This window comes from Anaerolineae bacterium (genome assembly GCA_011176535.1).
In the GTDB taxonomy this organism is placed as follows: domain Bacteria; phylum Chloroflexota; class Anaerolineae; order Anaerolineales; family DRMV01; genus DUEP01.
In genome coordinates, this window is the sequence record DUEP01000003.1 from 1 (window position 1) to 50,722 (window position 50,722).

The 50,722-nt window shown below is 63.6% G+C and carries 47 protein-coding genes, 2 tRNA genes and 1 other RNA gene; 24 read left to right on the top strand and 26 right to left on the bottom strand.

Annotated elements, in window-relative coordinates; all coding sequences use genetic code 11:
• Positions 1-458, top strand: a 458-nt coding sequence (locus G4O04_00615) for a hypothetical protein (protein HEY57054.1), incomplete at its 5' end; no start/stop codon positions are given.
• Positions 459-601: 143 nt separating this feature from the next.
• On the opposite strand, the gene G4O04_00620 is transcribed toward G4O04_00615, so the two are convergent.
• Positions 602-865 (bottom strand): zinc ribbon domain-containing protein, encoded by a 264-nt coding sequence (locus G4O04_00620; protein HEY57055.1) that lies wholly within the window; start codon positions 863-865, stop codon positions 602-604.
• Positions 866-1,009: 144 nt separating this feature from the next.
• Here G4O04_00620 and G4O04_00625 point away from each other — a divergent pair, with 144 nt between their 5' ends.
• Positions 1,010-2,038: a hypothetical protein gene (locus G4O04_00625; protein HEY57056.1), complete on the top strand. Its 1,029-nt coding sequence runs from the start codon at positions 1,010-1,012 to the stop codon at positions 2,036-2,038.
• Here the strand turns inward: G4O04_00625 and G4O04_00630 are convergent.
• The 6 genes from G4O04_00630 to G4O04_00655 form a co-directional block, all read right to left on the bottom strand.
• Complete coding sequence (locus G4O04_00630; protein HEY57057.1) at positions 2,035-4,386, bottom strand: tetratricopeptide repeat protein; 2,352 nt, start codon at positions 4,384-4,386, stop codon at positions 2,035-2,037. The two genes, G4O04_00625 and G4O04_00630, sit on opposite strands and share 4 nt — an antisense overlap.
• Positions 4,387-4,513: 127 nt before the next feature.
• Entirely contained in the window at positions 4,514-5,038 is a 525-nt protein-coding gene (locus G4O04_00635) for a hypothetical protein (protein ID HEY57058.1), read from the bottom strand.
• Positions 5,025-5,384: a DUF971 domain-containing protein gene (locus tag G4O04_00640; protein ID HEY57059.1), complete on the bottom strand. Its 360-nt coding sequence runs from the start codon at positions 5,382-5,384 to the stop codon at positions 5,025-5,027. Before G4O04_00640 ends, G4O04_00635 begins: the two co-directional genes overlap by 14 nt.
• Positions 5,385-5,436: 52 nt before the next feature.
• On the bottom strand, positions 5,437-5,919 hold the full coding sequence (locus G4O04_00645; protein ID HEY57060.1) for a hypothetical protein: 483 nt from the start codon (positions 5,917-5,919) through the stop codon (positions 5,437-5,439).
• A 20-nt stretch (positions 5,920-5,939) separates the two neighbouring features.
• Positions 5,940-7,001 carry a calcium/proton exchanger gene (gene cax, locus G4O04_00650; protein ID HEY57061.1) on the bottom strand — a complete coding sequence of 354 codons (1,062 nt, stop codon included), beginning with the start codon at positions 6,999-7,001 and terminating at the stop codon, positions 5,940-5,942.
• A gap of 39 nt (positions 7,002-7,040) precedes the next feature.
• Complete coding sequence (locus G4O04_00655; protein ID HEY57062.1) at positions 7,041-8,015, bottom strand: YegS/Rv2252/BmrU family lipid kinase; 975 nt, start codon at positions 8,013-8,015, stop codon at positions 7,041-7,043.
• A 181-nt stretch (positions 8,016-8,196) separates the two neighbouring features.
• On the opposite strand from G4O04_00655, the gene G4O04_00660 reads away from it, so the two are divergent.
• From G4O04_00660 to G4O04_00685, 6 genes are all read left to right on the top strand, one after another.
• Positions 8,197-8,481 carry a DUF503 domain-containing protein gene (locus tag G4O04_00660; GenBank protein HEY57063.1) on the top strand — a complete coding sequence of 95 codons (285 nt, stop codon included), beginning with the start codon at positions 8,197-8,199 and terminating at the stop codon, positions 8,479-8,481.
• A gap of 96 nt (positions 8,482-8,577) precedes the next feature.
• Complete coding sequence (gene aspS, locus G4O04_00665; GenBank protein ID HEY57064.1) at positions 8,578-10,371, top strand: aspartate--tRNA ligase; 1,794 nt, start codon at positions 8,578-8,580, stop codon at positions 10,369-10,371.
• Positions 10,372-10,460: 89 nt separating this feature from the next.
• A non-coding RNA gene (gene ssrS / locus G4O04_00670) (6S RNA) lies at positions 10,461-10,641 on the top strand.
• A gap of 72 nt (positions 10,642-10,713) precedes the next feature.
• Positions 10,714-11,727 carry a P1 family peptidase gene (locus tag G4O04_00675; GenBank protein ID HEY57065.1) on the top strand — a complete coding sequence of 338 codons (1,014 nt, stop codon included), beginning with the start codon at positions 10,714-10,716 and terminating at the stop codon, positions 11,725-11,727.
• Positions 11,724-13,106: a class II fumarate hydratase gene (locus G4O04_00680; protein HEY57066.1), complete on the top strand. Its 1,383-nt coding sequence runs from the start codon at positions 11,724-11,726 to the stop codon at positions 13,104-13,106. Before G4O04_00675 ends, G4O04_00680 begins: the two co-directional genes overlap by 4 nt.
• A 20-nt stretch (positions 13,107-13,126) precedes the next feature.
• Positions 13,127-14,269 (top strand): DUF2029 domain-containing protein, encoded by a 1,143-nt coding sequence (locus tag G4O04_00685; protein HEY57067.1) that lies wholly within the window; start codon positions 13,127-13,129, stop codon positions 14,267-14,269.
• A 36-nt stretch (positions 14,270-14,305) separates the two neighbouring features.
• Here the strand turns inward: G4O04_00685 and G4O04_00690 are convergent, their stop codons facing one another.
• The 3 genes from G4O04_00690 to scpB all read right to left on the bottom strand — a co-directional run bounded on the left by G4O04_00690 (position 14,306) and on the right by scpB (position 19,137).
• Complete coding sequence (locus G4O04_00690) at positions 14,306-17,692, bottom strand: TIGR03663 family protein (protein HEY57068.1); 3,387 nt, start codon at positions 17,690-17,692, stop codon at positions 14,306-14,308.
• A gap of 67 nt (positions 17,693-17,759) precedes the next feature.
• A complete protein-coding gene (locus tag G4O04_00695) occupies positions 17,760-18,539 on the bottom strand; it encodes an rRNA pseudouridine synthase (GenBank protein HEY57069.1) in 780 nt (259 codons plus the stop codon).
• A gap of 46 nt (positions 18,540-18,585) precedes the next feature.
• Positions 18,586-19,137: an SMC-Scp complex subunit ScpB gene (gene scpB, locus G4O04_00700; protein HEY57070.1), complete on the bottom strand. Its 552-nt coding sequence runs from the start codon at positions 19,135-19,137 to the stop codon at positions 18,586-18,588.
• 53 nt (positions 19,138-19,190) lie between these two features.
• On the opposite strand from scpB, the gene G4O04_00705 reads away from it, so the two are divergent.
• Entirely contained in the window at positions 19,191-19,757 is a 567-nt protein-coding gene (locus tag G4O04_00705; GenBank protein ID HEY57071.1) for an LmeA family phospholipid-binding protein, read from the top strand.
• 4 nt (positions 19,758-19,761) lie between these two features.
• Positions 19,762-21,369, top strand: a complete 1,608-nt coding sequence (locus tag G4O04_00710) for a DUF348 domain-containing protein (protein HEY57072.1) — start codon at positions 19,762-19,764, stop codon at positions 21,367-21,369.
• 193 nt (positions 21,370-21,562) lie between these two features.
• Here G4O04_00710 and G4O04_00715 read toward each other — a convergent pair whose 3' ends face one another.
• From G4O04_00715 to G4O04_00740, 6 genes are all read right to left on the bottom strand, one after another.
• Positions 21,563-22,264, bottom strand: coding sequence for an ABC transporter ATP-binding protein (locus G4O04_00715; protein HEY57073.1), 702 nt, complete (start codon positions 22,262-22,264; stop codon positions 21,563-21,565).
• Positions 22,248-23,081 carry an ABC transporter ATP-binding protein gene (locus G4O04_00720; GenBank protein ID HEY57074.1) on the bottom strand — a complete coding sequence of 278 codons (834 nt, stop codon included), beginning with the start codon at positions 23,079-23,081 and terminating at the stop codon, positions 22,248-22,250. Before G4O04_00720 ends, G4O04_00715 begins: the two co-directional genes overlap by 17 nt.
• Positions 23,078-24,217, bottom strand: coding sequence for a branched-chain amino acid ABC transporter permease (locus tag G4O04_00725; GenBank protein HEY57075.1), 1,140 nt, complete (start codon positions 24,215-24,217; stop codon positions 23,078-23,080). The genes G4O04_00720 and G4O04_00725 overlap by 4 nt, the downstream gene beginning before the upstream one ends.
• Positions 24,214-25,200, bottom strand: a complete 987-nt coding sequence (locus tag G4O04_00730) for a branched-chain amino acid ABC transporter permease (protein HEY57076.1) — start codon at positions 25,198-25,200, stop codon at positions 24,214-24,216. Before G4O04_00730 ends, G4O04_00725 begins: the two co-directional genes overlap by 4 nt.
• Positions 25,201-25,302: 102 nt before the next feature.
• Positions 25,303-26,748 carry an ABC transporter substrate-binding protein gene (locus tag G4O04_00735; protein ID HEY57077.1) on the bottom strand — a complete coding sequence of 482 codons (1,446 nt, stop codon included), beginning with the start codon at positions 26,746-26,748 and terminating at the stop codon, positions 25,303-25,305.
• Between the two features lie 139 nt (positions 26,749-26,887).
• Positions 26,888-27,718, bottom strand: coding sequence for an IclR family transcriptional regulator (locus tag G4O04_00740; protein HEY57078.1), 831 nt, complete (start codon positions 27,716-27,718; stop codon positions 26,888-26,890).
• A 215-nt stretch (positions 27,719-27,933) separates the two neighbouring features.
• Here G4O04_00740 and G4O04_00745 point away from each other — a divergent pair, with 215 nt between their 5' ends.
• From G4O04_00745 to G4O04_00760, 4 genes are all read left to right on the top strand, one after another.
• Entirely contained in the window at positions 27,934-29,313 is a 1,380-nt protein-coding gene (locus G4O04_00745; protein HEY57079.1) for a 4Fe-4S cluster-binding domain-containing protein, read from the top strand.
• Positions 29,314-29,492: 179 nt separating this feature from the next.
• Positions 29,493-30,560 carry an S-methyl-5-thioribose-1-phosphate isomerase gene (gene mtnA / locus G4O04_00750; protein ID HEY57080.1) on the top strand — a complete coding sequence of 356 codons (1,068 nt, stop codon included), beginning with the start codon at positions 29,493-29,495 and terminating at the stop codon, positions 30,558-30,560.
• Positions 30,557-31,576, top strand: a complete 1,020-nt coding sequence (locus tag G4O04_00755; protein HEY57081.1) for a carbohydrate kinase family protein — start codon at positions 30,557-30,559, stop codon at positions 31,574-31,576. The genes mtnA and G4O04_00755 overlap by 4 nt, the downstream gene beginning before the upstream one ends.
• Before the next feature lie 47 nt (positions 31,577-31,623).
• Positions 31,624-32,880 carry an adenosylhomocysteinase gene (locus G4O04_00760; protein HEY57082.1) on the top strand — a complete coding sequence of 419 codons (1,257 nt, stop codon included), beginning with the start codon at positions 31,624-31,626 and terminating at the stop codon, positions 32,878-32,880.
• A 63-nt stretch (positions 32,881-32,943) separates the two neighbouring features.
• Here G4O04_00760 and G4O04_00765 read toward each other — a convergent pair whose 3' ends face one another.
• The gene (locus tag G4O04_00765; GenBank protein ID HEY57083.1) at positions 32,944-33,846 is read right to left on the bottom strand and encodes a YihY/virulence factor BrkB family protein; all 903 of its coding nucleotides are present in this window, start codon (positions 33,844-33,846) and stop codon (positions 32,944-32,946) included.
• A gap of 146 nt (positions 33,847-33,992) precedes the next feature.
• Between G4O04_00765 and G4O04_00770 the strand changes: the two genes are divergently transcribed.
• From G4O04_00770 to pheA, 4 genes are read left to right on the top strand one after another with little or no spacing between them, the layout of a single operon-like run.
• Entirely contained in the window at positions 33,993-35,354 is a 1,362-nt protein-coding gene (locus G4O04_00770) for an efflux RND transporter periplasmic adaptor subunit (GenBank protein HEY57084.1), read from the top strand.
• A 2-nt stretch (positions 35,355-35,356) separates the two neighbouring features.
• Positions 35,357-36,079 (top strand): ABC transporter ATP-binding protein, encoded by a 723-nt coding sequence (locus G4O04_00775; protein ID HEY57085.1) that lies wholly within the window; start codon positions 35,357-35,359, stop codon positions 36,077-36,079.
• Positions 36,076-37,326, top strand: coding sequence for an FtsX-like permease family protein (locus G4O04_00780; protein HEY57086.1), 1,251 nt, complete (start codon positions 36,076-36,078; stop codon positions 37,324-37,326). The genes G4O04_00775 and G4O04_00780 overlap by 4 nt, the downstream gene beginning before the upstream one ends.
• Positions 37,319-38,185, top strand: a complete 867-nt coding sequence (gene pheA / locus G4O04_00785) for a prephenate dehydratase (protein ID HEY57087.1) — start codon at positions 37,319-37,321, stop codon at positions 38,183-38,185. Before G4O04_00780 ends, pheA begins: the two co-directional genes overlap by 8 nt.
• A 30-nt stretch (positions 38,186-38,215) precedes the next feature.
• Here the strand turns inward: pheA and G4O04_00790 are convergent, their stop codons facing one another.
• From G4O04_00790 to G4O04_00810, 5 genes are all read right to left on the bottom strand, one after another.
• Entirely contained in the window at positions 38,216-38,794 is a 579-nt protein-coding gene (locus G4O04_00790; protein ID HEY57088.1) for a DUF3109 family protein, read from the bottom strand.
• 2 nt (positions 38,795-38,796) lie between these two features.
• On the bottom strand, positions 38,797-39,726 hold the full coding sequence (locus G4O04_00795) for a hypothetical protein (GenBank protein HEY57089.1): 930 nt from the start codon (positions 39,724-39,726) through the stop codon (positions 38,797-38,799).
• A 171-nt stretch (positions 39,727-39,897) separates the two neighbouring features.
• The gene (mce, locus tag G4O04_00800) at positions 39,898-40,308 is read right to left on the bottom strand and encodes a methylmalonyl-CoA epimerase (protein ID HEY57090.1); all 411 of its coding nucleotides are present in this window, start codon (positions 40,306-40,308) and stop codon (positions 39,898-39,900) included.
• Positions 40,309-40,323: 15 nt separating this feature from the next.
• Positions 40,324-41,997, bottom strand: coding sequence for a methylmalonyl-CoA mutase family protein (locus tag G4O04_00805; GenBank protein HEY57091.1), 1,674 nt, complete (start codon positions 41,995-41,997; stop codon positions 40,324-40,326).
• A complete protein-coding gene (locus G4O04_00810; protein HEY57092.1) occupies positions 41,994-43,691 on the bottom strand; it encodes a cyclic nucleotide-binding domain-containing protein in 1,698 nt (565 codons plus the stop codon). Before G4O04_00810 ends, G4O04_00805 begins: the two co-directional genes overlap by 4 nt.
• A gap of 108 nt (positions 43,692-43,799) precedes the next feature.
• Between G4O04_00810 and moeB the strand changes: the two genes are divergently transcribed.
• Together moeB and G4O04_00820 are read left to right on the top strand one after the other, a co-directional pair.
• Positions 43,800-44,945, top strand: a complete 1,146-nt coding sequence (gene moeB, locus G4O04_00815) for a molybdopterin-synthase adenylyltransferase MoeB (protein HEY57093.1) — start codon at positions 43,800-43,802, stop codon at positions 44,943-44,945.
• A 66-nt stretch (positions 44,946-45,011) separates the two neighbouring features.
• Positions 45,012-45,102 (top strand) — tRNA-Ser (locus tag G4O04_00820).
• A gap of 115 nt (positions 45,103-45,217) precedes the next feature.
• On the opposite strand, the gene G4O04_00825 is transcribed toward G4O04_00820, so the two are convergent.
• The 3 genes from G4O04_00825 to G4O04_00835 form a co-directional block, all read right to left on the bottom strand.
• On the bottom strand, positions 45,218-45,445 hold the full coding sequence (locus G4O04_00825; GenBank protein HEY57094.1) for a hypothetical protein: 228 nt from the start codon (positions 45,443-45,445) through the stop codon (positions 45,218-45,220).
• Positions 45,446-45,607: 162 nt separating this feature from the next.
• Entirely contained in the window at positions 45,608-45,967 is a 360-nt protein-coding gene (locus G4O04_00830) for a hypothetical protein (protein HEY57095.1), read from the bottom strand.
• 47 nt (positions 45,968-46,014) lie between these two features.
• Positions 46,015-46,087: transfer RNA gene (locus G4O04_00835), tRNA-Pro, on the bottom strand.
• 123 nt (positions 46,088-46,210) lie between these two features.
• Between G4O04_00835 and G4O04_00840 the strand changes: the two genes are divergently transcribed.
• The 4 genes from G4O04_00840 (at position 46,211) to G4O04_00855 (ending at position 50,015) form a co-directional block, all read left to right on the top strand.
• On the top strand, positions 46,211-46,981 hold the full coding sequence (locus G4O04_00840; GenBank protein HEY57096.1) for an enoyl-CoA hydratase/isomerase family protein: 771 nt from the start codon (positions 46,211-46,213) through the stop codon (positions 46,979-46,981).
• 2 nt (positions 46,982-46,983) lie between these two features.
• Positions 46,984-47,721, top strand: coding sequence for a class I SAM-dependent methyltransferase (locus G4O04_00845; protein ID HEY57097.1), 738 nt, complete (start codon positions 46,984-46,986; stop codon positions 47,719-47,721).
• Between the two features lie 74 nt (positions 47,722-47,795).
• Positions 47,796-49,163 carry a sensor histidine kinase gene (locus G4O04_00850; protein ID HEY57098.1) on the top strand — a complete coding sequence of 456 codons (1,368 nt, stop codon included), beginning with the start codon at positions 47,796-47,798 and terminating at the stop codon, positions 49,161-49,163.
• A 78-nt stretch (positions 49,164-49,241) separates the two neighbouring features.
• On the top strand, positions 49,242-50,015 hold the full coding sequence (locus G4O04_00855; protein HEY57099.1) for an alpha/beta hydrolase: 774 nt from the start codon (positions 49,242-49,244) through the stop codon (positions 50,013-50,015).
• A gap of 6 nt (positions 50,016-50,021) precedes the next feature.
• On the opposite strand, the gene rdgB is transcribed toward G4O04_00855, so the two are convergent.
• Positions 50,022-50,636 (bottom strand): RdgB/HAM1 family non-canonical purine NTP pyrophosphatase, encoded by a 615-nt coding sequence (rdgB, locus tag G4O04_00860; protein HEY57100.1) that lies wholly within the window; start codon positions 50,634-50,636, stop codon positions 50,022-50,024.
• Positions 50,637-50,722 lie beyond the last annotated feature (86 nt).

Genomic DNA, 50,722 nt, shown 5'->3' on the forward strand with positions numbered 1-50,722 from the left:
AGCGCCTGGGCAAAGCCTGGCAGAGCCTGATTGCGGGCACCTTCCCGATGGACATCCGCGCCAGCCACGCTGAGGTGCTGGCCAGGGCCCTGGAAATCGGCCAGGAAGCCGAACGACGCCGTGAGGAACGTCTGGTGGAGGAGATCAAGACCCTGGCGGCGAAGGGGGGCGCCGCCGTCGTGGGGCTGGACGAAACCCTGGGCGCGGTGCATGAGAAGCGGGTCCGCGTCTTGGTCTATGAAGAGGGATACCGTGAGCCGGGCTACTTCTGTACCGGGTGTGGCTTCCTAACGGTGCAGACTCTGGAGGTCTGCCCGTTTTGCGAAAGCGCCTATGAGACGGTGCCTGACGCGGTGGAACTGGCCGTGCGACGCACCATGGAAGAGGGCGGCGATGTGGAGGCCATCCCCCGCGATTTGAGTGACATCGGACATATTGGGGCGTTGTTGCGCTATTGACCGCGTCCGTAGCCGGGGCTGGGGGCAAGCCCTCCAGCCCCGGCGCAGGGGCGACTTTGATGGGCTCAGGGAGGCGAAAAAGAAAAACGCAGCCCATCCTTGGGCTGCGCGCATCAGTCGGTTGGGGCCGGGTGAAGGCGCCTTTACTTTTCGGAGGATGACTTGGCCTCGGTCTTGGCTTCCGTTCCGTTGGCGGTCGAGGAGGTCTTGCGGCCCTGTCCGGAAGGGGAACGATGGTCCGTGGCGTAGAAGCCGGAGCCTTTGAACACAATGCCCACGGGTTTGTATACCCGGCGCAAGGCTTCTGCCCCGCACTCCGGACACACTGTCAGATACGGACCTTGAAAACTTTGCCGATGGTCGAATTCAACGCCACAACTCTCGCAACGATAAGTGTAGACCGGCATAGGCCACCTCTTCCCAAAAGGAGTTCACAGACCGCTAACCCAAAGCGAGGAGCATTATACTCCTGGCCTGGAGAAGAAGCAAGGTTTTGAGAGCGTAGAGGGCGGGCCCAGCCGGTTGGGAAAATCGAGAAGGCCGGCGGGAAAATGCGCTATAATCAAACCATGAAACGCTTCGTGGGGCTACTGGTTGTCGGGTTGGTGGCAGCTGTTCTTCTGGGGGGTGTCTTGCGGGTGCAGGCGCAGGGTGAAGGCCCTTCCGGTGAGGGGGAACGGTACTTCGAGCAAACGGGCCATTCTGTGAGCGGCCCTTTCCTGCGCCGTTTCGAGGCCACGCCTGACGCGGTGCTTCTTTTCGGTTACCCGATCACCGAGGCCTTCCGGCAGCCGGATGGCTCTTATTGGCAGTATTTCCAAAAAGCGGTCATGCGCTGGGCCCCGGACGCTTTCGAGGTGGCCCTGCTTCCTTTGGGGGAGATGTTCTATCGGTTAGATCGCGCGCGGGCGCAGGAGCCCTCCTTTGCGGCCAGTGGGCCGGGGTGCACCGTGTACAAACCCAACACGCCGGCCGTGTGTTTTGCTTTTCGGGCGGCTTACGAGCGGTTTGGTGGCCCCGATGTGCTGGGCGACCCCGTCTCCCCGTTGGTGGTGGTGGACGGCTGGTTGGTGCAATATTTTACTTTGGCCCGCATGGAATATCACCCTGAAGCCCCGCCCAAATATCAGGTGCAGTTTTCCCCCTTAGGCGAGCGCTGGTTTTACCTCCAGCAGGAGGACCCTGCCCTGCTCCTGCCCCAGCGTGACGCCATTATGCAAAGGTCCCCGTTGCGTTTGCGCGTGCGGGCGTTTGTGGCGGCGCCGGTGCTGCTGGCCGGACAGGAGCAGCACCTCTATGTGACGGTGACCGATGGGATAGGGGAGGCCATCCCTCAGGCCACGGTTTCGCTGGCCTTTGCCCGACCGGACGCAGAGGCGCCTGAAGATGCCTGGAGCCAGAGCAGCGTGACCAGCGAGCAGGGGGTATGTGCCTTGCATTTGGGATGGGAGATGCTGGCCTCGATGGCGAAGGGTCAGCCCTGGATCCGGGTGTATGTCCGCGCCCAAAGGGGAGGGCTCCAACCCGTGGTTGGATCCACCTATGTCGATTTTCGTGTATGGAAGTGGGGGGAACCTTAATCCGGTTCTTCACTCAGCGCCTGAAGCGCTCGACGATAATCCGCAGCCTGGGGGGGATCTAACGCCAGGATGGCTTTGATGGCCCGGATAGCCTTCTGACGGTCGCCGTTGGCCAGAAAGGCTTCGCCGGCGGCGTCCAGAATCTCGACGGCGCGTTCCTTTTCACCCGCGGCGGCGTAGAGACGTCCCAGCGTCAGGCGCAACTCGGGTGCCTCGGGGAAATCGTTGGCAATTTGCTCCACCAGATGCAAAATCTCGGCTTCCTGGAGGTGCTGGCGGGCCAGTTTGAGGGTGTCATCCAGCAAAATCACGGCCTGAGATTTTTGCCCCAGGCGCAGGTGCAACCGGATGACCTGCCAGCGCGATTCTAGGTCCTCGGGGGCCAGGCTGCGGATTTGCTCATAGTAGCGCAAGGCGCGACGCCAGTCCAGGGCTTGCTCGGCCAGGTCGGCTAGACGGCGCAGGATTTGCATCTGCCACGAATTGCCCCCCTGTGGCAGCCGCTGGGAAAGGCGCAGGGCTTCTTCGTAAGTCTGGAAAGCGAGGCGGATTTCGGCCAGACGGTAATAGGTCTCGGCCAGGGCGATGTATTCGGCCAGGGCTTCCTCAATGCGTTCCTGGGCGACCAGGGTGTCGATGAGCGCCAGCCGCATGTCCAGGTCCATCGGGGCCAGGCGCAGGGCCCGACGGAAGTGCTCCACGGCCCGCTCGCCCTCGCCCCGCACAGCGTAGGTGCCACCGACCATGGCGTATTTTTCCACTGCCTGGCTGGTGCGGCCCATCTCTTCCAGCAGGTCACCGATCAGGGTGTGCAAAGGGAGGTAGGTGGGGGCGTGGATGAGCGCCAAATGGGCTTCTTCCATGGCGGCGTGCAGGGAGCGCTGCTCGCGCAGGCGCAAAATCCGCGAGAAAGCCTCGATGACCTGGCCGCTTTCAGCCTGGAAGAGTACCTCGGCCAGGGGCATCGGGGGCGCGCCCGGTGGAGGCGGCGGCAATTGAGCGCGGGCATCCTGCACTTTCTTTTGCCAGTCGGGGGTGCTGAGCAGGTGCTCCACGCTGTCCATGAATTGTTCCAGCCGCGCTTCGTTCTCTTCCTGGGAGAGGGCCTGAGCCACCGGCTCGTAAAGTTGGATCATGGCCTGCCGTTGCTGTTTGTCCTTCAGGGTAGTGGCATCGGCCTGTTGCAGCGCCGCCAGGTATTCCTGAGCCGCTTCGTGGAGCCGATCTTCCTGACGATACAACCGGCCCAGGAGCAGGTGGCTGGCCAGGGCGTAGTCGGGGTGCAAAACGGCCTCTTGAAGGTAGCGCAGGGCCTTTTTGGGGCGTTCCAGGGTGGCGTACAGCCAACCCAGGTCGAAGGCCAGGGCGGGATGGTGGAGGCCGGCCTTATGCACCCGCTCCAGTTCGGCGGCTGCCTGATCATACTTCCCCTGGGTCTGGAAATCGACGCCTTGGCCCAGGAGGAGCAACACCCGGGCGCGGTGGGCTTTGCGCGCGTTCGGGTTGGTGGGCAGTCCCCGCAGGAGGGCTTCGATGCTGGGGCGGCGGGCGGCTGTGGTGTCGGTGTCCTCCTCTTCCACGGTGGCGAAAAGCAGTTCGGCCAGCGCCGTCAGGGCCCGTCGACGCGCTTCGGCAATGGCGTCCTGTGTCGGGGTCACCGGCAGGGTGTCGCTTTCTTCCTGCTGCTCCATCTCGCGGATGCGGGCCATGCGCAGGGGGGCCGTGCCGCCCTTAGGCCGGCGTGGCTTGGGCAAGGGGCGGCCACGCATGAGCAAGGCCCTGGCCTGAAGGGCGTCCGGGTGGTTGGGAATCAGTTTCAGGGCGTGTTCCACCGCCTGCAGGGCCTGCTGGGCTTTGCCTCGGGCCTGCAACAGGGCGGCGAGGGCCAGATGTTCCTGCACCCCATCGTTGAGCCGCTTGGTGCGCTCGTACACCAGGGCCAGGCGGGCGTGGGCCTGGAGATTCTCTGGATCCAAACGAATGACCCGCATCCAGTTTTCGATGGCTTTGTGGATATCGCCCTGGCGGGCGTGGGCTTCGGCGGCCTGAAGAGCCGCCCGGGCGGCGGCCTGAATCTCCCCGCGGCGTTGGTGAATCAGCGCCAGTTTTTCCCATGGAATGGGGTCCTGGGGGTTCTGTTTGGCGGCTTTGGCGTAAACCGAAAGCGCCTCCTGATAACGCCCCATCTCGTAATAGGCCAAAGCCAGGTTGGTAAGGGCCTGGAAGTCATCGGGTTTGTATTCCAGGGCTCGGCGGTAGTATTCGGCAGCGGCCTCCCAGTTCATATCCCAGGCCGCCGAATGGCCCTGGCTCATGGCTTCGCGATAGCGTCGTTCGGTGTCGTTCATGGGGGATACTCCCGCTGGCGCTGATGGTTTCATTTTACCCCAAAACCCTGACCACGGCTGGCGACTTTGGCCTCTCCCCCAGAAAGTTGAGGTGAAAAATGCCCCCGGTGTTCACCGCAGGGGCGATTTAGAGCACCTGTTCAAACGGGGGCGATGAAAGGGCGGCCAGTCGGGCCAGGCCCCAGGCCCATCCTTCGAGATCTTCCTCCAGTGCGCGCAGCAGTGCCCAGGCCTCCCGCATATCCTGAAGCAGGGTCTGGGTATTGCGCAGGGCTCGTCGTCCCTCCTCCAAAACCGCCAGAGGGGCGTCAGAAAGGGCATCTGCCCAGCGTTGCAGGGCCTGCTCATCCAGATAGAGGGCTTCCCAGGGGCTGCTGGCGGGCAAGGGCAGGCCCTGGCTTTCCAGCAGGTGCTTCAGGTCGTGCCAGAGGCTGTGGGCGTCTTGCTCGATCTGGGTTCGGCGCTGGACGATGACTTTCCATATCAGGTGCAGGGCAGGCAAGTTGTGGGGCCCCTCAATAACCAGGCGTTCGACCAGCGCCTGCAGGGGGGCAGGGCTGCGTTGCTCTAAGCACTGTTGCAGCAGGACTTCCGCCTGTTCTGCGAGATAGTGCTGTTCCATGTAGTGGAGGAACCAATCATCTTGTTTCATCTTGGGCTTCCCGCCGACAGGTTTCGCAGGGGCAGATGGCGCGCAGATAGCCCCACTGGTAGATGCCGGCCCGATGGCCGTCTTCCCACACCGGAGAGAACCCATAATTGCCGATGAGGTCCAGGCTGACCAATCGCGTGGCGGGTTTGTCTTCCGGGGGCAGGGAGAAGATGATGGGGTCCGGGCCTTTGCCCATGTTTTCGTGGCCGCCCATGCATTCGGCGCACGGGCAGGCGTGACGCAGCAAGGTGAAGGAGTACACGCTGTGATGACCGTCGTTCCAGTCCACCACCACTTCGCGGCGCTCGCGGTTGACCTGAATGCGGGTCGGATATACCTGGCTCATGGGAAGAATCCCTCCATAGATAAGTTTAGGGGCAAAGCGGGAAAAAGGCAAATCACGGCGGAGGTGTGCCGGGCAGGACGCTCAGGTAGTTGGCCACGGCCCAGCCTGCCCGTTGGGGGTCGTAGGGGGCTACCAGATACCACCAGGTGTAGCCGTCGCCCGGCTGGGGGCCGTCGGCCACCTGGAACACCTCGGCCTCGCGGGCCAGAAAGCGCACCGGGGCGTCCAGCCCGGGTGCCGTGCGCAGGCGTAGCCCATCGCCCCCGGTGCCGCTGACTTGCACGAAGCGGCCGACGGCGATTTCGTCGGGGCTCGGCGCCAACGGCGGGATGGGCGTCGGTGTGCCTTGGGCGGCATCGGCCGGGGTGGGGGAAGATGTTGGCGTCCAGGTGGGCTGGGCGATGACGGTGACTGCAGCGGCGGGCACACCCCCGGGGCCGGGCCAAGGCCATAGCCCCAGGATCAGGCCCAGCACCAGGGCCAGCAGCCCCGCGAGGCCCAGGGCAAGCAGGCCGATGACCACAGAGCGATTCATGAGCGGTGACGGATGCCTCTTCATGGGTGGAGGAAGAAGGCCAGGGCAAAGATGAAATAGACCAGCAACAGTTCGGCGCCTTCCAGCCAGTGGGATTCGCCGTCAAAGGAGACCAGGGAGGTGACCAGAATGGCGACGCCCAGGGCCAGCATTTCGAAACGGTTGAAGGTCAGGATCATGGGGTGCCCGACCCACAGGCTGATGAACACCAGCAAGGGGGCCACGAAAAGGGCGATTTGCAGGCTGGAAGCCACGGCGATTTCCACGCTCAAATCCATCTTGTTCTGCATGGCCACCTGGACGGCCACGAGATGTTCGGCCACATTGCCGATAATGGGGACCAGGATGACGCCCAGGAAGGCTTCGGAGACGCCTAACTGGGCCACCACATGCTCCACCGCGCCCACCAGCAACTCTGAAGCGATCACCACGCCTCCGGTGCTCAGCGTGAGCACCAGGAGCGAGCAGCGGATGGACCACGAAGGCGCTTCGCCCGGTAGGGGGATCGCTTCCGGGGCGATGGGTTGTTGCTGCCAGGTGAAGAGGAGATAAAGCCCATAGAGCAAAAGCATGGCCCCGGCGACGCCCAGGCTGAGCGCCTCGACCTTGAGGCTTTGGGGAGGGCCCAACGGCTCGCTCAAAAAGGTGGGGACGGCCAAAGCCACCACGGCCAGCATGAGCAGCACAGCGTTGGTGCCGGCCTGGCGCTTGTCAAACCGCTGGATCCCGTGGCGCAGTCCGCCCAGGAGCATGGCCGCGCCCAGCACCAGCAGCAGATTGCCGATGATGGAGCCGGTGATGGAGGCCTTGACCAGTTCGATCAGCCCGCGGTTGAGGGCCAGCAGGGCGATGATGAGTTCAGCGGCGTTGCCCAAGGTGGCGTTGAGGAGGGCGCCCCAACGGGGGCCGGTGTGGTGTGCCAGGGCTTCGGTGGCCTTGCCCAGGTAAAGCGCCAGGGGCACTACGGCCAGGGCCGAGCCCGAGAAGACCCAAAGGTCTCCCCACCCCAACCCATAGGCCAGCAGGGCCAGGGGGAGGGCCAGCAGGAGGACACTCAAAGGTTCGCGACGGAGCCAGGTCATCGTTGCACTCTCGAAAGAGGGGTTTGGCGGCGGAAGGCGTCAGGATGTAGGGGCGGTGAAGGCTGGCGCAGCCGCTGGTGGGTGGACGAAGAGGTGGCGGGTGCCCGGGGGCACCAGGAGGCGCAAGGCGTGGGGAAGGACCTCCAGCGTGGTCTCGGGCGCGCAGAGCACCGGCTCGCCGTCGAGTTGGAAAGGCAGATGCCCTTTGCCCATGATGCGCGCTTCGCGAAAGGTCAGGTGCACCGCGCCGGGGATTTCTTCCAGACGGCCCAGCCAGAGCATCCAGGCCGTGCGGGCGATGTCGTTGAAGGAATGGCCGCGAAAGAGCCAGAGGTCCATCTGCCCGTCGTCCAGCCGGGCATGGGGGGCCAACTGAGTCAGCCCCCCGGCAAAGCGCGGGATGTTGGTGGCCACGGCCATGACGAACTCGCCCTCGCTGCGAAACCCTTCCACTTCCACCTGCAGACGCATTCCCGACCAGGTGCTGGCCGTCCAAACCGCATAGGTGGCATATTTGGCAATGCCGAACACTTTTTCCCAGCGACGGCGGGGCTCCACCTTTTGCACCACCACCGCGTCGAGGCCCGTGCCGGCCCAAAGGAGGAAGGGGCGTCCATTACAGCGGCCCATGTCTACCTGATAAACCGGGGCGTTGGCCAGCAGGCGGGCGCTTTCCTCCAGGCCCGTCCAGCGCACCCAGGACATACGGGCCAGGCCCAGGTCCTGGGCGAACACATTGGCCGTGCCCGCGGGGAGGATGCCCAGGGCGGTCTGGGAGCCCATGAGCCCCGCGGCGGCCAGCCCCACGGAGCCATCCCCCCCGGCGACGAACACCGCTTCAATGCCACGCCGGGCCGCGCGCCGGGCCATGCGGGTGATCGTCTCCCCGCTGCGGGTGGGGATCAGACGCACCCGCCAGCCGTGCTCACGGAGCACCGCCGCCGCTCGTTTGACGAAGGGGGTCGGCGGGTAGCGCCCGGCCACTGGATTGAAGATCAGCCACGCCCGTTGCACCGTCACGCTCCTGGGAAAGATGCTCCTATTTTACCCGCAATTTGACGCCGGGGGCGTGCGCTTCTCCTCCAGCGGCGCAGGCGTGGCCTTGCCATGAACGGCCAAATGGAGGATAATAACCCGGGCGTTGGGTCGTGTGCCGTCTTCGTGGTGCGGAAAGGGCCTGCCCAGGAGGGCTGTGATGCGCGTTGGGATTCTCATGCTACACCTGCGTTTGCCAGGATGCCGCTCGTTGAAAGAAAAGCGACGGCGGGTGAAGCCTCTGCTGAATCGTTTGCATAAGGAGTTCAACCTCAGCGTGGCCGAGGTGGATGCGCAGGATGTGTGGCAAACGGCGGTCATCGCCTGCGTCACGGTGAGCAACGACGGGGGGTACGCCCAGCACATGCTGCAAAAGGTAGTGCAGTGGGTCGAGGTTCACTGGCCCGATGTGCAGATCGCCGAGGAGCATGTGACGCTGTGTTGAAAATCGCCCCTGGGTGTGCGGAAAACACGCTCGGGCGAGGGATTCCGTGCTATAATTCGCGCAACTTTCACCATCGGGAAGATTAAGGAGGGCCGAGTGTACAAGACGCATACTTGCGGCGAACTGCGGGCCGAACATGTTGGCCAAGAAGTGACGCTGGCCGGGTGGGTGCATCGTCGGCGCGACCACGGGGGCGTGACCTTTGTGGATTTGCGCGATCGTTTTGGCATTGTGCAGGTGGTCGCCAGCGCCGAAATCGACCCCGAGGCCCATCGCGCCCTGGAAGAGGCCGGGCGTACCGAGTGGGTGTTGCAAATCCGCGGCAACGTGCGTCGTCGCCCTGTCGGTGCCGAAAACCCCAACCTACCCACCGGAGAGATCGAAGTCGAGGCCCATGAGGTGACGGTGCTCAACCCCGCCAAGCCGTTGCCTTTCGTGGTCAACGAAGATAAACCGGTGGACGAGATGGTACGCCTCAAGTACCGTTACCTGGACCTGCGACGGCAACGCATGGCCCATAACCTGATTTTGCGGCATCGGGTGATCAAATTCATCCGCGACTATCTGGACGCTCGCGCCTTCCTGGAGGTGGAAACCCCCATTCTGTTCAAGTCCACGCCCGAAGGAGCGCGGGACTACCTGGTACCTTCCCGGGTGCACCCCGGCCAGTTTTATGCGTTGCCGCAATCGCCTCAGCAACTCAAGCAGTTGCTCATGGTGGCGGGGGTGGAACGGTACTTCCAGATCGCCCGCTGCTTCCGCGACGAAGACTTGCGCGGCGACCGGCAGCCGGAATTCACCCAGCTGGACCTGGAGATGTCCTTTGTGGACCGCCGCGAGGATGTGATGGACATCATCGAGGGCTTGATGATCGAGTTGGTGCGCACGGTGACGCCGGAGAAACGGCTGCTTCAGGTGCCTTTCCCGCGTATCCCCTACCAGGAGGCCCTTGACCGCTTTGGCACCGACCACCCCGACCTGCGCTTTGGCCTAGAGTTGGTGAACCTCACCGACCTGGCCCCCGGCTGCGGCTTTGGCGTTTTCGAGAAGGCCGTGGAACGGGGCGGCCATGTACGCGGGATCAACGCCAAGGGGTTGGGCCACTACTCGCGCAAGCAGATCGACGAGTTGACCGAGTTCGTCAAGCGCTTCGGCGCCAAGGGGCTGGCTTACATCATCGTCACGCCGGAGGGAGAACTTAAGTCGCCCATCGTCAAATTCTTCAAGCCGGAAGTGCTGAGCGAGATTCGTCGTCGCATGGAAGCCGAACCGGGCGACCTGTTGCTCTTCGTCGCCGACGAGCCGGAGATTGTGTACGACACCTTAGGGCGCCTGCGGGTACATCTGGGGGATGTACTGGGCCTGCGCGACCCGGGTGTGCTGGCCTTTGCCTGGATCATCGACTTTCCCTGGGCTTATTGGGACGAGGAAGAGCAGCGCTGGGACCCCAGTCAGCATCCCTTCACCATGCCCATGCCTGAGGACATCCCGCTGCTGGAAACCGACCCTGGCAAGATGCGGGGCTCGCAGTACGACCTGGTGCTCAACAACTACGAGGTAGCCGGCGGCTCCATCCGCGTGCACGACCGGCAGTTGCAAGAGAAACTTTTCGCGCTGATTGGCCTGGATATGGAGACGGCCCGCGAGCGCTTCGGGCACATGCTGGAAGCCTTTGAGTACGGCGCGCCCCCGCACGGCGGCATCGCCGTGGGCCTGGACCGGCTGGTGATGATTCTGGCGGGCGAGGAGAGCATCCGGGAGGTGATCGCCTTCCCCAAGAATCAGGCCGCTCGGGATGTGATGGCCGACGCGCCCTCGCCGGTGGGCCCGGAACAACTCAAGGAGTTGCACATCAAACTGGATCTGGAGGATGGCCCCTTGGGCTCCTGAGCGGACCTTCGGACAGGGCCCTCCCCTGGGGGCGTATCCGGACCCCCTGGGGCGCCCTACCCAATCCCTGAAAATCGTGGTATAAGAAAGAGGCCCTGCCGTGTCCGTGAAGGCGGCAGTTACCGGTTTTGCCCCAACACCAGAAAAAAGGGAGCCGACTCGAGTGAGAGGGAACGCGATAGGCTTCGGCCAAGGCGGGAACTCTCCGGAAGGCTCCCACCTGCGTAAGCAGGAGCAAAACTGGGCAGCCCACGGCACGGCGGGGTTCCGTGGAGGACAACGGCGCGGTCTTATTCCGCGCCGTTGGTGTTAACTGGGGCTGGACGGCCAAAGGAGGCCATCATGAAACGGCGAAACGCCCTCACCGATGTGCCCGGCCTGCGGGTGGGGCACGCGCATGACGCCGAGGCACTCACCGGCTGCACCGTGGTGCTGTGTGAGCAAGGCGCCGTGGCGGGGGTGGACCAGCGCGGCGGCGCGCCGGGCACCCGGGAAACCGACGCCCTGCGGCCCATGCACCTGGTCGAGCGTGTGCACGGCGTGCTGCTGACGGGCGGCTCGGCTTTTGGCCTGGATGCGGCCACTGGGGTGATGCGGTATCTGGAAGATCGGGGCGTGGGGTACGATACCGGCGTGGCCAGGGTGCCCATCGTCCCGGCGGCGGTGATCTTTGATCTGGCCGTGGGGCGGGCCGATGTGCGGCCCGACGCGGCCATGGGCTACGCGGCCTGCCAGGCGGCCAGCGACGGGCCGGTGGCCGAAGGGAATGTGGGCGCGGGCATGGGCGCCACCGTAGGCAAAATTCTGGGCCTGGGTCGGGCGATGAAAAGCGGCCTGGGCACGGCCAGCGTGGACGCTGGCGGCGGCGTGGTGGTGGCCGCGCTGGTGGTGGTCAACCCCTTGGGCGATGTGGTGGACCCGGAAAGCGGCGCCATCCTGGCCGGGGCGCGCAACCCCGACAAGGGGCCGCTGCGCTTCGGCGAAGGCCCTTTCGCCGACACGCTGCGGGTACTGCGCAGCCTGGCCGGGCGCACGGCGCTGCGCTTCGCTGCGCGGGGAAACACGGTGGTGGGGGTGATGGCCACCAACGCCCGCCTCACCAAATCCGAGGCCAACAAAGTGGTGCAGATGGCCCAGGATGGGGTGGCGCGTACCGTTCGCCCGGCGCACACGATGTTCGATGGGGATACCCTCTTTTGCCTGGCCACCGGACAAAAGAAGGCGGATGTGAATATTGTGGGGGCCTTCGCAGCCGAAGCCGTGGCGCAGGCCATCCTGCGGGCGGTGATGCTTGCCGAGGGGGTGGACGGCCTGCCGTCGTTTCGTGATTTACGGACAGAAGGAGGAACGCCGTGAAGTTTCGCCGTGAAAAGGATTCCTTGGGCGAGGTGCAGGTGCCCGCCGAGGCCTTGTACGGTGCCCAAACGCAGCGCGCGGTGGACAACTTCCCCATCAGCGGGCTCCGGTTTCCCCGCCCGTTCCTTTGGGCCTTAGGGCAAATCAAGGCGGCCGCGGCCGAGGTCAACCGGGATCTGGGGCGCTTGGACCCCAAGCGGGCTGCGGCCATCGTTCAGGCCGCTGAGGAGGTGGCCCAGGGGCGCTGGGACGAGCACTTTCCGGTGGATGTATTCCAGACCGGTTCGGGCACCTCGACCAACATGAACGCCAACGAGGTCATCGCCAACCGGGCTACCCAGTTGCTGGGCAGCGTGTTGGGCGAGTGCCGCGTTCACCCCAACGACCATGTGAACATGGGCCAATCGTCTAACGATGTCATCCCTTCGGCCATTCACCTGAGCGCCTACCGTCAGGTGCGTGAGGTGCTGTTGCCTGGCCTGGACGCGCTGGAGGAGGCGCTGCGTTGGCGGGCGCAGGAACTGGACGATGTGGTGAAAACGGGGCGCACCCACCTGATGGACGCCCTGCCAGTGCGCATGAGTCAGGAGATCGGCGGCTGGGCGCACCAGATGGCCGAAGGGCGGCGGCGCATCGAGGCGGTGATGCCTTATCTGGCCGAGTTGGCCCTGGGCGGCACGGCAGTGGGCACGGGTGTGAACGCCCACCCCGAATTCGGGGCCCGGGTGGCGGCCCGCCTGACCGAGCGCACGGGTTACCCTTTGCGCGAGGCGCGCAACCATTTCACCGCCCAGTCTTCGCTGGACACGGTGGCCGAACTCAGCGGCGCGTTACGGGCCACGGCCACGGCGTTGCTCAAAATCGCCAACGATTTGCGCTGGATGAACAGCGGCCCGCTGGCCGGCCTGGGCGAAATCCAGCTCCCGGCCCTGCAGCCGGGCTCCAGCATCATGCCCGGCAAGGTCAACCCGGTGATCCCCGAGGCGGTGATGATGGCCTGCGTCCAGGTGCAGGCCAACGACCTGGCGGTGGCCCTGGCCAATCAGCACGGCAACTTCCAGTTGAATGTCATGTTGCCCGTGGCGGCGTACAATCTGCTGCAAGGTATCACCCTGTTGGGGCGGGCGGCGGCCGTGCTGGCCGAGAAAGCCGTTGCAGGGTTTACCGTCAACCGCGAGCGCCTCGCCGCCCCACTGGCGCGCAACCCGATCCTGGTCACCGCGCTCACCCCGGTCATCGGTTACGAGAAGGCCGCCGCCATCGCCAAACGGGCCTATGCCGAAGGAAGGCCTATCCTGGAGGTCGCCCTGGAGATGACGGATTTGCCGCGGGAGGAGTTGACGCAATTGCTGGACCCCAAACGCCTGACCGGAGCCTAAAAAGGCTATCGAGGACATCCATGAAACGCATCCTGCAAGGCAGCCTGTGGTTCCTGCTGGCCCGCCTTGTGGCTTTGTTGAGTCTCTCCTGGGAGGGACTGGTCGCCCACAACGACCTGTTGTTCTTCTACCGGCTGGCTGCGCTGCCCGGCTGGCCCTTCGTGCATTATTGGGCTGAGTACCCGCCTTTGTTTTCCTGGCTCATCCAGGCGCTCTACCGGTTGATGCCTTCCCAACCGGGCTTTGTATACCTGCTGGCCTTCCTCATCAGCGTCGCCCAAGGGGTCAGTCTGGGACTGCTATGGGCGTTAGCCGAGGAAGGTTTCCCCGACGAAGCCCCACGGCGCGCCCTGGCCTACGGCATGCTCACCACCGTGGGGCTGCTCTATGCCTGGGGCTGCTACGACCCGCTGGTGGTCGCCTTCACCCTGGGAGAGGTGTACCTTTGGCGACGAGAACATCTCTGGGGAGCCGGAACGCTGCTCGGCCTGGGCATCTTGAGCAAATGGTTCCCTGCGCTTGTCTTTCCGGCCTGGTTTCGCCGTCGGGGTAGCGCGGCACTGCGAGCCCTCGTTCCCGCCGTGGGGTTGACCCTGATCGTCTGGGGCCTAGCTTACGCCATGGCGCCCAACATGGCCCTTGCTTCGTTGATGAGCCAGATGAGTAAAGGCTCATGGGAGACGGTATGGGCTCTGATTGACGGGAACCTCCACACAGGGCTGTTCGGCCCGCTTCCCACCCGCTTTGATCCACAACAGGCGACCGTGACTTACGGTAACCCACCACGCCTATCTCCTTGGGTCACGTTGCTGCCCTTTCTCGCTTTAGGATGGTGGGCCTGGCGTCGCATTCGCCCCCAACAGGCCGCGCACGAGATGGCGTTCATTGGTCTGACCAGCGCCCTGTTCTTTCTCTGGGTCCCCGGGTACAGCCCGCAATGGATGCTTTACCTGCTCCCCTGGGTGTTCCTGAGTCTGCCCTGGCCGCGGGCGCTCCTTTTCGGCCTCACACTGACGCTGATCCACCTGATGGAATGGCCTCTGGCCCTTTCCAGAGGCATGTTCACAGCCTTGTGGTGGATCATCCCACTACGTACGTTCCTCATCGCCTTGCTGGGCCTGGCGTTTTGGGAAGCAGCGACGGCAAAGTCCAAAGAAAACTGACAGGGCACCGCTTGGCGCCCTGTCTTTTCGTGCGGTTCATGGTTGCCAGGGGGCGAAACGCACCAGCAGGCTGTTGCCTGCGTCGGCCACCCACAGGTTGCCTTGGGGGTCAAAGGCCAGGCCGTTGACGACGCCCAACCCATCCGGCGGGACGCCGTAATCGCCCCACCAGGCCAGAATGTCGCCCTCGGAGGAGAAGCCCAGGATCCGGTACCCTTCCGGGTCGCTGGCGTACACCCTGCCGGCCTGATCTACAGCCAGGTAGGGCTTGTTTTCCAGCGACTGGCCGAACCAACCGTAGATGGGCCACTCGCGCAGATAGGTGTAGCCGTCCTCCGTGGGGGCAAAGGCCTGGATGCGTTGGTTCCAGGTGTCGGCCACATACAGGGTGCCGTCCGGCGCCAGGGCCAGGCCCACCGGTTCGTCGAACTGCCCGGCGCCCACACCGGCGCTGCCGAAGGCAAAGAGGAAGTTGCCGTCGGCGTCGTAGGCCACCACGCGCTTGTTCCCCGTATCCGTGACCAACACTCGCCCCTGAGCGTCGATCACAATATCCCGCGGACCCCAGAGGGCGTAGCCGGTCTCCCCGGTGCCGAAGGTGCCCCACTGGGTGATGAACTGCCCGTCGGCGGTGAACTTTTGGATGCGGTGGTTCCAGGTGTCGGCCACATGCACGCTGCCGTCCGGGCCGACGGCGATGCCCCACGGTTCGTTGAAGGTGCCCGGCGGGGCGTTGTCGGGGTCCTGGTTGATATCGCCAAAGGTGCCCCAGGTTTGCAACACCTGCCCGTCGGCGGAAAGGTGGATGATGCGGTGGTTGCCGCTGTCGGCCACATAGAGGGTACCGTCAGGGGCTACGGCCACCGCGCGTGGATTGTGGAAAGGCGTCTCGCCGGGCCCAGCCAGCCAGGAGTCGGCCGGATGGGTGATCTGCTTGCCCTGGTAGGGGTCGGTCTCCTCCGGGGCCTGCACGGCTTGTGGAGCCACGCCGTAGTCCCAAATCTGGGCGACGATGTCCTTGCGCAGGTAAAGGCGCATTTGGTCCGACGGCTGCCAGTTGCTCTGGGTGAGGGTGTCCTTGCCGGTCACCTGAGCGTATTGGGTGAAGTCGCGGTTGAGCCAGATCTGGAACAAGGCGGCCCGCATCTCAGGGTTGCTCAGGGCGTTGCGGATGCGTTCCCAGGTCAGGCCGAAGTAGTCCTGGTCTGGCCACACCATGCGGATGTAGTCGAAACGATAATAGTCCTGGCGCACGATGGGCTCAATTTTGGCGAAGTCGTTGTCGCCCACGATGATGGCCGGCACATCGCGCAGGTCGCGGGTGGGGCTGTCGCCGTAGAAGCGCTGGTTGGTGAAATGGCGCAGATACCAGGTCATGGGCCAGGCCACATCGCTATCGTAGGCCACGGGCATTTCCAGGCTATCGTGGGTGCGCAACGAGAGTTCGGTGACCTGACGCAGCACATCCTTGACCCCCCGTGCCGAGTGGGCGTAGACCAGGTACTCGTTGGCTTGATCGTAGTTGTAAAAGGTGGCCTGCACGGCGGTATGGACAGTCAACCCGGCCAGGATGGTGAAGAAAGCCAGCACGCCAGTGCGCGGAAGTTGGTCCCAGGGCCAGTCGGCGGCCAGGCGCGCGATGCCGTAGCCGCTGAGGAGCGCGGTGACCAGGGCGGTGAGGAACTGGGCCGTGGCCTGCAACTGGGGCAACTCCCGCCCGGCAAAGGGACGATTTGGCCCTAACCAGGCGCCCAGGGTGGCCGCCATGCTGAACAGGAAGACCAGGATCAGCCCCCAGAGGGCCCAGCCGTGCCGCCGGGAGAAGGCTCCCCAGTCCACGCCATCGGCCACGCGGCCCAGGAACCAGCTGGTGAGCAGGATCATGGGGAGGGTGATGTGCACGGTCAGCCAGGGCATCTTTTCTCCGGCGATGGTGTACGCCAGAAAACTGGTCAGGCTCCAGTAGGCCAGCAGGCCGAAGACGGGGGCGGGGTAGGCTTTGGGGGTTGTTTCCGTCAGGTGGGGCCCGGAGGTTTCCTCCACTCCTGGGGGAGAAGGCTTCCCCCGGGAGTGGAGGCCCACCCATAGGGCGGCAGCCAGGCTGCCCAGGGCGGGCAGGTATTCGTAAATCGGGATCTGGATGACCAGGTAGTAGTACCAGGGCTGACTGCCGCGGTGCACGCCCTGTTGTTGGAGCCAGTATCCCAAAGCGCCCACCAGGCCGCTAAAGAAGCCCTGGCCGTTGGTGAAGACGGTGGTGTAAAAGACAACGAAGATGGCGTAGTATAGGGCCATGAGGATGGGCCAGCGGCGGTGGTCCCAGGCCAGGCCCAGGGCCACGGCCAGGAGGGTCAGGGGAACGACGAAAAGGGCGGTGTGGAGGATGCCGGTGGGGGAGTAGTCCAGCGCATCCCAGCCCAGCAGGTGCATGGGCAGGGGAGCCAGTTGGGGCAAGACGGGGGTGAAGAGGACGAAGATGAGCGCCAGGGCGCGGTCTTCCCGCAAGCGGGCCCAGGTGTAGCCGCGCAGCAGGTAGAACAGGCTGAGGAGGAAGGCGGCCAGTCCGCCTCCCGCCAGCAGTTGGGCCAGCGGCGCGGTCCGCTCCTCGGTGGGGGGCTGCGCGCCGGGTATGGCGGGTTGGGCCACGGTGGCCGGATTGAGCCCCGTGGCTCCGCTGGCGCTCAGCAGGCGGGCGGTCGCCACGGCGAGCGCCAGCAGGGCTACGCCCGCCATCAGGCTGATGAGAAACGCGGTGCGGTAGGCCGGGCGCGGCCAGCGGTCGCGCAACACGCGGTCCAACAGCAACACGCCCAAAAAGAGAAGGGCCTGAGCCGTGTAGATGAACGCCGTCTCTTTCGCCGTGAAGTGCAGGGCGGAGACCACGGTGAGTACGACCAGGTAGCGCCAGCCGCCCGTCTCCAGATAGCGCAGGATGGCCCAGAGCATGACCACGCCGAAAAGGGCCACAAGAGCTTCATTGCGGGCGTAGCGCCCGTAGTAGAGCATGTAGGGCGAGATGAGCATGAGGAGGGCGGCGATGAGGGTGCCTCGCGACCCTAAGTAGCGGCGCCATTTCCACAGGAAGGCCACGGTGAGGATGCTGGCGATGGCGTGGGGCAGCCGGGCGGTGAAATCGGTGTCACCAAAAAGGAAATAGGACAGGGCAAGGAGATGGAACTGCAACGGCCCATGCATCATGGGCGTGTGCTGGAAGCCCTGCCCACGGGCCAGTAGCCAGGAGAAGTACACATGCAGGCTCTCGTCATGGCTCATCACCCGCAGGCCGAGTTCGTATAGCCGGGAGAACGCCGTGAGCAGCACGATCACGGCAAACACCACGGCCTCCACGCGCAGGTCGAGCAGGCTGCGCAGGGGGCGTTCCAGCCAGGAGCGGGGAGCATTGTCTGGTCGTTGGGTCGTCATAGGCAACCTCGGAGATAGATGGTCAGGGCTTTACCGCCAACCGTCAATCGCCCGTTGCCCATCGCTTTCACGGGCGATGACGCTTCCTGGGCGTGGTCTTCCGGACCCGGCGTGGTGGGCCGCCTTCGCGGGCGCTCTTCTTCAACGGGGCGATTTCCTGCTCGGTGAGATAGCGCCACTCACCGGGTTTGAGATTGTGCAGCCGCAAAGGCCCGATGCGCACCCGGATGAGCCGCACCACGGGCAGCCCGGTCAGGGCGGCCATCTCGCGGATCTGGCGCTTGCGGCCCTCGCGCAGGATGACCCGTAGCCAGGCACCTTTGCCCACGGGCTCCTCGACCCATACCTCGGCGGGGCGGGTGCGCGTGCCGTCGCTGAGCACGATACCGTGCCGCCACGCCGCCAACTGCTTCTCGTCGGGCCGTTTGGCGACCAGGACGCGATACTCCTTCTCGTGGCCATATCGCGGGTGGGTGAGGCGGTTGGCCAACGCGCCGTCATTGGTCAGCAGCATGAGGCCCTCGCTCTCCAGGTCGAGGCGTCCCACAGGGAACAGGCGGTAAGGTACAGGCACCAGATCGAGCAGGGTCTTGTGCGTGCTGCGGTCGGGCTTCATGGTGGAAAGCACCCAGCGCGGCTTGTAGAGCGCAATGTACACCAGCGGTTCGGGCGGCTGAATGCGCTGCCCGTCCACGCGGATGTCATCCTTTTCGGGGTCGGCTTTATCGCCCAGGTGGGCCACGCGACCGTTGACCGTCACGCGACCCTGGGCGATGAGTTCGTCACACGCCCGCCGCGAGCCGATGCCCGCGCGGGCGAGAATTTTGTTCAAACGTTCCTGGGGCATAGTCACCTCATCAATCGCCAATCGCAAACCGCTACCCTCTGGGCCTTCATTCCTTCAACAGCGCGTCCGGCTCCGTGCCGTTGCCTTCGGGCAGTTCCAGCGGCGGTAACTCGTCCAGCGAAGCCAGCCCGAACGCCTGCAGAAAGGCTGCCGTGGTGCCATAAAGAATTGGACGGCCCGGCCCTTCGGCGCGTCCCACCTCTTCGATCAGCCCTTTGCTCAGCAGGCTCCGGATGACCCCGTCGCTGTTCACGCCCCGGAGGGCGTCGACCTGTGGGCGGGAGATGGGCTGGCGATAGGCAATAATGGCCAGCGTTTCAAGAGCGGCCCGGCTCAGGCGCGAGGTGGCTTCCAGGCCCAGGAAGCGCTCCACCAAAGGGGCCAGTTCGGGGGCCGTGGTCAACTGCCAGCGGCCTCGATGGTGCTGCAGGCGCAATCCCCGGGCGCGCAGTTCCTCCGCCAGTTCCTGCAGCGCCTGCTCCACCTCCCGTTGGGGCTGCGCCAGAGCCTGGGACAGTTGGCGCACGCTCACCGGCTCGGGGGCCACAAAGAGCAGGGCTTCGATTTGGGCGTGTAGGGGTAAAGCCAGGTCGCTCATGCTATAATACACCCTCGTAAAGGCACCTTTGGCCGCTGTGGAAAGGAGTGCGTGTGCCCGTGCGTCGCAAAATCTGGCTCTGGCTGGTTGCGTTAGGGATGGTCACCTTGGCGTGTACCATTGGCCTGGGCGGGCCAACCCCGCCGGCGCCGCCGATCACCCCACCCCCGGAGGCGGTCGAAAGCCTGCGCCAGACCTGGAAACAAGCCGTGGCGTCGGCCGATGCCGAGGGGCGTATCTCGGTCACCCTCACCGAAGCGCAGTTGACCGCCTTGCTGGCCGCCAAAATGGCCTCGGACCCCGACGCCTTCTTCCAGCAGCCGCAGGTTTACTTGCGCGACGGGGCGTTGTACATCTACGGCGTGGTGCGTCAGGGCAACCTGACGGCCAATATGTTGGTGGTGCTCACCGTCGAAATCGACGAACAGGGCACCCTGCAACTCCGTTTGAAAGAGGCCGATTTCGGCCCCTGGCCCGTACCCGCAGACTTGCTTTCGGGCCTCTCGGCCATGTTGGACGAGGCGTTCACCGGAAAGGTGGGCCCCGCCTTCACCGGTTTGCGTTTGGAGTCCGTCACCATTGCCGACGGGACCCTGACCCTTGTGGGCCGGATTCGCTAACCCAATGGCCAATTCTGAACCCCGATTATACCATCGGCGCTGGACCCTGGGGTGGGTACTGCTCCTGGGGGTCCTCTTTGCCCTGGGCGGCTGCCGGGCCCCGCAACGGGCTGCCAACGCCTCGGCCGTGGTCACCATCCAGGTGGACGGCGGCCAGCAGACGGTGCAGGTCCCCGTGGGGAGCACCGTGGCCGAGGCGTTGCAGGCCGCCGGGGTCACCCTGGGGTCCCTGGACCGCACCGAGCCGCCCGATTACACCCTCATCGGGGGCGACCTGGAAGTGCGGGTGATTCGAGTCAAAGAATCCTTCCATGTGGAGCAGGAAGTTATCCCCTTTGAGCGACGGGTCCTGCACAACGAAGCCCTTCCCGCCGGGGAAACCCGCCTCTTGCAGGCCGGCGTCAACGGTCTGCGGGAGGTGACCTACCGTCAGGTGTTTGAGGACGGCGTTGAGGTGATCAGTCAACCGGTGAAGAGCGTGGTGGTCAGGAAACCGCAGCCGGAAATCGTCATGGTGGGCGTGCAGGCGCCTTTCCTGCCAAGGGAAATCCCCGGAAGGCTGGCGTACCTGGCGGCAGGCAACGCCTGGGTCATGGAGGGCAACACCGGCCAGCGCCGCCCGGTGGTCACCACGGGCGACCTGGATGGCCGGGTGTTTGCCCTTTCGCCCGATGGTCGCTGGCTGCTGTTCACCCGCGAAGTCAAGGATCAGGACACGCTGAATACCCTCTGGGTGGCTGATCTGGCCAGCGATCCGCCGCAATTGCTCAACCTGGGGGTGCAGAACATCGCCCACTTTGCCGCCTTTGCCCCTTACTCTTCACTCACGGTGTACTACTCCACCGTCGAGCCGCGCCCCGGCCCGCCGGGCTGGCAGGCGAACAACGACCTGCAGATGGTCACCTTCAGCAGCAGCGGCTGGGTCTCAGAGCCGCACACGGTGGTGGAGGCCAACGCCGGTGGGGTGTACGGGTGGTGGGGCACCACCTTCGCCTGGAGCCCCCAGGGGCGGCTGGGTTTTGCCCGCCCCGACGCCGTGGGGGAGGTTGACCTGGATGACGGGGTGCTGGACTCATGGCTGGACCTCATGCCCTACCAGACCCACGCCGATTGGGCCTGGGTGCCGGGCATGGATTGGAGCCCCGACGGCAAGGTGCTCTTTGCCGTGAGCCATGGCCGCCCCGGCGCGGCCGACACGCAGGAGTCGGCGCCAGACTTCCACCTGGTGGCCCTGCCCGAAGGGTTGGGCTGGCCCATCGTGCTGGCCGAAGAGGTGGGCATGTTTACCTATCCGCAGGTCTCGCCCCCCATGGAGGACGGCTACAGGGTGGCCTATCTGCAGGCGGCCTTCCCTCAGCAAAGCGATACCAGCCGCTATCGGCTGGTGGTGATGGACCGCGATGGCTCGAACCGCCGCGTGCTCTTTCCTCCTGAGGGTGGGGTGGGCCTGGAGCCGCAGGAAGTGCACTGGTCGCCCGGCCCGGTGCCTGACTTTGGCGCTTACGCCATCGCCTTGGTTTACCAGGGCAACCTTTACTTGGTTTCGGTGGCCGACGGCACCTTTCAGCAATTGACCGGTGATGGGCTGGTCACGGCGGTGAGTTGGCGCTGAGTATCCCCTGAGCAAGTCACAACGCAAAAAAGAAGGGCATGTCGGGCGGCAGGGCCGCTCAACATGCCCACCAAAAAGGGGAACAGGAAGGGTGAAGCGAGAGCAAATCTTCGCTGACCATGGAGATTGCTGCGACTGGCTGCCTGGGTGGGCCCCAGGGCTTTGTAAAGGGCCTGCTCCCACGGCGGCGCGATTACGACCAGAAACGCTCCTTCACATCGGTGAAGGCTTCCACTGGCCCGTCGAACTTGTTGCGTCCCAACTCTAGCACATACACATAGTCGGCAATCCGCAGGGCGTGGCGGATTTCCTGGTCGACCAGGATGATGGTCTTGCCGTCCCGGTCGCGCAGGGCCACGAGCATGTCGTACACTTCTTGTTTCAGGAGTTTGGCCAGGCCGGCGGTAGGCTCATCCACCAGAATTACCTCGGGGTCGGTCATGAGCGTGCGGGCCAGTTCCACCATGCGCTGTTGCCCGCCGGATAGCAGCCCGGCCTGCTGCTTGCGTTTTTCTTTCAGCGCCGGAAAGCGCTCGTAGTTCTCCTCCAGTTTGCGCTGCAACCGCTCCTTGTCATGGCGGAAGGTCCATCCGCCCAGGAGGATGTTGTCCTCCACCGGCATCCAGCGAAAGATGCTCATGTGCTGGGGGATGTAGGCCAGTCCCAGGTTGATGCGCTGGTAGGTGGGGACGGAGATGATGTTCTGGCCGTTGAGCAGGATCTCCCCGCGCATGGGGCGCAAGAAGCCAAAGATGGCTTTGAGTAGGGTGGACTTTCCCACGCCGTTGGCCCCCAGCACGGTGGTGATCTTGCCTTTTTCGGCTCGAAGGTTCACTCCCTGGAGGATGAACAGGTCGCGATAGTAACCCACATAGAGATCACGCACTTCCAGCATGATGGCCCTCCTCCTTTGTGCCTTCCTCGCCTTCCTCCTCGGCGAAATACACCTCGCGGATGGCCTCTTCGAGGATTTCTGCCTCGGGCGTTTCCTCTTCTTCCTCGCGGCCCAGATAGGCCTCGATGACGGCGGGGTCGTGCCGGACCTCCTCGGGAGGGCCGTCGGCGATGATTTCGCCGAAATTGAGCACCACCAGGCGTTCGCTCAGGGTGAAGATGGATTCCATGTCATGGCTGATGAGGATGATGGCCCGGCCCTCTTCGCGCACCCGGCGGATGTAACCATAGATGGTGCGCTGCAGTTTGGGATGCACGCCGGCGAAAGGCTCATCCAGGATGAGAATTTGGGGGTCCAGCATCAACAAACGGCCCAGTTCCAGCAGTTTCTGCTGCCCGCCGGAGAGCCGACCACCGTATTCGTTGCGCAGGTGGTCGATGGTCAGGAAGGTCAAAATCTCCATGGCCTTGTCCTGAAGTTGGCGGCGATCCGCCTGGGAGTTCAGCGCCAGGGCAGGGACCATGAGGTTTTCCAGCACCGTCATCCGGCGGAAGGCACGGGGCACCTGGAAGGTGCGGCCCAGGCCCAGGCGGGCGATGTAGTACGGCTTCAGGCCGTCGATGCGCTTGCCGTTCAGCCAGATTTCGCCGCTGGTGGGCTCCAACATGCCGCTGATGATGTTGGTTAGCGTGGTCTTGCCCGCCCCGTTGGGCCCGATGAGACCCACCAGTTGAGGATGATCGATAACCAGATCCACCCCCTTGAGCACCTGGAACCCTCCGAAGTTCTTCACGAGATGCTTGACTTCCAGTTTCATGGCGTGCCCTCCGTCTGTTCCTCGCTCGCGGCCAGCCCCTCGGTGTCCAGGGCCTGGCGTCGGGCGGCGATTTCGGCCAGGGCTTCGCGTCGGGTGATGCGTTCCAGCACTGGGGCGATCAGGCCGTTGCGCCAGAAGCGCAGGGTGACCATCAGCAGCACCCCAAAGGCCACCATCCGCCAGGCGTTGGTCTTCAGGCCGTGCTCACCCAACCCCATGCCCAGGGCCTGTAGGGTGTCCACATGGGCCGACAAGGCTTGCATCATCCCGGCGGGAAGGGGAATTTCTTGCAGCCACTCCAGCGAGAAGTGGATGAAGATGGCCCCGATGGCGGCGGCCACCAGGTTGTTGCTCCCGCCGATGATGGCCATAGCCAGCACCAGGCTCATGCGGCCGATGATCATTTCGTCGGGAACGATGAGGCCGACGGCCGAGAAGTGGTGGAACACCGCGCCCGCCAGACCGGCGATCATCGAACTGACCACGAAGGCCAGCACCCGGGTGTTGACCACATTGACCCCTAAGGCCGCGGCCGCGTCTTCGTCTTCCCGCACCGCGCGGAAGTACAACCCGTACCGCGAACGTACCAGCGCCAGCATGAAGGCCAGCGAACCCAGGAAGACCACCGCCATGGTGTAGTACACGGGCAGGTAAGAGGTGGTGTTGAACAATGGCTTGAGGTACATGCCGTTGGGCCCGCCGGTGATGTCCACCTCGGCTTTGATCACCAGGCGCACGATTTCGGAGAAGGCGATGGTGAATAGCGCCAGGTAAGCCCCCCGCATCCGCAGACACAGGTAGCCGATCACCCAACCCACCAGACCGGTGAACAGCACGCCCAAGGGAATGCTGATCCAGGGGGAAAGATTGAAGGCCATGAAGCCGGTTTCCTTGCCCAGGATGCCGCTGGCGTAGGTGGCCAGCCCCATGAAGGCCATGTGAGCGAAGGAAAACTGGCCGTTGTAGCCCGCCAGCAGGGCCCAACTGGAGGCCAGGATGGCGTAGAACAACGCCTGGCTGGCGATGTACAGCGTATAGGGCTTGCTCAGGAAGGGGAGGGGAAAGAGGAACAACAGCAGGATGCCCACGCCGGCCCCTGTGATGATCCAAAGCCGGGTCTTCCTGAAGGTGTTCATAGTTTCCTCCCAAACAGGCCTGTCGGTTTGAGCAGCAGGACCAGGGCGAAAATGACCAGCCCAAAGACATCGTGGTAGGCCTGAGCCCGCAAGGGATCAAAAAGCAAGCCGGTGCCCAGGGATTCCACCACGCCGATAATCAGACCGCCCAAGAGGGAACCGGGGATGGACCCCATCCCGCCCAGCACGATCACCACAAAGGCCTTGCCCGAGGCGACGACGCCGACCCAGGGTACCCAGGAGTACACCGTGACTAACGAGGCACCGGCCAGGCCGGCCAGCATGGCCCCGATGCCAAAGGCCAGGGTGTTCATGTTGAGGGGGTTGATGCCCACCACGGCGGCGGCGTTGCGGTCCTGACTGACGGCCTGCAGGGCTTTCCCGGTCCAGGTGCGATACATGAACCACAGCACGACCAGCAGGGCCACCAGGGCCACCCCCGCGGCGACCAGACGGCCCGCGCTGATGGCCACCTTGTCGATGAAGAGCGTGGTCTTCGTGGCGCGCAACACCCCAAGGCTAAACGAAGGCAGGTCCAGCAGGCGATGGGCTTTTTTCGGGAAGGGCCCTATCAGACCCAGCATCAGATACTGCAGGAAGAAAGAAAGACCAAAAGTGACCAGAATGGCGTATTCGGTGGGTTGCTCGACCTCGCCTCGCGCCATGGGCTGTAAGAACAGGCGTTCGAAAATCACCCCCAAAACAAAAGTGATCACCGCTGCGGCCAGCAGGGCTACCAGGCGAGGGGCGTCGGAAAACTTTTGGAGCCAGAAATACACCACATAGCCCCCGATCATGTAGAACTCGCCGTGGGCAAAACTGACGATATCCAACACCGAGAAGATGAGCGTCAGCCCGAGGGCCATCAGGCTGTACAATATGCCGATCATCAGCCCTTCCACGACCAGGCGAAAAATGTAATCTGGCGTCACGGTGGCCAGCCAATGAGACCAGGGGACGACAAAAGTTGTCGCTGCAATCATGCGTGCCTCCTCAAACCAGGCCTGACCTTTTGGGACACCCCCTGATGGACAAAAACTCCCCCAAGGGGTCAGGGCGACCCCTTGGGGGAGTGAGGGAGACGGTTATTTGTTGAGGTTGGGCTCCGTGCCCGGCACCACGTAGTCGGTACCGCAGGTCTGCTGGTCAGCCGGCCAGATGGCGCAGGCCTCTTCCAGCGGCTGCCCGCTCTTCCAGTACTGCAGGAAGAAGACCTTGGGGTCGGGCCACTGATGCCACATCCACTCGGGCTGATCGCTGGGCACCGGGTTCTGGGTGCCGTAGGGGAAGTAGTAGACGCCCTGGGCCAGGGCCACCCCGTTCTCGGGGCTGTTGTGGGCCTCCAGCGCGGCGATGATGGCGTCGGCATCCAGGCTCCCGGCTTCTTCGATGGCCTTCACCAGCAGCATGAAGGCGTCGTAAGCCTCAAAGGCGTAGCGCTCGGGGAAGTGCTGCGGGTCCTTCCAGGCGTCCTTGTAGGCCTGGATGAAGTCCTGCGCTTCGGCGCGGCGTGCCATGGCGAAGGGCGAACCGCCACCTACCCAGCGGAAGACCATGTAGTTGCCGTCGGGCACATTCTGCCAGAAGTCCTTGGCGTTGGCCGCCACCTGGTTGGCCACGAAGATCAGGTCCTCGGCCGGCGCCAGGCCACCCTCAACGGCCTGCTGCTCGAAGTTGTAGGAGGTCTCGCCGGTGATCAGCACCAGCACGGCCTTCTTGCCGTCGTGCTGGGAGAGGTCTTGCTGCACGCGGGTGACCAGGGTGGAGAAGTCCTGCGTGCCCTGGTCCGCCTTGTAGATGTCGGACTGGATGCCCAGATCGGCCAGTTTCTTCTGGGTGGATTCCGAAGCGGGGATGCCGTAGTCGGTGTTCTCGGTCACGATGGCCACCCACGAGACGCCCATGTCCTTGAAGAACTGGGCGTCGCCCTTGGCCACCATGGAGGACGCCGGCGCGATGCGGAACACCTCAGGATACTGCACGCCGGTAATCTTGTCGTTCCAGGTCTCGGCGAAGATGGCCGGCACATGGTACTTGTGGGCCACCTCTTTCTCCGCCACTCCGGCCGAGGAGTGATACTCACCGGCCACGCCGACCACGCACTCGCTGGTGATCAGGTATTCCATGGCCGCGGTGCCGCGCTCGGGCAGGCCCGAGGTGTCGTAGAACACGGGCTTGACCTTGTATTTGCCCATGATGCCGCCTTTGGCGTTGACCTGGTTGGCCGCAATCTGCACCGCGGTGATCATCGCCCGACCGCCGCCCACCGAACCGGGAGCCGACATGGGCACGGGGACGCCGATCTTGATCGGGCTGTCACCCAGTTCTTCAAAGGTGGTCGGGGCACATTTGCCGGCCGTTTTTTCGACGGGCACTTCTTTCGTCACCACCACTTCTTGGGTAACTACTTTCTCGACCTCTTGGGTAACGATGACCTCCTTGGTCACCACCACTTCTTTGGGCTGGCAGGCGGCCAGCAGCATGGACAGCACCACCAGCACACCCAACAGGGCAAGCACTTTCTTGGACATTTCCTCCTCCTCGTTGGTTGGAATGACTCAAGAGAGAACGGGGCAAGATGATGTTGGCGCTTTTGGGGTCGGGGCATCACCTCCTTTCGTTGGGGATGGGCTGCTGTTTTGAAGCAGGGCGCTGAGCGGATGAGAGCCCTCAGCGCCCTTTCTTCCCGCTTCTGGAGGATGAGGCGTTCGTAGGTGGTGAGTCTTTGTCCTGTTTGGGGAGTCGTTCCAGATCCTGCTCGAAGCCCAGCGCACGGGAGATTTGGGTGGCGGTGGCGATGACCCGGGGGGCAATCTGGCGCATGCGCTCCAGGGTGAGGCGGTAGGAGGGCCCAGAAACGCTCACCGCGGCCACCGGGCGCCCGGTGCGGTCCCAAACCGGGGCCGAGATGGCATGGAGGCCCTCCTCCAGTTCTTCCAGGGCCAGGGCATATCCTTTGCGCCGCACTTCGGCCAGTTCGGCGCGCAACTGGTCGAGATCGGTGATGGTTTTTGGGGTGATGGCTTGAAGGGGGAGTTCCAGGAAGGTTTCCTGTTCCTGGGGGGGCAGGAAGGCCAACATGGCCTTGCCAGCCGACACGGCATGCGCCGGCATGCGTCGGCCTACCCAACCAACGCGCATGACCAGCCTTTGTTCTCCTACGGCCAGTTCCAGGTTGACCACTCCGTAAGGCTCCAACACGCTCAAACTCGCCGTTTCGCCAATGGTGTTGGCCAGAGCGCGCAAATAGGGCCGCGCGATCTGGCGCAGGTCGGCCATGCCCAATACATTTTCGGCCAACGCCAGAATGCCCACATCCAGGCGGTAACGCCCCGTTTCCTGGTTGCGGCTGACGAATTCGGCCTGGGCCAGAGTTTGCAAAATGCGCGACACGGTGCTCTTGGGCAATTGCAGGCGCTGGCTGAGTTCGGTCACGCTCAACTCCGGCTCGGAGGCGGTGAAGGCCTTGAGGATGGCGATGGCGCGTTCGACGACCTGCACCGAGCCGGTGGTGCGTCCTGTGGAGCCGTTTGTTTCACGGTTCGGAACAGAGTTTCGCATGGTGGCACAATGATACCAAAAACATGGCGTCTTGGCAAGGGTATTGGGAGAAAAAACCTGTGCCCCCGCAGGCAAATATGCTATAAAGACAGCACCTTGTCCTGAGCCCTGCGGGGCCGTATCATCCGTTTGAGGTGCTTTTTGAGGAGGCCACTATGTCTGATTGGAAGGATCGTTACCCCAGCCGTTACCAAGCCATCACCATCCACAACATTGCTAAACATCCCCTTTGGCAGCGTCTGGATCCAGAGATCCGTGAGGCGGTGGAGGTGACCGCCCGGGTGCTCCCCTTCCGCTCCAATGTGTATGTCATCGAGGACCTGATCGACTGGGACAATGTGCCCGACGATCCGATGTTTCAATTGACCTTCCCCCAGCCGGGGATGCTGGACCGGGAAGATTTCCTGGCGATGCGGGTTCTGCTGCGTAAAGGGGCTTCTCAGAAAGAGATTCTGGCCAAGGCGAACGAAATCCGCTTCAACAAACTGAACCCCCATCCTGCGGGGCAAATGACCCACAATGTGCCGGAGTTGGACGGGGAGAAGTTGTCGGGGGTGCAACACAAGTATCGAGAGACGGTGCTCTTCTTCCCCGCCCAGGGGCAAACATGCCATGCCTACTGCACCTATTGCTTTCGTTGGGCGCAGTTTGTGGGGATTCAAGAATTGAAGTTCGAGTCGCGCCAGGTGGAGCGGTTCGTAGAGTATCTCAAGCGCCACAAGTTCGTCACCGATGTGCTGTTCACGGGCGGCGATCCGATGATTATGAAGGCCCGCGCTTTGCGGGAGTACATTGAGCCTTTGTTGGGCCCCGGGCTGGAACACATTCGCGACATCCGCATCGGTACCAAGGCCCTTGCTTATTGGCCGCAACGCTTTGTCACCGATGACGATGCCGACGATGTGCTGAGTTTGTATGAGCAGGTGGTCAAGTCGGGGAAGCATCTGGCCATTATGGCGCACTTCACCCATCCACGGGAAATGTCCACCGAGATCGTGCGCGAAGCCATCCGGCGGGTGCGGGATACCGGCGCCGAGATCCGGATGCAGGCGCCTATCGTGCATCCCATCAACGACAACCCCGAAACCTGGGCCACCATGTGGCGCGAAGGGGTCAAGTTGGGGATGATCCCGTACTACATGTTCGTGGAGCGGGATACTGGCCCGAAGAACTACTTTGAGGTGCCACTGGTGCGGGCGCAGCAGATTTTCCGCCAGGCATATGAGCAGGTGAGCGGGTTGGCCCGCACGGTGCGCGGCCCCTCCATGTCGGCCTGGCCGGGCAAGGTACGTGTGGTCGGCACGGCCAAGATCAAGGGCGAGTGGGTCATCGTGTTGGAGTTTCTCCAGGGGCGCAACCCGGATTGGATCGGTCGGCCCTTCTTCGCCAAATACGACCCCGAAGCCACCTGGCTGGATCAATTGCAACCGGCCTTTGGGGAGGAGAAGTTCTTCTTCGAGGTAGAGGAACCCATCACTTGGTGGGAGGTTGAAAAGGATCCTTTTGAGGCGGAAAAGGTACCCGCTGTGCTGTAACCCCTACCCCGGGCCTGTCAGAGGTCGCCACCTCTGACAGGCCTTTGTTTTATTTCCTCAAGGTTTCCAAATCCTCCAAGCCGTGATAAACTTGCCCTGGGCAAAGCACCGACGACGCTCTCTTTGAGGGCGTCGTTTTACTGCGACTTTCCCTGGCGGTAAATCTGAAGGAGAAGACCATGCGCACCGTGGCCTGGAACGAGGACCAGCAAGCCCTGCAACTCATCGATCAGCGTTTGCTGCCTGGCGAGTTTCGCCTGGCAACCTACACCACCTATCAGGAAGTGGCTGACGCCATCCGGCAGATGGTGGTGCGCGGCGCGCCGGCCATCGGCGCGGCGGCGGCTTTTGGCTTGGCTCTGGCTGCCCGGCAGTTTTCCGGTGGCGACCGCGAGGCTTTGCTGCGCTTTCTGGAAGACGAAGCCGCGCCGACGCTCAAAGCCGCTCGCCCCACGGCGGTCAACCTGGCCTGGGCGGTGGAGCGGGTGCTGGCCGCTGCCCGCCGGGCAGCGGGTGGGGTGGACGACCTCCGCGAAGCCGTGCTGAGCGAGGCCCAGCGCATCGCCAATGAAGATGTAGCCGTGAACAAAAAGATGGCCGAAATCGGGGCCACGCTCATCGAGGACGGCGATACCATCATCCACCACTGCAACACGGGGGCCCTGGCCACCGTGGACTGGGGCACGGCCTTGGGGGTGATCCGCATGGCCCACGAACAGGGCAAGCGCATTCATGTGCTGGTGGATGAGACACGGCCCCGGTTGCAGGGCGCCCGATTGACGGCCTGGGAATTGCAGCAGTACGGCATCCCCTTCGATATCATCTCCGACAACGCGGCAGGGTACTTTTTGCGCACCGGTCAGGCGCAGAAAGTGTTCGTGGGCGCCGACCGGGTGGCGGCCAACGGCGATGTGGCCAATAAAATCGGGACCTACATGCTGGCTCTGGCCGCCTATGACAACGGCGTCCCTTTTTACCCCGTGGTACCCACCTCCACCATTGACCTGAACCTCCCTTCGGGATGGCACATCCTCATTGAGGAGCGGGACCCCTCGGAGGTCCTGGAACTGGCCTTCCAAGGGCGGCGGGTGACCCCTGAGGGGGCCAGTGCCCGCAATCCGGCCTTTGATGTCACCCCGGCGCGGCTGGTCACGGCCATCGTCACCGAGTACGGCATCGTGCGGCCTCCTTACGATCAGGGATTGCGTGCGGTGGTGGCCCAGGCTCAGCAGGAGCAGAAGCGATGAAGGTGCTGCTTTCCGGTTCGGTGGCCTATGATTATCTGATGACCTTCCCCGGATACTTTCGGGATCACATCATCTCCGACCAGTTGAAATCGCTAAGCCTTTCCTTTTTGGTGGACAGTCTGGTGCGCCGACGGGGCGGTATTGCCCCCAATATCGCCTATACCATGGCCCTCCTGGGCGAACGACCGGCCATCCTGGCCACGGTGGGGGAGGACTTCGAGGAGTATCGCGCTTTTTTGGAGCGGGTGGGCGTGGAGACGCGCTACATCAAGGTCATCCCCGGCGAGACGACGGCTTCGTTTTTTGCCAACACCGATTTGGCCCAGGCGCAAATTGCCAGTTTTTACCCCGGCGCCATGGCCCACGCCGCCACTCTCTCCATCGCCGACTTAGATGAACGCCCCGATCTGGTGGTCGTCTCGCCCGACGCCCCCCAGGCCATGCGCAAGCGGGTGCAGGAGTGCAAGACGTTGGGCATCCCTTACTTCTACGACCCCAGCCAGCAAACGGTGCGCTTTGGCGGGGAAGAGTTGCTGGAGGGGGTGGACGGCGCGGCGGCGCTGTTCTGCAATGAGTACGAGTTTGCCCTCATCCAGCAGAAGACGGGCCTCAGCGCCGAAGAAATCCGGCAGCGGGTGCCTTTGGTGGTGGTCACCCGGGGCGAGAAAGGGACGACCATCACCGTGGAAGGTGAGGACATCTGCGTGCCGGCCGTGCCTCCGCGCCAGGTGGTGGACCCCACCGGTGTGGGAGATGCCTTCCGCGGCGGCTTTCTCAAGGGCTATCTGCACGGACTGTCCCTGGACCTGGCCGGCCGCCTGGGCGCGCTGGCCGCCACCTATTGCCTGGAAGCCCAGGGCCCACAAGGTCACACCTACACCCGCGARGMGTTCCTGGCCCGCTTCCGCGAGGCCTTTGGCGAAGAGGCGGCGCGACACATTGAGGCGATCCTCGTGCACCCCGGTGATGCCTCCCACCTTGCAGGAAACCAACCGGGCAGCCAGGACACCAAGTAACCAAGCAACCAGATAACCAGGCAACCTCAACCACGAAGGAGTCAACCATGGAATACGATGTCAAAGACCTCAACCTGGCCGAAGGCGGGCGTCGCCGCATCGAGTGGGCCGAGCGTGACATGCCCGTGCTGCGCAGCATCCGCGAGCGTTTCGAGCGCGAGAAACCCCTCCAAGGTGTACGCATCGCCGCCTGCCTGCATGTGACCACCGAGACGGCCAACCTGATGCGCACCCTGGCCGCCGGCGGCGCCAATGTGGTGCTGACCGCTTCCAACCCCCTCTCCACCCAGGATGATGTCGCGGCTTCCCTGGTCACCCACTTCGAAATCCCGGTGTTCGCCATCAAAGGCGAAGACAATGTGACCTACTACAAGCACATCCACGCGGCCTTGGATCACAAGCCCCAGATCACCATGGATGACGGGGCCGATTTGGTGAGCACCCTGCACAAGGACCGCCGCGACCTGCTGCCCAATGTCATCGGCGGCACGGAAGAGACCACCACCGGTGTCATCCGTCTGCGGGCGATGGCCGCCGACGGCGCGCTGGCTTTCCCCGTCATCGCCGTCAACGATGCTATGACCAAGCACTTCTTCGACAACCGCTATGGCACGGGCCAGAGCACCATCGACGGCATCATCCGCGCCACCAACATCCTGCTGGCCGGGCGCACCGTGGTGGTGGCGGGGTACGGCTGGTGCGGTCGCGGTGTGGCCATGCGGGCCAAGGGCCTGGGCGCCAATGTCATCGTGACCGAAGTGGACCCAATGAAGGCCCTTGAAGCGGTTATGGACGGTTTCCGCGTGATGCCCATGCTCGAGGCGGCTAAAGAAGGCGATGTGTTCGTCACCCTCACGGGCGATATTCATGTGCTCGACGGCCATCACTTTGAGGTGATGAAGGATGGGGCCATCATCGCCAACTCAGGTCACTTCAATGTGGAAATCAACATCCCGGCGCTGGAGGAGATGGCTGAGGAGAAGCGCCGGGTGCGGCCTTTCGTGGACGAATACCGGTTGCCCGACGGGCGGCGCATCTACCTGCTGGGCGAAGGGCGGCTCATCAACCTGGCCGCAGCCGAGGGCCACCCCGCCAGCGTGATGGATATGTCCTTCGCCAACCAGGCCCTCAGTGTGGAATACTTAGTGAAGCACGGCAAGGAACTGGAACGCAAAGTGTACGCCGTACCAGAGGATATCGACCGTGAAATCGCCCGCCTCAAGTTGGCGGCCATGGGCGTCCAGATTGATACCCTGACCCCCGAGCAGGAAGACTATCTGCATTCCTGGGAGCACGGCACCTGATTCAGGATGCCTGGAGGATGGACACACGAAACCCGCAGGAGAGCGCCCTCTGCGGGTTTTCTTTTAGCCGGACCCGGAGGACCGGACTGTTCCCGCTGAATTTTCAGAACCCCAAAGGCGGCGCAGCCACCGGGGAGTCGGCGTGGGATGACAGGCCGTGCCGCCGCACCAGATGGCGTGCAGTTGGGCCCCCAGGAGCAGCACCACATTGAGGCTGTACAGGTAGAACATAAGCACCATCACCGAGGCCAAAGGGCCGTAGATGATGTTGTACCGCGTCCAGGCGTTGTGCAGGTATTCGCGCAGCAACTGCCCGGCGATGAGCCACCCCACGGCGGTGAAAAACGCGGCGCCCAGGGCGGCTCGTCGTGGCCCTCGTTCGGCCGGGATGTACTGGAACGCCAGGTAGAGGGCCATCGTCACCAGGCCCACAATTAGGGCTGTGTTGACCAGGCTGGGGGTTAGCCAGCCCATCGTCACAGGCACGGGGAGGCTGGCCAGAAGGTGCAACAGCGTGCTGCCTATGGTCAGCCCGAACACCAAAACCGGGGGGATGAGCACCACCGCGGCCGTGCCCAGGGCGTGGGGGAGCCACCAGGTGCGCCGTGGGGCCGCCGTGGTCCGGGCATGGATGCGGTCGATGGTTGCCAGCAAAAGACGGACATAGGCCGAGGCCGACCAGAGCAGGGTGAGCACGGCCACCGCGCTGGCGGCCGAGGCTTCCCAGGTGAGATGGGCCAGAACCTGGATGGCTTCTTCAGCCTCATTGGGGAGAAGGGCCAGCAGCCAGTCTAGCAACCGTTGTTGGATCTCGACGGAACGCAACCACAGGCCCGTGGCGGCCACCAGCACCAAAGCCAGAGGGAAGAGGGAAAAGATGGCGTAGTAGGTCAACGCGGCGGCGCGCAGACCCAACTCGTTGCGCCCCCAACCCCAGAGCAGGCAACGAAGTGTGCGTAGTCGCAACAGGCCCTCCGACGGAACAGGATGCGCTTCATTTTACCGCCGAATCGGGCAGGGCGGCAAACGAGGCTCACCGCCTTGACGCCCCCCCGGGGGAAGGTTATAATGGCGAAAACTTACCGTTTGGTAAGTTGGAGGAGGTAGGTGACATGCGGCGTTGGTGGGTCGTTCTCTTGTTTCTGGTGCTTTTGGTCGGTGGAGGCTATCTGGTCTATCGGGCGCGGGCGGAGGCTTCGACCGCCCAGACGGCCCAGTGGAAGACCGTGGCGCTCTCTCGCGGGGATTTGGAGGCCACGGTGGGTGCCACGGGTACCGTGCGTTCGCGCCAATCGGCGGTGTTGGTCTGGCAGGTGAGCGGTGTGGTGGGGAAGGTTTTTGTCCGGGAGGGCGAAGGGGTGCCCGCAGACACGGTTTTGGCCGAGCTTCGCCCGGACACCTGGCCGCAGACCCTGTTGAGCGCCCGCACTTCCCTGCTCAACGCGCAGCAGCAGTTGGACGATTTGCGGCGTAACGCCCAGGTGCAATATGCCCAGGCGCTGCAAAATCTGGCCGTGGCCAGGCAACAGTTGAAATCGGCCGAGTGGCGTTACAACAGCATCGTCCTGTACTGGGACGAAGAAAAGGCCCAAAAGGAATACGACAAATGGCACAACCTGGTGCAATCGCTGCAGCAGCAATTGCACGACCCGGCCATGGCCGCCATGCAGTCGGTCATTCGCGTGCAACTGGAACAGGCGAAACGCCAGGAGCAAGTGGCGAAGAACAACTTGCACCCCAGCGAAGAAGACAAAGCCAAAGCCGCCGCCGATTACCAACTGGCCAAGGCTCAAGTGGCTCACTGGGAGCAGGAGGTGCAACGCTGGCAGGACGGGCCGCCTGAGGCTCAGGTAGCCTTGCTCGAGGCGCAGATCGCCGCTGCCCAGGCCACCCTGGACCTGGCAAAGATCAAAGCCCCCTTTACCGGCACGGTGACCGAGGTGCATTCCCGCCCCGGAGATGTGGTCTCGCCCGGCAGCGTGGCCTTTCGCTTGGACGATTTGAGCGCCTTGCTGGTGGATGTGGATGTCTCGGAAATCGACATCAACGCCATCCGCCCCGGGCAGAAGGCCACCCTGACGCTGGACGCTGTGCTGGGCCGCGAGTACCACGGCGTGGTCGAAAAAGTGGCCCGGGTGGGCACCACCACCCCCACAGGCATCAACTTCACCGTCACCGTGCGGCTCACCGACGCCGACGCCTTGGTCAAACCCGGCATGACCTCCGCGGTGACCATCTTCACCGAGCGCAAGACAGGGGTGCTCCTGGTACCCAACCGCGCCGTGCGCACCGTGGAGGGCCAGACGGTGGTCTATGTGTTGCGGCCCGGTGCTAGCGAACCCATCCCCGTGCCGGTCGTGCTGGGCGCCACGGCGAACACCGTCTCTGAGGTGCTGAAAGGGGACTTAAAGGAAGGCGACCTGGTGGTGCTCAACCCGCCCACCCAGGGCTTCAACCTCTTCGGGGGGAGGTGAGTATGAGCGCCCACGAGGATTGGGTGATCGTGGCCGAAGATTTGCACAAAGTGTATCGCATGGGCACGGTCGAGGTGCCGGCCCTGCGCGGCGTTTCGTTCAAGGTGCGGCGGGGCGAGGCCCTGGCCATCATGGGGCCTTCGGGGTCAGGCAAATCCACCCTGATGAACATTCTAGGCTGCCTGGATGTGCCCACGGCAGGGAAATATTACCTGGACGGGGAACGGGTCTCGGCTCTGGATGAGGACCAACTGGCTTTCATCCGCAACCGCAAGGTGGGGTTCGTGTTTCAAAATTTCAACCTGCTGCCCCGCGCCACAGCGCTGGCCAATGTGGAGTTGCCGCTGCGCTACGCTGGCATGTGGCGCGGCACTAAGGAAAAAGCCCGCCAGACCCTGGAAGCCGTAGGTTTGGGCGACCGGGTGCATCACAAGCCCAACGAACTCTCCGGCGGCCAGCAGCAGCGCGTGGCCATCGCCCGCGCTTTGGTCAACGACCCGGCCATCATCCTGGCCGACGAGCCTACCGGCAATCTGGACACCAAATCGGGCGCGGAGGTGCTGGACTTGCTCTTGCGCCTCAACCGGGAGCGAGGCGTCACCCTGATCGTGGTCACCCACGACCCCGAGGTGGCCGAGCACATGGAGCGCATCATCCACATCCGCGACGGCCTCATCGAGCGCGAAACCTACCCCCATGAGCAACGGGTGGAGGTGGCGCCATGAAGGCCTTGCTCGTGACCCTCTGGCTGGCCTGGCGCGACGCCATTCAGAGCTTGCTGGCCAACAAAATGCGTTCTTTCCTCACCATCCTGGGCATCGTCATCGGCGTGGGGGCGGTGATCGCCATGCTGGCCATCGGGCGAGGTGCCCAGAACGCCATCACTGGCTCCATCGAGGGCATTGGCACCAACCTGCTTTTCGTCATGCCGGGCAACATGCAGAATCAATCCCTGCGCAACATCCAGCCCCTCAACCTGACCGATGTGCAGGCCATCGAAGACCCCTTGGCCGCGCCCTCGGTGGCCATGGTGGCGCCCATCATTCAACTCACCGCCGAGACGATGGTCGATGGGGTGCGCCGGACCACCACCGTGGTGGGCGTGACGCCGGCCTATGCCCAGGTGCGCAATTACCATGTCACCGAGGGCGAATTCCTCAACGAGACCCATGTGCTGGGCCGTGCTCAGGTGGCCCTCATCGGCCCCGACGCTGCCGAGGCTCTCTTTGGCCGCACCGAGGGCCTGGTGGGGATGACAGTGCGCATCAAAGGCCAGCCCTTCCGCATCATCGGCGTGTTGGAACCCAAAGGCGGGGGCGGGTTCGGCCCTAACCAGGACGACCGCATCCTGGTGCCGCTGACCACCGCCGCCTCGCGCCTGCTCACCCGTGGGCGAGACAAGGTGGACTTGATCCTGGTCTCGGCCGTGAGCGCCGACGCGGTGCCTGAGGCCCGCGAAGAGGTGCGGCAGATTTTGCGCACCCGCCACCGCCTGCGACCGGGTCAGGATGACGATTTCACCATCTTCACCCAGGACGAGTTCCTGAGCACCTTCAAGACCATCACCAATGTGCTCACCATCTTTTTGGGTGGCATCGCGGCCATCTCGCTGCTGGTGGGCGGCATCGGCATCATGAACATCATGCTGGTCAGCGTGACCGAGCGCACGCGCGAGATCGGCCTGCGCAAAGCCTTGGGCGCCCGCAAGCGGGATATCCTCATCCAGTTCCTCACCGAAGCCGTGGTGCTGAGCATGGTCGGCGGGCTGTTCGGCATCCTGTTAGGGTGGGGGCTTTCGCTGGCGGTCGGCAAGGTGGCGGCGGCCCACAATGCCGATATCATCCCGGTGGTGAGCAGCGACGCTATTCTGCTGGCCACCCTGTTCTCCGCCGCGGTGGGCATCTTCTTCGGCTTTTATCCGGCCAACCGCGCGGCCAGCCTGGTCCCTGTGGAGGCGTTGCGTTATGAGTAAGCTCGCGAAAACCAGGCCTGTGGTGGCCTTTCAGGGCGAACACGGCGCTTACTCTGAAGAGGCCATCTTTCAACACTTTGGCCGTGAGGTGGAGACCCTGCCTTGTCGCACCTTTGCCGCGATTTTCCATGCGGTGGAGGAGGGGCGGGCCGAACACGGCGTGGTGCCGGTGGAGAACGCCGTGGCCGGGTCCATCAACCAGGCCTACGACCTGCTTCTGGCGCATGATCTCACAGTGACCGGCGAGATTTACCTGGCCGTGCGCCATTGCCTCCTGGTCCCCAAAGGCACGACCCTGGAGGAGGTGCGGCGGGTGCGCTCTCATCCCCAGGCGCTGGCCCAGTGCGAGGGCTTCCTGGCCGCTCACGGCTGGGAGGCCGAACCCTGGTACGACACGGCGGGTAGCGCCAAGGACCTGGCCGCCGACCCTCAACCCGGCCTGGCCGTTATCGCCAGTTGCCTGGCCGCCCAGCGGTACGGCCTGGAAGTGCTCGCCCGCGACATTCAGGACCGTTCCTGGAACATCACCCGCTTTTTTGTTATCGGTCAGGAGCCCACGCCCCTCGCGCCTCGCGCCAAGACCTCCCTGGTCTTTGCCGTCCCCCACCGGCCGGGGGCGCTGTACGCCTGCTTAGGAGAATTTGCCCGGCGGGGCATCAACCTGACCAAACTGGAAAGCCGCCCGCGACGCAACCGCCCCTGGCACTATGTGTTTTACCTGGACTTTGAAGGGCACTGGCGGGAGCCCGCCTGCCGCGACGCTTTGGTGGGGCTGTTGGCGCAGGCGGCTTTTGTCAAACTGTTGGGCTCGTATCCTGCCGCCGACATGCCCGACCTGGAGGGGGCCTTTTCGCCTTGAGTATGCTTCACCCATCGAATGGGAGTTCGTCTAACCAGACTTGAGGTGGGGCGCCGGGCCCGGAGGGTCGTGCCGGCCTTGCAGAATCCAGTCCAGTTCCGCGGCGAAAAGGTCCACCAGGGGGCGTGGCTGTTCCCCCGGGCGGATGCAACCCCCGGGGGTGTTCAGCAGTTCCTCCACTTCGTCCAGAGTGATGCGGCCCTGGTCGTCCAGGTCCAGGGGGTGCAACACGCAATAGAACGGTTTGAGGACCCAGGGATGCCAGCCCTGGGTTTGCGCCGCCACCTGCAGGGCACAGTACCCCTCCGGTGGGATCCAGAACACGCAGGCGGTGCCCAGTGGGTGTTCAGGTCGGGGGAGCACTCGCGTGTGTCGCACCCACCCGCTGGGGACATAAGGGTCGTCTTCTTCTTCCGCGGTGAACCAGGTGTGGGGGGCCTGCGCCTCGGGCGGGAGATGAGGGCGGATGAGGTCGGCGTGGCGCAGGATGGTTTCCCTTTCCCCCAGATCCACCCAGACGCCGTGCACGCAGCAAGCGCCCCGACAGGCGGGGAAATCGCAGCAGGCGATGGCTTCTTGTTCGTAGAGACGGGGAGCCAGACGCAGCATGGTCAGGGCAGAAGGGCCTGGGTGAGGTAATCGGTGCGGCGGTTGCCGAACAGGCCCACCACGAAATGGTAGAGGGCGTACAGTTCCAGGGCAAAGGGCCAGTAGCCGAAGTAGCCCAGGATGGGCATTTCGAAGATGTGCAGAAAGTCCACGAAGGGCACGGTGTACACCCATTTGGGGTAGGCGTAGAAGTTCCAGAACTCCCAGAAGAAGGCGGTGAACCACACCCCGGCCCAGAGGGCGGCAATGGGCCGCCAGTCGCCCTTTTGGGTGAATTCCAGCAGGGTGCGGTTCCCCAACCAGGCGTTGACGGGCTCCAGGATGAAGTACACCGACAGCCAGAGGAAGGGGAATCCGTAGCGGGGGAAGGCCAACATGAACGCCAGCATGGCCCACCCGGCGAAGAAGAAGCCCCACAGGGTACGCGGCGTGGGTCGGATACGGGGGCCATGAGCGAAGCGCTCCACCCAGGGGAAAGAGGCCAGCCACGAGGTGGCGCCGAACACGGCGGGCATGACCGTGCTGAAACTCAGGGTGGCCAGCACACCGTATTGCAGGTCGGTGAAGAACTCGCGGCCCACATAGTGCCAATTCTGGGTGCGCAGGTTGAGGGCCTCGAACAACCACCAGGCCGGGGCCGAGATGACGAAAAGGAGCGCATAGCGTCGCGGGTCCCGGCTGAACAGCGAGGCGCCTCGGCGGCGGTAGGCCAGGGCGTCCACGGTCAGGGCGTAGCCCAGCCAGAGGGGGAAGAAAAGGATGTGGGTCCGCAGGCCGGGCCAGAGCCAGTTCAACGGCCACGCCACGGCGATCAGGGCCAGACCAAGCCAGCCGTGGCGGGGGAAGGAGGGTGAGGTGCGATATGCGGTGTGCGATGTGCGGGGCTCGGCCTGCGATGTGTCATGTGAGGAATGCAAAGTGTCGGAGGTCATCGGGCCGTTCTCCCAAAAGGGGGTTGGCTTGGAGGAGAGATGAAACAAACACCCGCGTTCATCTGTCTTATCCGTGCCCATCCGTGGGCGATTTCTCCTTGCCGCGGCGGGCCCCAAATCCTCTATCCTGATTCGTGCCTTTCCGTGAACATCCGTGTCACCCGTGATCGATTACCGCGGCTTCTCGTAGAGTTCCACCAGCACGCCAAAGGCGCTTTTGGGGTGGATGAAGGCGTAGCGCACCCCGTTTTCTTTCGCCACCGGTTCCGGGTTGATAAGTTGCACGCCTCGCTCCTTGAGGCGCTGCAACATGGCGTCCAGGTCGTCCACTTCCAGGCAGATATGGTGCATCCCTGGCCCGCGTTTGGACAGGTAGCGCGCAACGCCGCTTGCTTCATCGGTGGGCTGCACCAGTTCGATTTCGCCGTTTTCCAGGGGGAGGAAGGCGATGGCCGAGCGCTCGCGGGGCACTTCAGCCACTTCGCTCACCTCCAGCCCCAAGGCGTCCCTCCAGAAGGCGAGGGCTTCTTCGATGTCGGTCACCACAATGGCGAGGTGATCCAGGCGGCGGACAGGGGACATGGCACCTCCTCTGCTTCAGAAAGTCGGCTGATACTCGCCCCACATGCGGCGCAGGGCATCGCTGATTTCGCCCAGGGTGGCGTAGCGCTCCACGGCCTCGATGAAGAGGGGGATGAGGTTTTCGTCACCGTGGGCGGCCTGCTCGATGCGGGTCAGGATTTCGGCTACCTTGGCGTTGTCGCGGCGGGCCCGCAAATCGACCAGCCGGCGGCGCTGCGCGGCTTCGACCGCCGGGTCCACTTTGAGCGCTTCCAGGTCGCGCTGCTCCTCTTCGGTTTGAAAGGCGTTGACGCCCACCACGATTTGCGCGCCTCGTTCTACGGCTTGCTGGTACTGGTAAGCGCTTTCCTGGATTTCCTGCTGAATGTAGCCCTTTTCGATGGCAGCCAACGCCCCGCCCATCTCGTCGATTTTGGCGATGTACGCCTCGGCGCGACGCTGAATCTCGTCGGTGAGGTACTCCACATAGTACGAACCGGCCAGGGGGTCCACCGTGTCGGCCACGCCAGACTCGTAGGCGATGATTTGCTGGGTGCGCAGGGCGATGCGCACCGATTTCTCCGTGGGCAGCCACAGTGCCTCGTCCATGCTGTTGGTGTGCAGCGATTGGGTGCCGCCCAGCACAGCTGCCAGGGCCTGCAGCGCCACGCGGACGATGTTGTTCTCCGGCTGCTGAGCAGTGAGCGTCGAGCCTGCCGTTTGCGTGTGGAAGCGCAGCCGCCAGGATTTGGGGTTTTGGGCCCCAAAGCGATGGCGCATGATGTGCGCCCACATCCGCCGTGCGGCGCGGAACTTGGCAATTTCTTCGAAGAAGTTGTTGTGGGCGTTGAAGAAGAAGGAGAGTTGCGGAGCAAAGGTATCGACATCCAGCCCGGCGTCGATGGCCGCCTGCACATAGGCGATGCCGTTGGCCAACGTGAAGGCCACCTCTTGCACGGCGGTGGAACCGGCCTCGCGGATGTGATAGCCGCTGATGCTGATGGTGTTCCACTTGGGCACTTCGCGGGCGCAGAACTGGAAAATGTCGGTGATCAGGCGCATAGAGGGGCGCGGTGGGAAGATGTAGGTTCCGCGGGCGATGTACTCTTTCAGGATGTCGTTCTGGATGGTGCCGCGTAACTGGCGCATCTCCACGCCCTGCTTTTTGGCCACGGCGATGTACATGGCCAGCAGGATGCCAGCCGTGGCGTTGATGGTCATACTGGTGGAGACCTTGTCCAGCGGGATACCGCGGAAGAGGGTTTCCATGTCCTCCAGCGAGGAGATGGACACGCCCACGCGGCCCACCTCGCCCTCGGCCATGGGGTGGTCGGCGTCGTAGCCGATCTGGGTGGGCAGGTCGAAGGCCACCGAAAGCCCCGTCTGCCCCTGCTGAAGCAGGTAATGGTATCGCTGGTTGGACTCTTCGGCCGTGGCGTAACCGGCGTACTGGCGCATGGTCCAGAAGCGCCCCCGGTACATGGTGGGCTGCACCCCGCGGGTGTAGGGATAACTCCCGGGGAAGCCCAGTTTTTCCAGGTAATCCGGATCCGGGTCGGAGGGCAGCAGAAACCGAGGGATGGGGATCCCCGAAGAGGTGGTGAACGCCTCTTTTCGTTCAGGGAAACGGCGGAGCACCGGCTCCAGCACCTCGCGTTCCCATTGTTCCTGTTGGGCTTTCAGGTCGTCGCTCATCGTGTGCTCCCTCATGGCTGATGGGATGAAGGGGTTGGCGGTTCCAGGGGAGGCTCGCTCTCGCCAGCCTCGGACGATTCGTCGCTGTGGATGAGGTGGTGGTAAGTGATCAGCCACTCGGCCATGCGCTCGCGTTCGCGCTGGGCTTCGGCGGCGGCTTTGACGCGGCGGCGTTCTTCCATGCGCTGGTAGATGTCTTGCAATACCCGGTCGGGCTTGTGGACGCCGCGGAAGACCAGAGTGGCCGTGCCCGCGCGGATGTGAACATCGCCGTAGTTGAGCAGCAACCCCAGTAGGCCCTTCCGGGTGTGATCCAGGCTCTGGATGCTTTCCAGCGGGGCGGATTGTTTCTGCTCGCTACCCAGGGGTTTGCGTTCGATGTCGATGACCTGGTCGGCGGTCAGGCGATAGATGTCATTGGCCCAGTCCAAGAGGCCGTATATGGCCCAGGCGAGCAGGAAGAAGAAGGCGGTGAGGGCCACCACCCCCAGGGGAAGGGCATAGGGAGAGGATTGGGCGGTCAGGTGCCGAATGATGTTGACGGTGCCGTAGAGCATCAGGCTGAATCCGGCCAGGGTTTGCCACCATACCCGCCGGAGCAGGGTGATCCAGTGCTTGCGGTAGGTGATCACCACCCCGTCCTCGAGACGCTCGGCGAAGATGCGCCGCAGGATGAGAAAAAGGGAGAGGCGCGGACGAGAGTGTGAGGTGGGGGAGGCCTTGACCGATGGGGCGGAAGCCGGTTTGGGACGGGTGTAGCCCAGGCGCTCTTTGAGCAGTTCGAGCATGGCCTGGCGCTCGGCCTTGCGCGTCTGTTCGCGGCTGCGTTGCCAGTATTCTTTGATGATGGCTTCGATTTGGCTGGCGTAGCCCACATTGCGCAGGGCAAAGGCGCCGAACCAGGTGCGGATGATGACATCACCGTAGCCCAGCATGCGGCCTTCCAGCGAGCGCACCACATTGAGCGAGAGGATGGTGCGGAAGGGGGCTTCGGTGCGGCTTTCGTAGGTCAGGACCACGCGCTCGATCCACACCACGCGCTGGTTGGTTACGATGTAATCGTCGTTGGCCCAATCCACGATGTGCCAGATGAGCAGCAAGACCCCCGCCAGCCCGAAGAGGCCCACCGGCAGCCAGAGCAGGCGCGTCTGGGTGAGCCGTTGCAGTCCGAACATCAGGGCCGAGGCCAGAAAGGCGAGCAGGCTGGGCCATAGGTCCACCATCAGCCGCGCGGGATGTTTGCTGATGTAAAGGTAAATCCACTCGTTGGGCACCAGCCAGTCCGGCTGCCGGCGCCGTGCCCGTCGGCGGCTGCGGGCGATCACCTGGAGAAATGTTTTCACCTGCGGGAACCGGCGCGTCAGGTCCTGGAAGTCACTGAGCGACAGGAAGAACACGCGAGCGGTGCCCACCGCGCGCGCCGTGGCCGTGCGCCCGCGCACCCAGCGGAGGACCAGGCCTTCTTCGCCAAAGTAGTCGCGCCGCTCCAAAACGGCCAGCCGCCGATGCCCGCGGAGCACCTCGACGGTTCCCTCGCGGATGAAGTACATTCCGTTGGGCGGATCGCCCTCGCGCAAGATGCGTTCGCCGTCCTGGTACACATACTCCTGCATGCGCGCCAGGATCCAGGCCAGGTCCTCGTCGGTGAGGCCGAGGAACAGGTGGATGTGGCGAATCCAGTCCAGGTTGGCCACTGTGGGCGCGACCATAGGGCTCTCTCCTTGCCTTTTGCGACGCTGTTGATTTTAGCATGGAACGGCGGGCAAGAAGCGTGCCACTTTGGTTTTAGGGTACAATTGTGCTCCCAGGAGGTCAAGATGAGCCAAGAAAAAGCCCTTCCGCCCCTTTCGCAGGAAGAAATCCGGCGCTATTCGCGCCATTTGTTGCTCAATAAAGTGGGGATGAAAGGACAACGGCGCCTCAAAGGCGCTTCGGTGCTCATCGTGGGGGTGGGCGGCCTGGGGTCACCCGTGGCGCTCTACCTGGCGGCGGCGGGCGTGGGCCGCATCGGGCTGGTGGATGACGATGTGGTGGATGTGACGAATTTGCAGCGGCAGGTGCTTTATGGCACTTCGCAGGCCGGGCGTCCCAAGGTGCTCGCCGCCAGGGAGCGGTTGCAGGACCTGAACCCTCACATCACCATTGAGGTGTACCAGGAGCCTTTCACCTCGGCCAACGCCATGGACATTGCCAAAAACTACGAGGTGTTGGTCGATTGTTCCGACAACTTCCCCACGCGGTATCTGGTAAACGATGTGGCCGTGTTGTTGGGGAAGCCCAGTGTGTACGGGGCCATCTATCGTTTTGAGGGGCAGGTGAGCGTGTTCGATGCGCGGGAAGGGCCGTGCTATCGCTGCCTGTTCCCCGAGCCGCCACCGCCCCATCTGCGGCCCACTTGCGGCCAGGTGGGGGTGCTGGGGGTGCTCCCTGGGGTGATCGGCACGCTGCAGGCCACCGAGACGCTGAAGTTGCTGTTAGGTGTGGGCGAGCCGTTGATCGGCCGGTTGATGCTTTACGATGGGTTGAGCGCTACCTTCGAGACGGTGAAGTTACGCAAGAACCCCAAATGCAAAATCTGCGGTGAGCACCCGGAGATCACCGAACTGATCGATTACGAGGCCTTTTGCGGCGTGGGCGGCTTTGAAGTGCCCGAGGTGCGCCCCCGGGAACTGGCGGTACGGCTGCAAAGCGGGGAGCCCCTGCTCCTGTTGGATGTCCGGGAGCCCAACGAGTTGGATCTGGCCCGCCTGCCGGGTGCTGTGAACATCCCGCTGGGCGAGTTGCTGGACCGTTTGAACGAACTGGACCCGGATAAGGAGATCGTGATCATTTGCCGTTGCGGGGCGCGCTCAGCCATTGCGGCGGAGTTGCTGCGGGAAAGCGGATTTCACAAAGTGAGCCACCTGGCCGGTGGCCTGCAGGCCTGGGCGGAGGAGGTGGATCCGGATTTGCTGGTGTACTGAGGGTTCCCCTTCTCTTTTGCGTTCCCTACCCAAATTGTGGGGGGCGTGCTATAATTTGGGGCGCGTGGAGAGGTGCCGGAGTGGACGAACGGGGCGGTCTCGAAAACCGCTGTGGGCCCTGTGCCCACCGTGGGTTCGAATCCCACCCTCTCCGCCAGAAAGAATGCCCGTTGCCAGTTGGCAGCGGGCGTTGGTGTTTTGGCGCGGCGTGGTTCCCCTTTCCCTCGTGTCCGGATGGGGAAGCAACGCAGGGGGTATGAATGGCCGTGGACTTACGAGAGCATATCCTCCAAAATGCGTTCCAGCGCCATGGTGTGACTGCAGCGCCCATGCATGCGGAAGAACTCGCAATCGCAGTTCCACTCGCCCTGGTTGTAGCGCACGACATGGGCGTTGTTGTCGCCTTGAATGGAGACTTCGAACGAATGGAAGTGGAAACGTTCCCGCTCTTCGGCGTAACGTTTGGCCTTTTCAATCTTGCCAATCAACCCATAGTCCATAAGAGACTCCTTTCGGGGGAGGAAATCCGCTAAACAAACAGGCACGCGAAGGCCGCGTGCCTGTGTCTTTAGCCAAGTTGTGGGGGCTGTACAGCCATGAGCGCACCTCAAGGGTGAGGGGATGCCTCAAGTATACAAGAAGTCTACCGGGGTGTCAAACCATCAAAGCAACGGAACCCCGGCCAGTTCCCGTTCCTCTGTGGTGTGGCCTTCTACCACGAGGAAGGGCTGGCCGTGCTTTTCGGCCAGGCGGAGGGTGGGCCCCAGTTCAAAGGTGTTCCCCAGGAAGGGGTGGCGTTTTCCCAACACGAAGGTCTGCCCGGCTTTGAGGCGGGCGACCAACTCGTCGCGGGTAAGGATTCGATGGTCGGCAAAGGCGTCGAAGCGCCGCAGGTGCACCCGTACCCAACGCAGTTGGCCTTGCTCGTCGTAATGAGCGGCCTCGACCACACCTTGAACACGACGCAGGGCTTTGTCCACCCGCGTTTTGGGGAAATAAGCCGGACGAGAAGTAGTGCTCATGCAGCCCTCGCTGAGAAAAGGTTGAAGCGCTTTTGACGGCCTCGGTGTCGGGGCGGGCGGACTTGAACCGCCGACCCCCGCGTCCCAAACGCGGTGCGCTCCCATCTGCGCTACGCCCCGAGTCGCCCAAAGTATACTCCTTTGCCCAGACAGCGTCAAGCCGGGTGACGGTGCCCCCCCATCGTCTGGCTATGGCTTTGCGCAAAAGCGGGTACAATGAAGGAAACCTCAAGCGAGGCGAGCATGGCTGCTGTGGAGTTGCGTTTCCCCTACCCTCATATCGGCCTGTTGGAGGTGCGGCGGCCCGAGGTGCGCAATGCGCTGGACTGGCAGGCGATGGAGGCCTTTGGCGCTGCCGTGGAGCAGGCTCATCGAGAGCCGGCTCTGCGCGTGTTGGTGGTCACCGGTCAGGGCCAGGTGTTCATCGCCGGGGGGGACCTGAAGGTGTTGGCCGCTTATCCCAATGAAGAGGATGGCCGCCATTTGAGCGCGTTGATGACCGGGTCCCTGGCCCGGCTGGAGGCGCTCCCCGTGCCCACCATTGCCGCGTTGAACGGGCCGGCTCGAGGCGGTGGGAGTGAAGTCGCCCTGGCCTGCGATATGCGGGTGATGGCGGCCAACGCCGATTTGGGTTTTGTGCAGATCCGTCAGGCGCTCATCCCCGGCTGGGGGGGTGGGCAGCGTCTGCTGCGTTTGGTAGGGTATGCGCGGGCCATGGAATGGCTGCTCACCGGGCGCATCCTCACGGCGGAGGAAGCCCTGGCGGTGGGCTTGGCCAATCGCCTTGCCCCGGCCGGAAAGGCGCTGGAGGAAGCCCTGGCGCTGGCCCGGGAGATCGCCGCGCATCCCCCTCAAACCGTGCGGGCGATCAAGGCGCTGCTGCGCGCCGGGACGACCCTGCCCCCGGCCCTGGCCGCGGCCGAGGAGCAGCGTTTGTTCCCCCCTCTTTGGGCCGAAGACGCCCACCTCCAGGCGGTACGGGCCTTTCTGCAGCAGCGGCGAGGGAAGAAGTGACCATGGACCCGGCGTTGTACGACGCGATCCACCGGGATTACGACGAGGACCTGCCTTTTTGGCGTCGCCTGGCTTATGAGGCAAAGGGGCCTGTCCTGGAGATGGGATGCGGTACGGGGCGTGTGTTGTTGCCCTTGCTCCAGGAAGGCCTGGACATCTGGGGTGTGGACTACGATGTCCGGATGCTGGGCTATTTGCGCCGCAAAGCCTTGCCGGACCAGCGCCCTCGTCTGCGTCTGATTTGCGCCGACCTGCGAGAGATGCCGTTGGCGCCATCCTTTGCGTTGATGATCGCGCCGTGCAACACCCTGGCCACACTGGAACCTGCAGCCCGACGGCAGGTGCTCCGGCAGGCAGCCCGCCTGTTGCGCTCACAGGGTCGGCTGGCTTTCAGCCTGCCCAACCCGCATTGGGTGGCCCGCCTGCCACGAGAAGGTGAAAGCGAACCCGAGGCCCTGCTCGAGCATCCGGAGACGGGGCTCCCCGTACAGGTTTCCAGTGCCTGGCGTCGGGCAGACGATCGCTGGGAGGTGCTTTGGCATTTCGATCACCTTTGGCCGGATGGGATGGTCGAGCGCCGCACGGTACGGTTGCCCCATTATCTGGTGCCCCTGTCGCAACAGCAGGCCGAGTTTGCCGCGGCGGATCTGGAAGTGGAGGCCTGTTACGGCTCGTTTGAGGCGCAGCCCTGGGATGAAGACTCCCTGTATGTGATTTGGGTGTTGCGCCTGGCCGCATAAGGCGCGGTACAATTGAGAGCGAGCCGGGAAGGCGCGAGGTTCTGCCCGTCTGAGAAGCACAACGAGGATCCAGAATGAGTTTCACCAACGATTGGTACACCATGGCCCTTTGGGTAGGTGGCGGTTTGCTGCTCTTTTTGCTGGGCCTGTTTGTGGGCTTGGCGATTAGACGGTGCCGTGGGTGGCAGCGTCGGGCCCCGAAGACCATCTCGGCCGCCCGCTCGCGTTCCCGTTCGGAAATGGGGCGCTTGAAGGCGCTTTACGAATTGTTGAATCTCATGATGTCCACCCTCAATTATCAGCGGGTGTTGGACCTGAGCCAGGACATCGCCCTGAAGGCGGTGTCGGCATCCGAACGCAAGTTGGAACCGTTGGTCACGGCAGCGTTGCTCTTTGAAGACGACGGGCTGCTGCATGTGCGCTCAGGGCGCCGGTTGCCGCCCCGGGATATGCGGGTGACCTTCCCTGCCCGTGAGGGCGCGCTGGCCCGGGCTGTGGAGCAACGTGCCCCGTTGGAAGGGAAACGTCCTTATCAGGACCCCGAATTGCGCCGAATGGTGGCCCTGCATGCTTGTGAGTCCTTTTTCCTCTATCCCCTGGTTCAGGGGCATGAGGCGTTCGGTTTATTGCTCTACGCCCATCCGAACCCGCAATTCTTCGCTTCCGAGCGCCGCGAAATCCTCTCGCTCATCGGTGGAGAGGTGATGATTGCTCTGGAAAACGCGCGGCTCTATCACGAGTTGGAGCAGGAAAAACAGCGCCTGGCACACATCGAAGAGGACACGCGGAAAAAGTTGGCCCGTGACCTGCATGACGGCCCCACCCAAACGGTGGCGGCGATCGCCATGCGGCTGAACATCGTGCGACGTCTGATGGAGAAGGACCCCCAGGCGGCATTGGAGGAACTGTCCCGTATCGAGGATATGGCCCGGCGCACCAACCAGGAAATCCGCCACATGTTGTTCACCTTGCGCCCATTGGTGCTGGAAACAGAAGGGTTGGAAGCGGCCCTCCAGGCTCTGGCCGATAAGATGCGCGAAACCTACGGCCAGAATGTCATCGTCCAGGTGGCATCGGATGTGGTGTGGGAACTGGATGCCGACGAGCAGATGGTGATTTTCCACATCGCTGAAGAGGCGGTCAACAACGCCCGCAAACACGCCGAAGCCGAGCACATCTGGGTGCGTTTGCGGCGTGTCCAAGACAATTTTGCGCTTTTGGAGGTCATTGACGACGGCAAAGGCTTCAATGTGGAGGAAGTGCTGGGCAATTACGAGACCCGGGGCAGCCTGGGTATGGTGAACATGCAGGAGCGTGCCGAAATGGTGCGCGGGGTGGTGGAACTGGACTCCAAACCGGGCGCGGGAACCCGGGTGCACTTGTGGATCCCGCTGAACGACGAGGCGGCCAACTTGCTGCGTCGGGGCAAGCGCCCGGCCTGAAGCATGCGATGATCCCTGACCGACCCTCGAGCCTCTATCCGGGCCGAACCATCCAACGAAAAGGAGCGAGAGAGAGCGATGCCCCAGATTGCAGGCGTGGCGTTTCATTGCAATGAAGGCGATGCGTCCCATCGCCGTCCCACGGTGGTTTTGGTGCATGGCGCTGGAGGGACGGCCTTGCACTGGCCGCCGCAGGTGCGGCGTTTACTGGGCTATCGGGTGTGTGCTGTGGACCTGCCCGGCCACGGGCGCTCCGAAGGGGTGGGCGAGCAGAGCATCGCCGCTTATGCCCGTCGGCTCATCGCCTGGGCCGATGGCCTTGCCCTGAGCAAGGCGGTCTGGGTGGGGCATTCCATGGGGGGAGCCATTGTGCAACATCTGGCGTTGCATTACCCCGACCGTGTGCTGGCGCTGGGGCTGGTGGGCACAGGCGCCCGGTTGCGGGTCAACCCGCTCATTCTGGAGGGCACGGCACAAGCGGAAGCGTTCCGCACCACCGTGGAGACCATCGTCAAATGGTCCTTTGCCCCTCAGACCGACGCACGGTTGCGCCAGTTGGCCGCCCAGCGGATGGCGGAGACGCGCCCCTCGGTGCTTCACGGGGATTTTCTGGCTTGCGATCGGTTCGATGTGCGGGAGCAGGTCAGCGCCATTGCATGTCCCACCCTGGTGCTCTGTGGCGCAGAAGACAAGATGACCCCGCCGCGCTATGCGGAGTATCTGGCGCAGCAGATCCCCCAGTCGCGCCTGGTGGTGATCCCCGAGGCTGGACACATGGTGATGTTGGAGCAGCCCGAGGCGGTCGCCCAGGCCCTGCGGGGGTTCTTGGACGATCTCCCCGATGTGGCGTGAACCCGATCAGGTGCCCTGCCTGGGGGCCAGCAAGGCCATGAGCAGCGGCCATGCCGCCTGAACCGCCCGCCCGCGATGGCTGAGGCGGTTTTTTTCTGCCGGGGTCAATTCGGCCATGGTCTTGCCTTGTTCGGGCAGCAGAAAAATGGGGTCATAGCCGAAGCCGTGCTCTCCCCGTTCTTCGGGGATGATCTCGCCTGGGCAGACGCCTTCGGCAAAATGGACGGGGCCTTGGGGCTCCGCAATGGCGAGCACACAGCGAAACCGTGCCTTCCAGGGGCGGGGATGCCTGGCCAGGTTACGCAGCAGGTGGCGTCGGCGGTCGGCGTCGGTGGCCTGGGGTTGGGGCGCATACCGGGCTGAGTAGATGCCCGGAGCGCCATCCAGGGCCTCCACTTCCAGGCCCGAGTCGTCGGCCAGGGTGAGCAGCCCACTGGCCTGGGCCCAGGCCCGGGCTTTGAGGGCAGCGTTTTCGGCGTAGGTCTGCCCGCTTTCCTCCACTTGCAAGGAGAGCCCCAGGTCTTGTGGAAACAACAGGCGGACATGCAATCCACGCAAAAGTTGGCGGAACTCGGCTTGCTTGCCGCGGTTGGTCGTGGCGATGAGCAGGGAGAGGGGCATTGAAAACTCCTTTTAGATTATGTCAAAGATTTGTTGACATGGCCCTCGGCGGTGTGTTATAATTTATTTGCTTTAAGCAGGTCATC

Bases quoted from the DNA above. Each gene is read 5' to 3' on its own strand.
- G4O04_00620 (HEY57055.1), bottom strand. From the start codon at position 865: ATGCCGGTCTACACTTATCGTTGCGAGAGTTGTGGCGTTGAATTCGAC.
- G4O04_00625 (HEY57056.1), top strand. From the start codon at position 1,010: ATGCGCTATAATCAAACCATGAAACGCTTCGTGGGGCTACTGGTTGTC.
- G4O04_00630 (HEY57057.1), bottom strand. From the start codon at position 4,386: ATGAACGACACCGAACGACGCTATCGCGAAGCCATGAGCCAGGGCCAT.
- G4O04_00635 (HEY57058.1), bottom strand. From the start codon at position 5,038: ATGAAACAAGATGATTGGTTCCTCCACTACATGGAACAGCACTATCTC.
- G4O04_00640 (HEY57059.1), bottom strand. From the start codon at position 5,384: ATGAGCCAGGTATATCCGACCCGCATTCAGGTCAACCGCGAGCGCCGC.
- G4O04_00645 (HEY57060.1), bottom strand. From the start codon at position 5,919: ATGAATCGCTCTGTGGTCATCGGCCTGCTTGCCCTGGGCCTCGCGGGG.
- cax (HEY57061.1), bottom strand. From the start codon at position 7,001: ATGACCTGGCTCCGTCGCGAACCTTTGAGTGTCCTCCTGCTGGCCCTC.
- G4O04_00660 (HEY57063.1), top strand. From the start codon at position 8,197: ATGCGCGTTGGGATTCTCATGCTACACCTGCGTTTGCCAGGATGCCGC.
- G4O04_00675 (HEY57065.1), top strand. From the start codon at position 10,714: ATGAAACGGCGAAACGCCCTCACCGATGTGCCCGGCCTGCGGGTGGGG.
- G4O04_00685 (HEY57067.1), top strand. From the start codon at position 13,127: ATGAAACGCATCCTGCAAGGCAGCCTGTGGTTCCTGCTGGCCCGCCTT.
- G4O04_00690 (HEY57068.1), bottom strand. From the start codon at position 17,692: ATGACGACCCAACGACCAGACAATGCTCCCCGCTCCTGGCTGGAACGC.
- G4O04_00695 (HEY57069.1), bottom strand. From the start codon at position 18,539: ATGCCCCAGGAACGTTTGAACAAAATTCTCGCCCGCGCGGGCATCGGC.
- scpB (HEY57070.1), bottom strand. From the start codon at position 19,137: ATGAGCGACCTGGCTTTACCCCTACACGCCCAAATCGAAGCCCTGCTC.
- G4O04_00710 (HEY57072.1), top strand. From the start codon at position 19,762: ATGGCCAATTCTGAACCCCGATTATACCATCGGCGCTGGACCCTGGGG.
- G4O04_00715 (HEY57073.1), bottom strand. From the start codon at position 22,264: ATGCTGGAAGTGCGTGATCTCTATGTGGGTTACTATCGCGACCTGTTC.
- G4O04_00720 (HEY57074.1), bottom strand. From the start codon at position 23,081: ATGAAACTGGAAGTCAAGCATCTCGTGAAGAACTTCGGAGGGTTCCAG.
- G4O04_00725 (HEY57075.1), bottom strand. From the start codon at position 24,217: ATGAACACCTTCAGGAAGACCCGGCTTTGGATCATCACAGGGGCCGGC.
- G4O04_00730 (HEY57076.1), bottom strand. From the start codon at position 25,200: ATGATTGCAGCGACAACTTTTGTCGTCCCCTGGTCTCATTGGCTGGCC.
- G4O04_00735 (HEY57077.1), bottom strand. From the start codon at position 26,748: ATGTCCAAGAAAGTGCTTGCCCTGTTGGGTGTGCTGGTGGTGCTGTCC.
- G4O04_00745 (HEY57079.1), top strand. From the start codon at position 27,934: ATGTCTGATTGGAAGGATCGTTACCCCAGCCGTTACCAAGCCATCACC.
- mtnA (HEY57080.1), top strand. From the start codon at position 29,493: ATGCGCACCGTGGCCTGGAACGAGGACCAGCAAGCCCTGCAACTCATC.
- G4O04_00760 (HEY57082.1), top strand. From the start codon at position 31,624: ATGGAATACGATGTCAAAGACCTCAACCTGGCCGAAGGCGGGCGTCGC.
- G4O04_00770 (HEY57084.1), top strand. From the start codon at position 33,993: ATGCGGCGTTGGTGGGTCGTTCTCTTGTTTCTGGTGCTTTTGGTCGGT.
- G4O04_00775 (HEY57085.1), top strand. From the start codon at position 35,357: ATGAGCGCCCACGAGGATTGGGTGATCGTGGCCGAAGATTTGCACAAA.
- G4O04_00780 (HEY57086.1), top strand. From the start codon at position 36,076: ATGAAGGCCTTGCTCGTGACCCTCTGGCTGGCCTGGCGCGACGCCATT.
- pheA (HEY57087.1), top strand. From the start codon at position 37,319: ATGAGTAAGCTCGCGAAAACCAGGCCTGTGGTGGCCTTTCAGGGCGAA.
- G4O04_00790 (HEY57088.1), bottom strand. From the start codon at position 38,794: ATGCTGCGTCTGGCTCCCCGTCTCTACGAACAAGAAGCCATCGCCTGC.
- G4O04_00795 (HEY57089.1), bottom strand. From the start codon at position 39,726: ATGACCTCCGACACTTTGCATTCCTCACATGACACATCGCAGGCCGAG.
- mce (HEY57090.1), bottom strand. From the start codon at position 40,308: ATGTCCCCTGTCCGCCGCCTGGATCACCTCGCCATTGTGGTGACCGAC.
- G4O04_00805 (HEY57091.1), bottom strand. From the start codon at position 41,997: ATGAGGGAGCACACGATGAGCGACGACCTGAAAGCCCAACAGGAACAA.
- G4O04_00810 (HEY57092.1), bottom strand. From the start codon at position 43,691: ATGGTCGCGCCCACAGTGGCCAACCTGGACTGGATTCGCCACATCCAC.
- moeB (HEY57093.1), top strand. From the start codon at position 43,800: ATGAGCCAAGAAAAAGCCCTTCCGCCCCTTTCGCAGGAAGAAATCCGG.
- G4O04_00825 (HEY57094.1), bottom strand. From the start codon at position 45,445: ATGGACTATGGGTTGATTGGCAAGATTGAAAAGGCCAAACGTTACGCC.
- G4O04_00830 (HEY57095.1), bottom strand. From the start codon at position 45,967: ATGAGCACTACTTCTCGTCCGGCTTATTTCCCCAAAACGCGGGTGGAC.
- G4O04_00840 (HEY57096.1), top strand. From the start codon at position 46,211: ATGGCTGCTGTGGAGTTGCGTTTCCCCTACCCTCATATCGGCCTGTTG.
- G4O04_00845 (HEY57097.1), top strand. From the start codon at position 46,984: ATGGACCCGGCGTTGTACGACGCGATCCACCGGGATTACGACGAGGAC.
- G4O04_00850 (HEY57098.1), top strand. From the start codon at position 47,796: ATGAGTTTCACCAACGATTGGTACACCATGGCCCTTTGGGTAGGTGGC.
- G4O04_00855 (HEY57099.1), top strand. From the start codon at position 49,242: ATGCCCCAGATTGCAGGCGTGGCGTTTCATTGCAATGAAGGCGATGCG.
- rdgB (HEY57100.1), bottom strand. From the start codon at position 50,636: ATGCCCCTCTCCCTGCTCATCGCCACGACCAACCGCGGCAAGCAAGCC.